Raw genomic sequence first — 53793 nt, 5'->3', positions numbered from 1 at the left:
TCGACACCTCCACCTGCTCGACGAGGAGGTCCGAGAGCGGTCGGTCCTCGTCGGCGGCCGCGCCGCGCCGCTCCGGCGTCGCCTCGCCGCCGAACGCGTCGAGGAACCGGCGGGTGTCGACGACGGTGACGAGCGCGTCGACCCGGTACCGGGCGGCGGCGCGCGACTCCGCGGTGAACAGCCGCGCGACAGGCGCCGGCTCGGAGATGCCGGAGGACTCGACGACCAGCGCGTCGAACTCGCGGGAGTCGGCGAGCCGGACGACCGCCGACTCGAGGTCGTCCTGAAGCTCACAGCAGATACAGCCGTTCGACAGCTCGGTGACGCCCTCGACGTCCACTTCGGACTCCTCGGCGATCAGCCCCGCGTCGACGTTGACGTCGCCCATGTCGTTGACGAGGACCGCGATATCGCGGTCGCCGGCGTTCCGGAGGAGGTGGTTCAACAGGGTCGTCTTGCCGGCGCCGAGACCACCGGAGAGCACGGTCACCGGGATCCGATCGTTCATACGCTCGGGTGGGCCACGACGCTCTTCAAGCCCCCGGCAGCGTCCGCGAGGGACCCGGGCGCGTCGAGGCCGCTCCGAGCCGATACGTTGATAGGCAGTGGTCGTCGAACTCGGCACATGGTTCTGTCCGCCGCCGCCGTCTCGCTGGTCAGCATCACGATGACGGTGCTGATGGTCGTCGCGATGCTGTATCTCGTCTGGGGAGCGCTCGACAGCGACATCCACAGCCCGAGTCCCGACAACGGGGACCGACCGGAACTGGACGACACCGAGGACGCCGACGAGGCGTCGAGCGAACTCCCGGACGGCAACACCGCCTGACGCTCTGCGTCCCGGCGGCGACCCGACCCTCGCGACCCGACCGCGACCCGACCGCGACCCGACCGCGACAGCTTTTAGCACGCGAGGGATATCATGAAGGACGATGACAGTAGCCGATCGGATCGAACGGTTCCGGGCGGTCCTCAAGGAGTGGATCCGTGGCCTGTACCACGGCATGGTCACGCACCCGGCCTACGAGAAGATCGAGAAGGAGGCCGAAGACACCGAAGACGAGTTCATGCTGGCGTGTTTCCCGGACGCCTTCGGAATTCCCTCGCCGGTGTCGTACTACACCGCCGAGCTGCTCCCGTACCTCGAAGACGAGTTCGAGGCGTGGGAGCGGCGGCTGTGGGACCGCCAGAGCCTCATCGAACGAAAGGGCCAGCAGTACCACTTCTGATGGCCGGACGACATCTCTCGGAGGAGTGATGGAGCAGTTCGTCTTCTTCGGGGGGAAGGGCGGAGTCGGAAAGACCACCGTCTCGTGTGCGTACGCGCACCGCTGCGCGCGCGACGGGGTGCGGACGCTCGTCGTCTCGACGGACCCGGCGCACTCGGTGTCGGACGTGTTCGATCAGGAGTTCGGCGACGCGCCCGAGCCGGTGGAGGGTCTCGACGGACTCGACGCGATGGAGATCGACCCCGAAGACGAGATGCAACGGCACCTCCAGGAGATCCGCGAGTCGCTCTCGGAGCAGGTGTCGGCGGCGATGGTCTCGGAGATCAACCGCCAGCTGGAGATGTCGCACGGGACGCCGGGCGCGTACGAGGCGGCGCTGTTCGACGCGTTCGTCGACGTGATGCGCGAGGAGAGCGAGCCGTACGACCGGGTGGTGTTCGACACCGCGCCCACGGGATCGACGCTGCGCCTGCTCGGGCTGCCGGAGTTCCTCGGCGACTGGATCGACCGGCTGCTGTACAAGCGGAAGCAGTCGATCGACCTGTTCGAGAAGGCCGCGATCGGCGACAGGGAGCCGCGGCGGCTGCTGGAGGGTGACCCGGTCTTGGAACGGCTCCAGCGCCGCAAGGAGTTCTTCGAGTTCGCGGGCGAGACGATGCGGACCGAGGCCGCCTTCTACCTCGTGTTTAACCCCGATCAGCTGTCGGTCAACGAGACGGCGCGCGCGATCGAGGGATTCACCGAGCGCGACCTGCGCGTCCGCGGCCTCATCGCGAACAAGCTCACGCCCTCGCCCGACGACGACGAGACGGGGAGGGGGGCGCGCTACCTCCGGGAGAAGGCCGAAACCGAACGCGACCGCCTCGCGCAGGTCCGCGAGGGGTTCGAGCCGCCGCTCGTCGCCGAGATCGAGTCGCGCACCACGGAGGTCCGGGGCGACGTCCTCGCCGACGTCGCCGAGTCCCTCGACGTGGAAACCTGAGGCGGGCGGACGCGAGACGCCGCGACGCTCCCGTCGCCGAGAAGGCGAGGAACCGCCGAGAGCGGAGCGGTGCGGAGCGACCGCGCGTGCGACCGATCGCCCGCCGATCCGAGATGTTTTCACCGATAAGAAGTGGTAAAAACCAGATCGCTGCGGTGAGCCGGAAGTGTCCGCCTGGTATCGCCGATAAACATCATGAACAAAAGCAATATTTAAGTTCAACATAGTGAATCGGTACCACGAGGCAGGGGACTCATGACAAGTGTAATTTGGATCGTCGTCGCCGTGCTCGGCACGTTCACCGTCGGATACATGGGGTATTCGAGGTACCTCTCTCAGTTCGTCGAACTCGACGACGACCGGGAGACGCCGGCGCACAAGTACGAGGACGGTCAAGAGTACGTACCGGCGAAGAAGCCGGTGTTACTGGGGCATCACTTCTCAAGTATCGCGGGCGGGGCGCCGATCGTCGGACCGATCACCGCCGGGGCGATCTGGGGCTGGGTCCCGGCGCTTTTGTGGGTCGCCATCGGGAACCCGTTGATGGGAGCGGTTCACGACTTCATCTCCCTGTCGGGTTCGATGCGACACGAGGGGAAGTCGATCGGCTACATCATCGGCGAGTACGTCGGCGAGCGCGGGAAGAACATGCTGCTGTGGTTCGCGTTCATCACCATCATCCTCGTGGTCGCGGTGTTCGCCTTGGTCGTTGGCATCGTGCTGAACGCGTTCCCGTCCGCCGCGACCGCGAGCCTGATCTACATCGCGCTCGCGCTGCTGTTCGGCGTCTACCTCTACCAGCTCAACGGCCCGTTCGTCCTCGGGACCGTCCTGTTCGTCGCGGGCGTGTTCGCGGCCGTCTGGGTCGGCGTCAACAACCCGATCGCGCTGTTCCCGGCCGTCGAGACCGGCGCGTACCCGGACGGGACGATCATCCTGCTCGGCTTCCTGGGGAACGGGGCGTGGCTGCCCGGCGCCGTGATGGATCCGGCCGCGACCCTCACGCCGAACGTCGCCGGCTGGGTGCCGGTCATCCTCCTCTACGCCGCGGCCGCCAGCGCGCTCCCGGTGTGGGTGCTGCTACAGCCGCGCGACTACCTGTCGTCGTTCCTGCTGTACTCCGGCGTCGGCGGCGCGCTCCTCGCGATCGTCCTCGGGACGGTCGGGTCGGCCGCCGGCATCGGATCCATCACGCCCACCGAACCGCTCGTCGTCTCCGACAGCATCAGCGCGTTCAGCGGATTCTGGGGGATAGAGAGCCGCCCGGGCGTCTACCCGCTCTTCCCGATGCTGTTCATCACCATCGCGTGCGGGACGATCAGCGGCTTCCACTCGCTGGTCTCCTCCGGAACGACGGCGAAACAGCTCAACAAGGAGAGCGACGCCCGCCTCATCGGCTACGGCGGTATGCTCGGTGAGGGACTGCTCGCGTCCGTCGCGCTGGCGACGCTCGCCGTCGCCGGACTCGGGTCCACGGTGATCGAGGCGGGCGGGGGCATCGGCGGCGCGCTCCCGAACTTCGCGACGGGCGGCGGCATCATCCTCACGAGTCTCAGCATTCCCGCCAGCTTCGGAGCGCCGTTCATGGCGCTCGTGCTCGTGAGCTTCCTGCTCACCTCGACCGACACGGCCGCGCGCCTCGGCCGCTACATGATGGAGGACATCGTCGGGATACAGGGGAGCGGCACCGAGAGCGGGTTCGGCGGCGGAGCCAGCTCCTTCGCTCGCGGCCGTTACACGAATCCGATCATCCAGTGCCTCATCGCGTACGTGCTGGTCATCTCGGGCGAGTGGCTGACGCTGTGGGGGCTCTTCGCGGGCGCCAACCAGCTCCTCGCAGCGCTCGCGCTGCTGACCGGGACGGTCTGGCTCGCGAACTGGAACAAGTCCAAGCAGCTCGTCTCGACGGGCGTGCCGATGGCCATCATGGTCACTATCACCGTCCTCGGCCTGTCTTGGATCGCGTTCTACGAGAACATCTACAGCGGGCTGCTCCAGGGCGGTGCGGCGAACCTGGGCGCCCAGATATCGCTCGTCGTCCAGACCGCGCTCGCGTTCGTGCTCATCTACCTCGCGCTGTCGCTGGTGCGGATCGGCTACGGTAACATCACGAGCGCGCGGGGCGACAGCGAGCCGGCGGTCGAACCGAGCGACGACTGACCGGCGGCCACGTCGGTCCGCGGTTCCTCCGATTTTTGCGCGAAAGCGACCGAGTCGCGACCCTCAGCGCCAGAAGCGCTTCGCGAACCGCGAGAGGAGTCCCTCGTCCGGCGGGTCGACCCGCTCCCACAGGCGGAAGGCGGCCGCGGTGTCGGCGTTCTCGCTGGCGACGAGGTCCTGGCGGTCGGGCGCGACGACGACGAGGTTCACCTCGTAGTGGCCGTAGTAGCCGAACTTCAGGAGCGTCCGGTCGCGGAACCCGTCGACGAACGCGGCGACGTCGTCGGGGATCCGGTCGACGACGAGCGCGACGGTGACGTCGGTGCCGTAGTGCTCCTCGTGGGCCTCCACTCGCTCGTCTGCGACGTCGTGGGCGAACGCCACCAGCCGCTCCAGGCCGTCGACGCTCGGCGTCGACGCCCGCCGCGCGAAGACGTGCTCCATCATGTCGTGGTCCGCGTAGCTCAGCGAGGGGTGGAGGAACTGCTTCTGGTTTCGCACCCGCATCTCGGCGGTCATCTCGAACCGCTCGCCGGCGACGACGACGTCGCGGTCGAGGTCGTAGCTGTACATCAGCCGGTCGGAGACGCGGTCGAGGTACTCGTCGTCGTAGTCGGGGACGGCCTCGCAGATCTCGTCCGGCAGCTCCTCGGGGTCGCGGCGCGGGGCCTCGCCGGGTGCCGCGTTCTCACTCATCGTCGGCGGCCGCAGACTCGTCGGGATCGTACGCGACCGCGTCGCCGTCGGCCGGCGGCGCGCCGATCGCCAGCACGGTCACGGGGACGTCGGCGTCGGCCGGGTTGTGCGCCCGCTGCGGGCTCTCGGGGTCGACGACGAACAGGTCGTCCGCCGAGACCTCGTAGGTGCGCTCGGGCGTCTCGACGGCGAGCGTCCCGTCGAGCACGTAGAACGCCTCCTGTTGGGTCTCGTGATAGTGGTACGCGAGCGGGAGCTGTTCGCCGGGCGCCGCCCGGAACCGGTTGATCGCCGCGGCGTCGAGGTCGCCGGGATCGGACAGCTTTCGACACTCGCAGGGGCGGTCCGGTTCCGGCTCGACGGCGTCCGCGTCGACGACGCGATATCCCATGTGAACACGTTCCACGGAGCGGGTGAAAAGGTCGTCGGGAGCGGAGCGGGGGTTCGCCGGCGCAGCGAGGCGCTCGCGACGGATCGGGGTTCGAAGCGTCGCGCGTGAGACGCGGTTTTAACATCTGCGGTACCGTATCGCACGGCGAGAGACATGACAGAAGAGTCGAGCCGGTCGGACCGCGCTTCCGACGAAACGATCGAGGTAGAGGCGTGCGGCCGCTGCTCGATGTCCACCGTCGTCGGGGCGGTGGCGAACGAGCAGTCCCTCGAGGAACGGGCCGAGCGCGACCCGTTTGCGGGCGAGCGAATCGAGGTCGACGAGTCGTCGGTCCGACGCGTCTCGCCGGCGGGGGTCCTCGGCGACCTCAAGGAACGACTCGACGAGCTGGGTCGACGGATCGCGTACCGGAACTGACCCGTCCCGACGACGCGTCTCGCGGCGCACGCCGGTTCGAGGGAACTTATACGCGTTCGTGCCGTAACTGGGGCAACCGATGGAAGAGAGCATCTCCGGCTTCAAGGTGCGCGGCGACTGGGGCGACGTCGTCGAGCACGGCGAGCGGATCGCCCTCGCGCTCCGGGAGGTCGGCGTCGACGGCGACGCCTACTACGAGTTCGACGAGTGGCGCCCCAAGACCCACGAGCGCATCGACGAGGACGTCTCGGAGAAGACCGCGGCGCAGGCGTCCGTCGACGAGGGGGAAGGCGAGCGCGCGGGGCAGTCGCCCGGCGACGACCTCCAGACGGCCGGCGAGAAGCTCACGGAGTCCTACGAGAAGGTCGAGGAGAACGACACCGAGAGCGCCCGCGAGAGCTGGGGCGAGTCGATCGAACACGTCGCCCGCGCGGCCGACTCGGCCAGCCGGAAGGCGCTCCGGAAGGTGGAGGACGCCGTCTACCGCAACGTGATGACCCAGATGGCGCCGTACTACTTCGACAACGAGCTCGTCAGCGCCAACATCCAGGAGGTCGCCCGCGCCGAGGACGGCGAGACGTTCGTCTTCGAGGTGAACGTCAACGACGACGAGCTGAAAGGAGAGGTGTCGGACGTGCTCGACGACTACGAGTCCGAGATCGACCGCTGGCACGTCGAGACCGAGAAGCGGACCGACGACGTCGCGGCCGCCGAGGGCGTCGAGCCGCCCGCCGAGGAGGGCGGCCCGGACTCGACGACGACGTGACGGGGGCGAGGCTGGCGGCCGCGGGCGCGCCGTACCGGTCGTTTTTAGCTCGTCGGCCACCGAACCGAAGCCATGAGCGAGGTACTCCGGGTCGAGGCGGGCGAGCTGTCCGTCGACGAACTCATCGACGAACTCAACGACGGGCAGCGGATCCTCGTCGACGTCGAGGTCGCCGGCGCCACCCACGAGGTCGCCCTGCGGTACGACGGGGAGACGTACCACTGCGACACGCCGACGAACCTCCACCGGCACGCCGACGAGTCGGGGATGCGGGGCTGTATCGACCAGATGGGATACGCGACCGAGGAGTGACGCGACCGACGGACGGAAACCGACATTTAACCTCGCCGCGGGCGAACCGATCGCCATGAGCGACCCCGAAATCGAGGACCTCGTCGGCGACCGGTCTCCCTCGTTCGAGCACGTCCTCTCCTGTGTCTTCGGCGTGCGCGACCACGAGAGCCGCGCATATCTCGCGCTGTTGGAGTACCCGGGCAGCACCGTCTCCGAGCTCGCCGACGCCCTCGACCGGGACCGGTCGAACGTGAACCGGTCGCTGTCGACGCTCCGCGAGAAGGGACTCGTCGAGCGTCGCCGCCGACTGCTCGACTCCGGCGGCTACGTCTACCAGTACACCGCAATTCCGGTCCCGGAGGCCAAGCGGCGCCTCCACGACGCCCTCGACGAGTGGGTCGCGGACGTCCACGACGCCATCGACGCGTTCGACCCCGACGAGCGCTGAGTCCGTTTCAGGGAGCGAGGACGTCTATTCCTCCGCCTCGTCCGACTCCTCGCCCGCGGTCAGCCCGTCGTCCTCGGGGCGGTCGAGCGCGCGCTCGGCGTCGTGGTGCTCGGAGTAGCCGTCGAACCAGCGGGCGATGCGCTCGATGCGGTCGACGATATGCGCCGGCTCGCCGGAGCGAGACAGCTCGTGGCCCTCGCGGGGGTACCGGACGAAGCGCGTGTCGACGCCGTTCTTGCGGAGGATCCGGTGGTACAGCTCCGCCGTACAGATCGGGGTCCGCGTGTCGTCCTCGGAGTGGATCAGGAGGGTGGGCGTGTCGACCGCGTCGGCGTGGCCGGTCGGCGACTGCTCCCAGAGCCACGCCGGCTCCTCGGACGGGACCGTGTCGAAGTCGCCCTCGACGAGCTTGTAGGCCGCGTCGGTCGAGCCGTAGAAGCCCGTGAGGTCGTAGACGCCGCGCTGGGAGACGGCCGCGCGGAAGTAGTCCGTCTGGCCGACCATCCACGCGGTCATGAAGCCGCCGAAGGAGCCGCCGGTGACGAAGGCGTTGGACGCGTCGATCTCCGGGCGGTCGGCGACCGTCTCGACGCCCGCCATCACGTCGCGCGCGGTGACCGCGCCCCAGTCGCGCTCGATCGCTTGCGTGAACGCCTCGCCGTAGCCGGTCGAGCCGCGCGGATTCGACCAGAAGACGGCGTAGCCGCGGGCCGCGAGCGTCTGGAACTCGTGCCACATCGTCCCCGCGGTCGACCACATCGCGTGCGGGCCGCCGTGGATCTCGACCGCGAGCGGGTACGGGTCGTCGGTATCAGTAGCTGATTCCGGCGGCGTCAGCAGCCACCCCTGGATCTCGACGCCGTCGGACTCGAACCGGAGCTCCTCGGGTTCGCCGATCGTCCGCTCGCCGAGGTAGTCGGCGTTCAGCTCGGTCAGGCGGGCCGTCTCGTCGGCCGCGGCGTCGTAGGCGAACGCGTCGCCCGGGTGGTCCCACTCGCTGGCGGCGAAGGCGACCGTCACCGACTCGGGACCGGCGTCGGTCTCGCCCCCGACGGTCGCACTCGAAACTGTGCCGGGCCGGAGCAGGCGCTCCGGCTCTCGGCTCCCGTCGGCGGGGACGTGCCACAGCGCAGTCTTCCCCTCGTCGGGCGTCGCGAAGTACAGCGTCTCGTCGGCCGGTCCCCACTGCGGCGCCGTCCCCCGGCCGAGGCCGCGGTCGAGGTCGCCGGTGAGGTCGATTACGTCCCCCGAGTCCGCGTCGAGGACGCGGAGGTCCGTCGGCTGCATCGACACCTGGTCCGGCTCGGCGTGGGTGAACGCGACGCGGCCGTCGGCCGTCGCCGCGAGGTCGGCGCCCCAGCCGGTCGTGGTGTGGACGCGCTCGGTCTCGCCGGTCGCGAGGTCGTGGGCGCGGATCGCGATCTCGACGGAGTCGTCGGGGTCGTCGCCGACCGCCTCGGTGTAGTACAGCGTGTCGGCGTCGCCCCACGACGGGGCGGCGAAGTCGGCGTCGCGGTCGGTGACCCGCGTGACCGCCCCCGACTCGGCCGGGTCGGGGTCCGTGACGCCCCCGACGGTCGCGTCCGCGTCGACGACGTACACGCCGGGGCGCCGGCCGTCGAAGTAGCGCTCGGCGGCCCGGTAGACCGTCCGGTCGATGACGCGCGGGTCCGGGTGCTCCTCCGGCTCGTAGTCGTCCGGCACGGCGAGGTCGCGGTCGGCCTCCCGATCGTCGGCGGTCACCGACTGGACGAACGCGATCCGCTCGCCGTCGGGCGACCACGCGATCGACGAGACGCCGCCGACCACGTCGGTGACGCGGCGCGCCTCGCCGCCGTCGACCGGGAGGACCCACAGCTGCTGGCGGTCGTCGTCCGCGCCGCGGGTGGAGGTGAACGCGATCCGGTCGCCGGAGGGACTCCAGCGCGGCTCGGCGTCGGACCCCTCGGGAAGGGTGAGTCGGCGCGGGTCGCCGTCGCCCGCGGCGTCGACGAGGTACACCGTCGTCTCGTAGCTGTCGTCGTCGTTCGGCTGTCGGCGCACGAAGGCGACTCGGTCGCCGTCCGGCGAGATTCGGGGGTCGGACGGGACCGCGATGTCGTGGTAGTCGGCCGCGGTGACGCGCTCCATGCGCGTCAGTCGGACGGGGGAGTCAAAAGGCGTCGGGAGCCGGAAAGGCGGACGGGCGGTGCCGACGGGGCGGTTCGGCGGCGGTCAGTCGTCGCCGTTGTCGAACGCGAGCGAGACGCCGTCGGTGTCGACGGTCGCGCCCGCGGCACAGACCGGGTGTTCGAGGTCGGCGCCCAGCAGTTCGGTCGCGACCGACGCGGCGTCGGTCGCGGTGAGGTCGTACGGCTCGGGGGAGTCGGTCTCGTAGGTCGCGACCACGGTCGGCTCGTCGACGGTCTCGACGAGCAGCGCGTCGCGGCGGACGGTGCCGATCGTCGCCGACTCCGCGCCGACGACGCCGGCGACGCGGGGCGTGTCGTAGTCGTCCTTCTCGAAGTCGAGCGCGAGCAGCGCCGACGCGAGCGCGTCGCGGGCGGGGTACCCCCGTTCGAGCTTCTCCGCGATCGGGTCGACGTGCGAGCCGTTTCCGAGGACCGCCAGCGGCTCCCCGGTCGGGGTCTCGACCGCTCGCGCGCAGTTGTACGAGACGTAGGGGTTGTCGGTCTCCGGCGCGTCCGGCGTCGGGCCGACGGTGAGCGTCCCGCCGCGGTCGCGGACGCGGCGGTTCGGGAACGAGCGCGAGGAGACGCGATAGCCGCCGATCCCGGGCGCGACGACGACGAATCGTCCGACGTACATACAGCTTCGTGCGGATTGGGTCGTGTAAAGCGCATCGATGTACGCACGAACGCGATCCGACGGCGGCGCGGTTCGATCGGGTCGCCGGCGAGGCGACCGCGACCTCGACAGCGACGGCCACCGCCGGCGCGGGGCGACACCGTCAACCGATCGCACGGCGGCCGCAACGCGCAACGCTTACAAACACGTACTGGCTATCGGTGAGTACGCAGTCCATTGGGGTAGTGGCCAATCCTGTTGCCTTCTGGGGGCAACGACCCTGGTTCGAATCCAGGATGGACTACTTCTGCCGTCTTCGCTTCGGCTGGAACCGATAGGTGCCCCTGTCCCGCGGTTTCCAGTTGAAACGAAGGGGTGTGGGCCGTCGGTTCGCGAACCCGTCGTCACTTCTCGACGTCCAGCAGCGCGACGCGCTCGCGAACCAGATCGGCGAGGTCGCCGTTCGTCGCGGCGAGTTCGCGGTCGGTGACGCCGTAGAACTCGCGGACGCGGGTCTCGTCGAATCCGACTCCGATCGCGTCGCCGTCGGAGTCGTCAGCCGAATCGACGGCGAGCGCGTGGATCGCCTCGCTCGCCGCGTCGAGGTCCGCGGCCGATCGGTCGGAGCCGGACACGTCGCCGAAGTCGGCGAGGAGAACGACCGCGGCGCGCTCGCCCTCCGAGACGCCGAGTTCGAGGGCGCGGTCTATCTGCCGGCTCCCGGCCGCGTACAGCATGATCTCGACGCCGGGGTCGCGCGCGACCGCCTCGCTGCGAGCGATCGCCCGCGCGGCGAGGCGCGCCGCCTCGCGGAGCTGCGTCGCCGAGACGACGAGATCGGCGTCGAACGCCTGGACGACCGCGCCGGTCTCCGCGGCGACCTCGTCGAGGTCGGCGAGGAACGCGTCGAGGTCGTCGATCGCGAAGGTTCCGGCGACGAGGCGGACCGCGGGGTCGGGCGCCGGCGCCCCGTCGGCGTCGACCGGAAGGTCCGTCACCCGAAATCACCCAGACTGGCCTGTCCGTCGCCGTCGCCGTCGGCGTCCGCGCCGGCGGTCGCCGCCGCCGAGGCCGACCGATCGGGGTCGACGCCGTCGAGCGAGGGGTCCTCGCGGCCGGCGTTCTCCAGGATCCGCTCGGCGGTGCGCTCGCGGCCGCGGAGTGCGCCCAGCACGACCGCCTTGTCGGCCTCCCGGAGGTCCGCGCGGCTCTCGATGCCGGCCTCGTAGAGGCGGCGGGCGCGCTTGCGACCGACGTTCCGGACGCCCGCCAGATCGAGCAGCTCCTCGCGGACCCCGTACTCCAGCCGCTTGCGGGCCTCGCGCACCTGAACGACCACGTCGCCGTCGATACCCTCGACGTCGCCCGCGAGCGTCTCCGCCGCCCGGAGGAGCCACTCGGCGGTGTCGACCTTCCCGCGGATGTCGCCCGGGCCGACACCGTAGCGCTCCGCGATCCGGTCTTCGTCCACCTCGTTCGCCCAGTCTTCGAGGAGCCGGGCCGTCTTCAGCGCGGCGAGCCAGTCCTCGAACCGCACGTCCTCGTACTCGGAGGGCACGTCGCCGAGGAACTCCGTCTCGCGCTCGTAGCAGACCTCGGTGTACTCCTCGCGGTCGCCGGACTTGAGGTACAGCTCGTAGGTGTCCGGGGTCCGGCTGACGAGGTGGTAGAGACCGAGGGGGGTGACCGCGGGACCGGTGTTGGGGTCGCCGGATTCCGCCTCCCCGGTATCCCCGTCGGCGTCGCCCGCCTCGTCGCCCGTTCGGGTGTACGTCGTGAATCCGGCGTCCTCGCCGTCGGCCGCAGCGTCGTCCGCCGGAACGAAGTCGCCGCCTTCGGCGTCGGGTGTCGCGCCCGCGCCGTCGACGACGGTCCGGAGCCCGTCGAGTATCTCGGCCGCGCTCATCGGGTCGAGGTAGAGCCGCGAGACCGTGTGGCCGATCCCGGTCGCGGCGAGGCCCTCGCTCCCCCCGTCGCGGTCGCGCTCGACGAAGCCGTTGACTTCGAGGTAGTCGAGGACGGTGTCGGTGACCGCGGCGAGGCGGCCCTCGTCGTCGGTCTGGGCCGCGTAGAGGGTGTTATCGAGGAAGGAGAGCAGCCCCTCGCGGGTGGCGGCGAAGCCGGAGGCGACGGTGGCGAGAACGTGGGTCCGGAGGGCGGGTTCGGCCGCGAGCTTCGAACGGACCGGTTCGGCCTCGGCCCAGACGTACCGGTCGAACAGCTCCTCCTGCGTGTCGGCGTCGTTCGCGAGCAGCACCGCCTCGCCGTAGGGGTCGAGTCCGGGGCGGCCCGCGCGGCCGCACATCTGGTGGACTTCGAGCACGTCGAGCGGTTTCATGCCGCCGAACTCACCGTCGTAGCGGCGCCAGTCGCGCACGATCACCCGGCGGGCGGGCGTGTTGACGCCGGCGGCGAGCGTCGGCGTCGCGGAGACGCACTTGATCAGCCGGTCGCGGAACGCGTCCTCGATCAGGCTCCGGTGCTCGCTCGCGAGGCCGGCGTGGTGGAACGCCGACCCCTGCTCGACCGCGTCCGCGAGGTCCTCGGAGGTGTCGGTGTCGGAGACGCCGCGGATCTCCTCGGCGAGGTCGCGGAGGCGGTCACGCTCGTCGCCGGTCAGTCTGGGGGCGGTGACCTCGCCCAGCTTCCGGGCCGACGACTCCGCGTTGCGCCGGGAGTTGACGAAGACGAGCGAGGAGCCGCCCTGCCCGTCCTCCTCCGTGTCGAGGGCGTCGGCGACGAGCTTCGCGGTCTGATCCGCGCCGCGCTCGACGGGCACCTCGCGCTGGCTCCCGTCGTCGAAGTTGATCGCGTTGCCGAAGTGGACGCCCGTCCGGAGTTCGATGGGGCGCCAGTCGGACTCGACGAGCTCGGCATCGAGCCAGTCGGCGATGACGTCCGCGTTGCCGACGGTCGCCGAGAGCGCGACGGTCTGGAGTCCGGGGTTCACCTTGCGGAGCTTCGCGAGGGTGACTTCGAGGGTGGGACCGCGGTGCGAGTCGTCGACGAGGTGGACCTCGTCGCTGACGACGCAGGTGAGGTCGTCGATCCACGGCGCGCCGTTGCGGATCAGCGAGTCCACCTTCTCCGAGGTGGCGACGATGACGTCGCGGCTCGCGAGCCACTCGCCGTCGGAGTCGTAGTTGCCGGTGGAGACGCCGACCGTGACGCCGAACTCCTCCCAGCGCTCGAACTCGGCCTTCTTCTCGCTGGCGAGCGCGCGTAGCGGGACGATGTAGAGGGCCTTGCCGCCGCGCTCGATGGAGGAGAGCATCGCCAGCTCGGCGATCAGCGTCTTGCCGGAGGCCGTCGGGACCGCCGCGACGAGGCTCTCGCCGTCGGCCACGCCCGCCTCGACGGCCGCCTCCTGGGGCGGGTACAGCTCCGCGACGCCCTCCGCTTCGAGCGCCTCGCCGACGCCCGCGGGGAGGCCGGCAAGCGAACTCGGTTCCATTACCGGAGCCTGGGCGCCGACCCGATTTAAACCGTCGGAACACGGCGGTGAGGGGAGCGAGTGGGCGCGGCCGCGACCGTCGACGGCGACGTACATCTTATAAACCGATCCGCGGTGGCGCGCGCCTCCGAGCGGCCGCCCCCGGCGGGCGCGAGGAGCGCGTGCGAGGGAGTCGGCCGACCGGAGGGAGGCCGACGAGGTTGGGGAGGTGTGAGGTGCGGTCGCCGTGCGGGGCGGGATCCGAAGGGGCGGCCGGGAGGCGGGGCTTCGACGGCGTTCACCCGGATCGATACACCAGCACCGGTTTGTCAGCAACTAACCGATCGCACGGAAGCGCTCACACCACCTGTTCGCCGTCGTCCTCGTACACCTCGATGGCGTCGACCGGGCACGAGCGCGCCGCGAACTTCGCGTCGAGTTCCTCGTCGTCGGGTACCTCGACGACGAACAGGTCCTCCGATTCCTCCTCGCTCCCGTTTAAGTCGGCCTTCCCGTCGTTCAGGTCCTTCTCGAAGGCGTCCCACTCGGCGACGCACTGGAACATCCCGACGCAGGTGTCGCGGTCGAACTCGACGTACATGGCTCCCGGTTCGGCGAGCCGATACAAAGCGGTGACGACGAGCGGCGCGGAGCTTCAGCGGGTGTGAAAACGGGTCGGCGGCGACTCCGGTGCTCCCGCTGGGTTCGTCGCCGGCGCTTCGCGCCGGCTGCCAGAGGGACCTTCGGTCCCTCCCGCGGGAACGCACCGCTCCGCACAGCACCTCACGCCTCCCCAGCCTCGTCGCTCGCTGCTCGCGGTTTCACCGCTCGCGATCGAGGTGCTCGCTTCGCTCGCACCTCGCACCGCTCGCGACTCCCTCGCGCGTGCGGTTCGCGCCCTTCGGGCGCTCACCGGCACGCGCCATAGTGGATAAATAAACGAGCGCGTCGACTCCCGCTCGGTTCGATTTATAGGTGTTCGGCCACGTCCTCGGCGAAGTAGGTGATGATCAGGTCCGCGCCCGCGCGCTTGAGCGCGGTGAGCGATTCGAGGGCGGTCGCCTCCAGGTCGAGCCACCCCTTCTCCGCGGCGGCGTGGAGCATCGCGTACTCACCGGAGACGTTGTACGCGGCGATGGGGCGGTCGAACTCCCGGCGCAGGTCGCCGACGATGTCGAGGTACGGGAGGCCGGGCTTCACCATCAGCACGTCGGCGCCCTGCTCGGCGTCGAGTCGGGCCTCCCGGAGCGCCTCGCGGCGGTTCGCGGGGTCCATCTGGTAGTGCCGGCGGTCGCCGAACGCGGGCGCGCCGTCGGCCGCGTCGCGGAACGGGCCGTAGAAGGCGGACTCGTACTTCGCGGCGTAGCTCAGGATGGCCACGTCCTCGTGGCCCGCGGCGTCGAGCGCCTCGCGGATCGCCTTCACCTGTCCGTCGGTCATCGCCGAGGGGGCGACCACGTCCGCGCCCGCGGCGGCCTGCGAGACCGCGGTGCGCGCGAGCAGGTCGAGCGTCTCGTCGTTCTTGACGGTGAGCGTCGGGTCCGACTCGGCGGTCTCCTCGATGACGCCGCAGTGACCGTGGTCGGTGTACTCGCAGAGGCAGACGTCGCCGATGACGGTGGCGTCCGTCTCCGCGTCGATCCGCCGGATCGCGCGCTGGACGACGCCGTCGTCGGCGTACGCCCGGCTCCCGGACGCGTCCTTCGACTCGGGGACGCCGAAGAGGATGACGGACTCGACGCCCGTCTCGCGGATCTCGGCGACGCGGTCGACCGCCTCGTCGACCGGGACGCGCTCGTGGCCGGGCATCGTCTCGATGGGAACGTGCTCGTCGGTCGTCGCGTCGACGAAGACGGGCGCGACGAGGTCCGACGCCGAGAGGTCGGTCTCGGCGACGAGCGGGCGAACGCCGTCGGTCCGGAGTCGGCGCGGCCGGTCGGTGAGGTCCATGCCGACCGGTTGGTCCCGGGCGGACTTTTAGCGTTCGTCTCGGTCGCAAGCGACTCGGCCCGGCCCGGAGGTCGCTCGGCGGAGGGGAGCCAGCCGCCGCGCTACTCCGACGACTCGATGTCGATCCGGTCGCGAAGCTCCGCGAGCTCGTCCGACTCCGCGAGCTCCTCGACCCGCTGTTTGAAGTGGGTCTCGCAGAGCCCGACGACCACGCCGCGCTGCTCCGCCTCGTACGTGGCCTCCCGGTCGCAGTAGTGACACCGCATGCGCGACACTCCGGCCGGCGCGGGCTTAACGCTGTTCGTCGGGCGCCGCGGCGGGGGCGTCCTCGGCCGCGAACTCCTCGACCGAGACCGGCTCGGGCAGTCGCTCGCGGACGGGTTCGAACGCCGACCTCGTCAGCCCCGCCTCGCCGAGCGTCCGCTCGTGGGCGTCCGTCCCGCCCGTCCTGAGCAGGTCGCTCTCGGCGGCGACGCGGTCGATCCGCGCGTCGTCGACGGCGCGGCCGTACGGGTAGAAGCGCTCGACCGCGTCGATGGCGGGCGACTCACGGGCGACGGCGAGCGCCTCGTCGACGCGCTCGTACCGGAACGGGTGGGCGAGTCCGACGAGCGCGCAGGCGTCCGCGAGCAGGTCGAGGCCCTCGTCGAGCGGCGTCACCTCGCGCGCGACGTAGCAGGGACCGTCGTTCCCGATCAGCTCGTCGAACGCCCCCGCGTAGTCGTACGGCGCGTCGGACTCGTCGATGGCCCGGGCGATGTGCGGTCGCCCGAGGCCGGCCCGGGGTTCGAGGTCGAGGTCGACACCGAGCCGCTCCTCGACCGCGTCGAGGATGGCGGCGCCGCGCTCCCGGCGGTCGCGCTGGAGGCGGTCGGTCTCCGCGTCGAGCGCGTCGGTGTGTTCGACGCCGTAGCCGAGGAGGTCGAGCCGCTCGAAGCCGGCGTCGACCCGGAGTTCGATCCCGCGGACGATCCGGACGCCGTCGCGCTCGACGACCGGCGCGTCGAGACCCGGGTGGATCCGGTCGTGGTCGGTGACGGCGACCCAGTCGACGTCGGCCTCGCGCGCCGCGGCCGGCACCTCGTCGAGGGTCAGCGTGCCGTCCGAAACGGTCGTGTGCGCGTGGAGGTCGGCGACGACGGGACCGTCGGGAGGGGCGGAATCGGCGGACATAGACGTGAACAGGCGTGCCCGACACTAAGCGGCGGCGGTTCGGAGCGAGCCGTTCGGTCCAATATAAGGCGGTATAAGGTATCCCCTCCGACTAAGGTCGTACATGGACAATCATTAAGAACCATCGGCGGTTTCCACTCGTTGATGCGCTTGAACGGCGTCGACGACCGACTCGAACGGCACCAGTACCCGACCACCTCTGAGGAGATCATCGCGGCTCACGGCAACGCGACCGTAGAGCTCGCGAACGGGTCCGAGCGGCTCGGCGACGTCTTAGAGCGGTTCGGCGACCAGACGTTCGAGGACGCGGAGGACGTGTTCACCACGCTCCGGGCCGGCGTCTGTCACCGCGGCGTCGGTCGGCGGTTCTACTCGGACCGCGACCCGACCACCGACGCGGAGGACGGACCCTCGCCGGTCTCGTTCTGACGCCGCGAACCGCGCGGAGTCCGCACACCGTTCTTTCGAAGCCCGACCGCGGAGCGCCGCCGCTCCGCGAGGCTACGAGAGGCCGTCGACGACGCCGGAGAGGTCGAGCGGGACGGACCCCTTTCGATACCCCTCGACCGAACCGTCCGGCTCGGCGCGGTACACGACCGCGGGCTTGTGACGGACCGCGGGTTCGGCCGCGCGCACCGCGGCCCACTCGTCCGTCGGGAACGACGAGCAGTCGACGAACAGGGTGACGCCGCCGGCGTGGGCCGCGAGCTGTCCGCTCGTCTTCGTCTCGGCGGTGTCGCGGACGGCCGCGACGGGGTCGTTCGCCGAGCGCCCCGAGGTCGGCTGCGGGCGCGTCACCTCGACGAGTTCGCCGGCGCCCGTCTCGGGGTCGGTCGCGCGGAAGTCGAGCGAGTGCCCGGTCGTCACTTCGATTTCGGGAGTGATATCGTACCCCGCCTCCGTGAGGATCCGGGCCGCGGTGAACTCGGCGATGGCCGCGCTCATCCGGACGAGATCCGTCGAGGCGGAGGTGCCGAGCTTCCCGGCCATCGTCTCGCGGTAGTCGTCGAGCACCCCCGGCCGCAGCGTCTTCTCGACGAATCCGGTCCCGGCCTCGCGGGTCGCGTCCGGGAACCCGGCTGCGTGGTCGCGAAAGAACGCCCGGCTCGTCGCCGCGCCGTCCTTCGAGCAGAACACGGGGAGGAAGTACCACGAGACGTGTGGGTAGTCGGTCAGCCACGGCTCGTCGTCGTGGAGTCCGGCGAGTAGCTCCCGCTGTGCCCACCGCGAGACCGGGTACGGCGCCTCGTCGAACCCGTACTTCTCCGTCCGCCACAGCTCGCTCGGCGTCTCCGTGTTCCCGAGCCAGTATCCGACCGGCCCGCCGTCGGCGCCGGGCGGGGGGTCGGCGTCGTCGTCGGTCCAGCAGAACAGCGCGAACGACCCGTCGTCCATGTCGAACCGGCGCGCCTCGTAGTCCGGCGGCGGCGCGAACCACGGGTCGCCGGCGGCCGCTCCGAGGTTCTCGTCGAGGGGGCGGCCGATCTGCGACCGGACGCGGTCCGGACTCCACCGGCCGGGCGAGCGCCTGAAGCGGAGCGGTTGTGCCACGGGCGTACGGTGTCACGCCGCGAGGTTAATCGATCCGGTGAACGGAGGGGAATCGTTCACGGCTTATGATACTTTTGCCGACAGGTATATAACAGGAAACGGCCAAGTGTGGGTGTACCATGTCAATGGGTGCCTATGACGAGGCCGAACACGAGCGTCGCGAGAAGAAGACCAGCGAAGTCGACGCCGACTTCGACGCGGAGCGGCCCGAGTACTCCGGTTCCTTGACCTACGACTCGGGCGACTCCACGGAGGCACTCCTCGACAAGTTCGAAGAGCTTCAGGGGAAGTGACGCGGCCGCGGCGACGCCGCGCCTTCTGACTCCGTTCTCGAAACCCGGATAGCGACGCGTCGCGAAGGCGGCTCGGCTGCCGACCGCGACGACGCGCGGGTAGCGACGGCTCTCACGAGCGACGGCGCTTAGGTGAGCCAGATCGCCACCGTACAGACGACCGCGACAGCGGCGACGTGGCCGACGACCGCACCGAGCAGCACGGGTTCGGTGAGCAGGAACGGCACGAGCGCGAGTTGGACCGCCGAGAAGCCGATGTTCTCGGCGTCGAGCCGCCTGACCGTCGCCCGCTCGTCGGGCGGAAGGTCGACGTGGACCGCGCGCCACAGCGCGACGACGGCGCTCCACCACGAGGTGCCGATGCGGTACGTCAGGTCCCAGAGGACGAGCAGGGTGAGGTAGACGACGGGGAGCGGCGGCTCCGGCCCGAACAGCCGGTCGATGAGCGTCGGTCCCGCGGCCCCGTCCCACGCGAACAGGTACGTCACCAGCGCGATGAACGCCAGCACGCCCAACACGATCTCGATGCTCGACCCGAACAGCAGGCGCTTGTGTTCCGCCGGCGTCCCGAGCAGCCGGTTTTTGGCTCCGAGCCGGTGCATCTCGACGCTACCGACCGCCGCGACGACGACCGCGACCGTCCCGGCGGCCACGGCGTCCCAGGTCCCGTAGTACCAGCCGAGCGCCACCACGCCGACCTCAAAGATCGCGAACTGGAGCGCGACCGCCAAGGTGCGGGAGATACCGAGTCCGGGGATCCCGCCGACGAGGCTCTCGTACACCCACGTCTCGCCGTAGTCGCGGCTCACGGTGAGACCCCGGGCAGCGCGCTCAGCCGCGACTTCTCGGCGTTGCGCGACTCGGTCAGCGCCCGTGCGACCGCGAGTTCGAACGGAGTGCGGTCGACGGACACGAGCTCCCGGATCCGGTCGTCCTCGACGATCACGGTGTTCCGGAGCCCCTCCACCAGCGAGCGGGCGAGGTAGGGGTTCACGTCGGTGACGAGTCTGAGCCACCGGGCCGACAGCTCCGGACTCAACACCGGCACCCTGACGATCCGGAGCCCGCCGCCGAGCTGTCGCCGGGTCCGGCGGAGGATCTCGGCGTAGGTCAACACCTCCGGGCCGCCGATCTCGAAGGTCTCGCCCGCGGTCTCGGGGACGCCGAGGACCCCGGCGAGGTACGCGACCACGTCGGCTATCGCGATCGGCTGGCACAGCGTGTCGACCCACTTCGGGGTGACCATCACCGGGAGCCGCCGCGCCAGCCCGGCGATGACCTCGAAGCTGGCGCTGCCGGCCCCGATGATGATCGCGGCCCGGAGCGTCGTGAGCGCCGGGGTTCCCTCCCCGAGGATCCGTTCGACCTCGCGCCGGGACCGGAGGTGTTCGGAGAGGTCCTCGCGGTCCTCGCCCAGCCCGCCGAGGTAGACGAGCCGGTCGATCCCCGCGGCCGACGCGGCCTCGGCGAAGTTCCTCGCGCAGTTGCGGTCGCGCTCCTCGTACCCCGGGCCGCCGTCCATCGAGTGGACGAGGTAGTACGCGGCGTCGACCGGCTCTCCGTCGATCTCGAACGCGGGCGGAAGCGTCTCCGGTTCCAGGAGGTCGCCCTCGACGACGGTGACGCCGTCGGGTGCCGCGTAGCCGTCGGCGTCGCGGACGAGCGCGACCACGTCGTGGCCGCGCGCGAGGAGCGTCGGGACGAGTCGGCTCCCGACGAACCCGGTCGCGCCGGTGACGAGCACTCGCATACCGTTCCCTCGGACGGGACGACAATAAGCCCCTGCCCGCGCGGATCGGCTCGCGGACCGATCGCTAGAAGTGCCCCCGGGTTCCTCGTCCGGTATGCGCGCAGGCGAGTTCGAACCGGTTCGCGGCGTCGACGACCTGTACGTCCACGACACCGGCATGTTCGACACCGACGAGTACGGCGCCGTCTACGTGTACGACGCCGAGCGACCGATCGTGATCGACACCGGGACGGGCGCGAACCGGGAGGCCCTCTTCGAGACCATCGAGGCGATCGGAATCGACCGCGAGGAGCTCGCGTGGATCCTCCCGACCCACGCTCACCTCGACCACGCCGGGGGGACGGGGTACCTCGCGGAGCGCTACCCGAACGCGGCAGTTCGAGTGCCCGAAAAGGGCGTCCGCCACCTCGTCGACCCCGGGGCCCTCGTCGCCGGCACCAAGTCGGCGGTCGAAGAGCAGTGGGAGTACTACGCGGAGCCGAAGCCGGTCCCCGACGACCGGATCGAGGGGGTGAGCGAGGGCGATCGGATCGATCTGGGCGACCGCAAGCTCGTCGTCCACGAGGCGCCCGGCCACGCCCCCCACCACGCGGTCTACCACGATCCCGACGCGGAGGTCGTGTTCTCGGCCGACGCCGCGGGGATCTACGTCCCCGAGATCGACGCGGTGACTCCGACCTCGCCGCCGCCGCAGTTCGACTTCGAGCAGTGTCTCGACGACATCCGCCTGATCGAGGACCTCGACCCCGATACCGTCTGTTTCGGCCACTTCGGACCGCGGGACTGCGACGCGGACCTGATCGGCGAGGCGAAGCGGGCGTACGTCGAGTGGGTCGAACGAGTCCGAGAGAAGCGCGCCGAACTCGACGACGACGAGGCGGTCGTCGACCACTTCGAGGCGGCGAGCCGCGACATCGACTACTGGAACCCGGAGCGGGCGCGCGCGAACACGAGCCTGAACACGCGCGGCGTGTTGACGTACCTCGACCGCGTGGACGACGAGGAGTGACTCGCCGGCGGCGACGCGGCGGTCCGGCGAGACGCGGCGGCGACGCGGACCCGTCGAGAGAAACGCCCTAAACCCCGCCGCCCGTAGCCCCACCCAGATGGGCATCTTCGACACGATCCGGGCCGTGCTCGGGACCAGCGCCGAGACCGACGCGACCCGCGAGGCGGACCCCGAGGACCTCTTCGGGATGTCGACCGCGTACATGACGATGGAGGCGGACCTCGGCTACGACCACTGCGGCGAGGCCGCGCTGTGTTTCTCGGGCGTGGACAGCACCCGTTTCGACGACGCGGTCGGAACCGTCGAGGCGATCTTAGAGGCCGGCGAGATCGACACCGGGACGGGGTTCCACCGCCACGAGGACGACCACGGCTACCAGTGGTTCGTCCTCGAAGACGACGACCCCGAGGACCTGGTGACGAGCGTCCACTTCGCGGCCGACCAGTTCATCGAGGATGGGTTCGGGTCGCGGCTGCTCGCCGCCGTCTTCGGCTTCGAGCGCGACGGTACGGACGCCTACTGGATCTACTCGTTCCGGCGCGGGGCGTACTACCCGTTCTCCCCGAAGGGGACGAGCGACCGGAACCAGCAGGTCGAGTTCAAGCTCCAGTCGGTCCTCGACGGCGAGCTGGGCCTGGAGGACGACGAGTCCTACTGGTACCCGCTGTGGCCCGACGCGCGCGGTAACCACCCGTGGGAATAAGATGTCGCGGCGCGGGAACGAGGGGTCACGGGAATGACGGGTGAGTCCGCGAGAGAGGCGTCAGAGGGACGGAACACGCCGAGAAAGCGGATCCTCCGCGGGATCGCGGTCCAGACCGCGGTCGTCGCCGCGGCGGTCCACCTGCTGTGGGCGTGGCCGCGGCTCGGGTCCCCGCCGGACGCGCGCCCCTACTTCTTCATCGCGGGGAGCGCGCTCGCGGTTGCGGTCGCCGTCGCGACGCTACGCGCGGGTGAGTACCGCCGGCTGTACGCGCTCGGCGCGGGCACGCTCGGGACGTTCCTCGGCGGGTTCCTCGCGTGGCACGGGACGGGCGCGGCCGCGGCGCTCGCCGCGGAGCCGCTGGCGGTCGCCGCGGCGGTCGTCGAGGTCGTCGGCGTCGGCGCCTACCTCGCGCTGTACCGGCTGGCGCCGCCGACGAGCGTCGTCGTCGAGCGCCAGCGGGAGGACGACGCAGAGGTGGCGGAGAAGAGAGCGGAAGAGAAGGAGAAACGAGGGGAGGAGGCGCCGTGACCGACGCGTACCGGACGGTCGCCGAGCGCGCGACCGCGCGGTTCGAGGTCCAGGGGTCGGAGTTCTTCGGGCACGTCGCGCCCGTCGACACGGTCGAGGCGGCGGAGGCGTTCGTCGAGGCGGTTCGGGGCGAGTACGCCGACGCGACCCACAACGTGCCCGCGTACCGGGTCCCCGCGGGCGAGCCGTCGGAGCGCGCACCGGGGTCGGAGCCGATGCTCAGGGAGTACTCGTCGGACGACGGCGAGCCGACCGGCTCGGCGGGCAAGCCCGCGCTGAACGTCCTCCAGCAGCGCGAGGTCCGGAACGTCGTCGCGGTCGTGACCAGGTACTACGGCGGGACGAACCTCGGGGTCGGCGGGCTGGCGCGCGCCTACTCGCGCGCGGTGAAAGAGGCAGTCGACGAGGCCGGCGTGATCGAGGAGCGCCCGCACCGCACCCTCGTCGTCGAGACCGAGTACGACGACTCGGGGACGGTCCGGGGCGTGATCGAGTCGACGGGCGTCGAGTTCGACGCCGACTACGGCGAGCGGGTCCGGTTCGACCTCCGGGTTCCGGTCGCGGAGGTCGAGGCGCTCCGCGAGCGGCTCAACGACGCCACGAGCGGACGGGTCGACATCGACCGCTGACGCGGTCAAGAAATCGGTCTACGAGAACTTCCGAACCGTCATGTCGAGGGTGTCGAGGTCGAGGATGGGCGCGTAGCCGGCGTCGGGGTCGATGTTGACAGACTTCTGGAAGTCGGTCTGGGCCTGCCAGCAGCCGGAGTTGACCGCGAGGACGTTGTGGTACTTTCCCCACCCGAGCTTGTGGACGTGGCCGGTGTGGAACACGTCGGGCACGTCCTCCATGACGAGGTAGTCGCGCTCCTCCGGCGCGACGCGGGTGTGGCCGCCGAACTGCGGCGCGACGTGGCGCTTCTTGAGGAGCTGGTACATCGCCTTGTGCGGCTCGTCGTAGCTCGCCTTCTCCTCGGGCAGCTCCGCGATCACCTCGTCGAGCGAGACGCCGTGGTACATCAGCACCTCGACGCCCTCGACCGAGACGGTGGCGGGGTTCGAGACGATCTGCGCGTCGTGGACGTCCATAATCGACCGGATCTCGTCGTTGAACCCGGGCTGCGGCTCGGCGAGGCGGACCGCGTCGTGGTTGCCCGGGATCATCACGATCTCCGTGTCCGCGGGCACCTCCTTGAGGAGTTCCGCGAAGGCCTCGTACTGCTCGTAGATGTCGACGATCTCCAGCTCCTCGTCCTGGTCGGGGTAGACGCCGACGCCCTCGACCATGTCGCCCGCGAGCAGGAGGTACTCGACCGGGTTGGCCTCGGACGTGTGGAGCCAGTCGGTGAAGGAGTGCCACGCGTCGGCCATGAACTCGTCGCTGCCGACGTGGACGTCGGAGATCAGCGCGGCCTGGACATGGCGGTCCGCCCCGCCGGGGCGGTGGGTTCGGGGCACGTCGGGGAAGTGGAGCGAGTCGGCGAAGAGGATGCCGGCGTCGTCGGCGAGGGTCCCCTCGACCGCGAGACACTCGTCGAGCAGGATCTCGTCGACGACGTCGGCGAGGCCCTTGTCCTTCATCACGAGGGCGGGGAACGTTCCGGTGGTGTCCTCCAGCTCGACGAGCCAGTGGCCGGATTTGGTGGAGCGCACGTCGTTGACCAGCCCGATCATCGCGGCGTCGCTGCCGCCGGGCATGTTCGCGATCGCCTCGGCGGGCCGGTGGTTGACGCGGCCGCGGAGGATCTTCGAGAGCCGCTCGTAGCGGTCGCGGAACGTCGTGACGAAGTCAGAGTACTCGCCGGTTCCCGTGCTGTGCCCGGTCATGTCGTTGCCGACTTCCAGGTCGCGCAGGTCGGGATTGCGGGGAGGTTCGGAGTCGCGAGAGCGTTCGGGATTGGCGGCGAGAGAGTCAGTAGTTTCGGGGTCGGCAGTCGCGGAGGCGTCGGGAGCCGTGGAATCGGGCGATTCGGCGGCCGCAGCAGTTTCGCCGTCCGCCGTCGCGGCCGCGGAGGCCGTCTCGGTCCCTCCGACTCCGTGATCCGTAGACCCCTTCGTTTCGACTGGAGATTGTCCGGTTTCCGCGGGTGAAGCCGCGGATCTCTCGGTGTCAACGGTGGCCTCGCGGACGTGGTCGGCGGTGATCCGGAGGGCCTCGTCCGGGGCGTGGTCGACCGCGGCCGCGACGGCGGCGGCCGGGTCGGCCGCGCCCGCGAGCAGGGTGATCGCCTCGCGCTCGGCGTTGTAGCCGCGCTCGGCGAGGGCTTTCGCGATGCGGGCGTTCGACTCCAGCGGCACGCTACTCGAAACGGGGGTCGCAGCCAAAACCGTTCCGGAGGCGTCGGACTGGGTCGCCGGTCGTGATCCGGAATCGAGGTCGGCCTCCGCACCCGGAAGCTTATGAACGAAACCCGCCAATGCCGTCGTAATGGACGAAGGGGATCGGCCGACGGACGCGGACGAGTCGGCCGGTCGAGACGAGCGGACGGAAGGCGGGTCCGAGAAGAGTCGCGAGGAATCGAACAGCGAGACGCCAGACGGATCGAACAGCGAGGCGCCAGACGGATCTGACGACAGGGTTCCCGACGGTGACCGCGAGGTCGACGCCGCGGCCGAGACCGGGCCGGTCGGCGAGCCGGATGACCCGACCGAGGAGCGAGACGAACCGGACCTCGCGGCGGAGTCCGGATCCGACGCGGAGGAGGTAGAACCTGACGACAGACCCTCCGACGTCGACGACGCTTCCTCGGACATCGGGGGAGAAACCGTTCCCGAGAGGCGATCTGGGGGTTCCGAAGCGTCGGAGAACGGTGCCGACGAGTCGCTGCTGTACCGGTTCCGTCACGACCGCGACGGCGCGTTGATGTGGCTCCGGGAGATGCTCTCGAGCGTCGGCGTCGTCCTGCTGGTCGGGCTGCTGCTGTTCGGCGTCAGCGGCGTCTGGCCGCCGATGGTGGCCGTCGAGTCGGGTAGCATGGAGCCGAACATGCAGGTCGGCGATCTGGTGTTCGTCACCGAACCCGGACGGCTCGCGCCGGACGCGGCCGAAAACGGCGTCGGCGTCGTGACTCACGAGGCCGGGGAGACGGTCGACTACCGGACGTTCGGATCCTACGGCTCCGTCATGATATACACGCCGCCGGGGCGGACCGGGTCGCCGATCATCCACCGGGCCATGTTCCACGTTACCGAAGGAGAGAACTGGTACGACCGCGCCGACGAGGAGTACCACAACGCCGTCGACTGCGAATCGCTCGCCAACTGTCCGGCGCCCCACGACGGGTACGTCACGCTCGGCGACAACAACGGAGCCTACGACCAGGCCAGCGGTCTCTCGCCGCCGGTCAGGGCCGAGTGGGTCGACGGGGTGGCCCGCCTCCGGGTCCCGTATCTCGGGTACATCCGCCTGATCGCGACTGGGCAGGTGGAGCTGAACGAGGCGATAACGGGGGCGGTCGGAAGCGGCCTTCCGGCGGCGGAATCGGGACTCGTTTCGTCCGCTCCGGCGTAGCACTCGTCGAAGGGTCGTCAGCGACGTAACGCTCGCGAGGGAGATCAGCGACGTAACGCTCGCGAGGGGGGTCAGTTATCGAACCGCGCCTGAACGAACGGCTGCGCGTTCTCGATGTCGCCGAGCCGCGAGTCCGACAGGAGGACCGCCTCGGTCTCCTCGACGGGGACCGAGAGGCCCATCTCCTTCGTCCGCCCGTAGCGGCCCTTCGAGACGACGACCGCGTTGACGATCCCGAGCATGTCGAGTTCGCTGATCAGGTCGGTGACGCGCCGCTGGGTCAACACGTCGGCGTCTATCTCCTCGCAGAGCCGCTTGTAGATGTTGAACACCTCGCCGGTGTTGATGTTGTGGACGCCGTTCTTCTCCAAGAGGATCACGGCGAACAAGACGATCTTGCTCTGGGTGGGGAGGGTCCGGACGACCTCGACGACACGGTCGAGTTCGATCTTGTCCTGCGCCTGCCGAACGTGCTTCTCCGCGACGATTTCGGCCTGCGAGCGCTCGGCGAGTTCGCCGGCGGTCCGGAGGAGGTCGAGCGCGCGGCGGGCGTCGCCGTGCTCCTGCGCCGCGAACGCCGCGCAAAGCGGGATCACGTCGTCGGTGAGGGCGTCGGGCTTGAACGCGGTGTCGGCGCGGTGCTGGAGGATGTCCCGGAGCTGGTTGGCGTCGTACGGCGGGAAGACGATCTCCTCCTCGCCGAGGCTCGATTTCACGCGGGGGTCGAGGAAGTCGGTGAACTTCAGGTCGTTCGAGATACCCATGATCGAGATGCGCGAGCGGTCGAGCTCGGAGTTCATCCGCGAGAGGTTATACAGCGTGTCGTCGCCGCTCTTCTCGACGAGCTTGTCGATCTCGTCGAGCATGATCACGACCACGCGCTCGTGGTAGTCGACCGCCTCGAAGAACGTCGAGTAGACGCGGTCGGTGGGCCAGCCGGTCATCGGGACCTCCTCCATCTCGTCGGCGTCCTCTTCCAGCGTCTCGATGCGGTCGTCGAGTTTCTCGACCGAGTCGAACTCGGTGCCGGTGAGGGCGGCGGTCGCGTCGCCGCCCGGGTCTCCGTCGGCGTCCGTCGCGTCGTCGCGGAGGCCTTCGAGGCGGTCGAGACGGTCGGAGATCACTCTCTGGTTCTCCTCGATGAACGTGTTCGCGAGCTGGGCGAGGACGCGGTACTGGGTGTCGGTCACCTCGCAGTTGATGTACTCGACCTCGCAGGGGACGTCGTACTTCTGGGACGTGGACTCCAGTTCCTGTGAGACGAATTTCGCCGAGGCGGTCTTTCCGGTCCCCGTCTTCCCGTAGATGAGGATGTTCGAAGGGGTCTCACCGCGGAGCGCGGAGACGAGGATCGTCGCCATCCGGTTGATCTGGTCGTTGCGGTGCGGGAGTTCGTGCGGCGTGTAAGAGGGTCGGAGTACCTCCTTGTTCTCGAAGATCGGCTCGCCGGAGAGGAGGTCGTCGAACAGCCCCTGATTCTCGTCGTCGTCGTCGAGAACGACCTCGTCGAGGTCGACGTCGGGAGAAGACCGGTCGCGTCCACCGTTGTCGATCCCCGTCGTTTCGGGTGCGGCATCGGACGAGGGATCGGAATCGGAATCGGAATCGGACGAGGGATCGGAATCGGAATCGGAATCGGAATCGGAATCGGCGTCGAAGCGGTCGTTCGCCCCGGTGGACGACGGCGCGTCGGATCCGACGGGTTCGATGTTCGAGGAATCGAGATCCGACCCCACCTCGACGTCGAGGTCGGTATCGAGACCGGAGTCGGAGTTGGGGTCGGCGTCGAGATCGGAGTCGGCGTCGAGATCGGAGTCGGCGTCGAGGTCGGAATCGGCGTCGAGGTCGGAATCGGCGACGAGGTTAGTGTCGTCACCGCGGTCAAGTTCGGTTTCAGTCGGACCGTCGGAATCGCGGTCTCCGACCGCGGCGTCGCTGGTCCCGGAGTCGTTGCGATGATCTGGGCCGTCGCCGTCGTCCGGTTCGGTGCCGTCGTCAGCCCGCGGTGTGTGATCGCCTTCGTCCATGTGAACCCCTCCGTTTCAGGTGGAGACAGCCAGGTAAGTCGGTTCTCACGCCGTCTCCGGTCGGAAATACGGACCAGTGGTCGAATCGGAGACCGACCACGTCCAGTTGATACACTCGAAGCAGATGAAGAGACGGTACAAAAGTGTTCCTCTCTGGAGTTGAAACGGTCCTCTTCCGCCCAGCGTCGTCCTACTTCCGGGCAGATTCCAGTCGATAGGGAGGTGTCCGGACCTATTGAGGGGTATTCAGACCGATCGACGGCGCGTGTCGATCGACGAAGGAACAGGAACGACGGGAGAGTTTCCGGTGGAACGACGCCGCGAGTCGGCCGACTTTCGCGGTACGTGGTGTTCCCCCCGTCACGGAAGTCGCGATCGGGCCGTTCCCGCGGTCGTGTGTCGTTGCCCTCGGATTCATCTCGTTCTCCGGTTCGGCGTCCCCGATCCGTCCTGCCGTCGGTTATTCCCGTCAGGTCGTCCGGCTTCCGTACCGTTGTCCCGTCGGATGGATCGTGTCGATCCGATGGACCCCCACACCCCTTTGTTTCGGGTGGAACGGAGAATAGGTGGGGTGGGGGCTGTGGGCGGGTTATTGGTACCGGTGGTTTTAATACAAAGTCCTTTGAATAGTACCCTTGATAATCCTCTCGGGATTATATTAGTAGAGGAATTGTTGTTTTTGTCTGTGTGTACAGCGATATTTAGAACTACTGCGCGGACCTCCCTCAGACAGCAGCCGACCACCCACGGTATCTCCGGGTTCCAGTCGAAACAAGGGGGTGGGGGAGGAGCCTCGACGGACGCCGACCCGTCACAACCGCTGTCCATCGGAACCGACGGTTGCCACCAAGCCTCGCCGAACCCCAAACCTCGCCGAACCCCAAACCTCGCCGAAGCGAGTAGCTTGCCGAGCCGAGTAACCAGTCGAATCGGGTAGCCCGCCGAACCGAGGAATGTCACGGTCGACGCCGATAGTTTTACCATCCGGTAAACAAACTGTGCGTACACGCATGAGACGAATACCCACGTCAGGCGGGGTGATTCGGTGACCGACACCGACGGTACCGGTACCGACGGCTTCAGCAACGGGGAAACCGGCGACCCCGCAGGCGGCGGGAAGATCCTGGAGGGCATCACCGTCCTCGACCTCTCGACGTTCGTCACCGGCGGCTTCTGCTCGGCGATGCTGGCGAATCAGGGCGCGGAGGTCGTCAAGATCGAACAGCCCGGCTACGGCGACGCGGTCCGTCACTCCGGTCCCCCGTTCATCAAGGGCGAGTCCCCGTACTACTGGACGCTGAGCTACGGGAAGAAGAGCCTCGAACTCGACTTGAAGAACGACGACGCCCTGGAGGCGCTGTACGAGCTGGTCGAGGAGGCGGACATCTTCATCCAGAACTTCCGCCCGGGCACCGCGGAGCGGCTCGACGTCGACTACGAGACGCTCACCGAACACAACGAGGACCTGATCTACCTCGCGATCTCGGCGTTCGGACAGACCGGCCCGTGGCGTGAGCGGTCCGGATACGACCTCCTCATTCAGGGAATGAGCGGGATCATGAGCGTCACGGGGGAAGCGGACCGGCAGCCGGTGAAGGTCGGCCTGCCGATGACGGACCTGATCACGGCGATGTGGGCCGCCTTCGGCGCGACGACCGCGCTGTACCGGCGCGAACTGACCGGCGAGGGCGAGTACATCGACCTCGGGATGCTCGAAGCCACGCTGCCGTGGCTCACCAAGCAGGCCGGGATGGTGTTCGCGGGCGAGGAGACGAAGCGCATGGGGACGAAAGACCCCGTTCTCGCCCCGTACCAGACGTTCGAGACGAAAGACGGGTTCATCAACATCTGTATCCTCAACGAGAAGCTCTGGGGCGAGCTCTGCGAGGCGCTCGACCGCCCGGATCTCCCCGAGGACGACCGGTTCGAGCAGAACGCCGACCGCGTGGAACACCTCGACGAGCTGGAGACCGAAATCGAAACCACCCTCGCGGACAAGACGACCGACGAGTGGATCGAGGTCATCGCCGAGGACGCCGGCGTCCCCGCCGGTCCGGTGTACAGCGTCGAGGAGGCGCTCGACAGCCCGCAGATCGAGGCCCGCGGCACCGTCACCGAGATCGAACACCCCGAGCTCGGCGAGGTGCCGGTGATCGAACACCCGCTCAAGTTCCGCAACGCCGAGAGCGGCTTCGAACTCCCGCCGCCGCTGCTCGGCGAACACAACCGCGAGGTGTTCCGCGAACGCGGCTACTCCGAGGCGGAGATCGACCGCCTCGCGGAACTCGGCGTGTTCGGCGACGAAGCGGACGACACGAACGCCGACGGTAACGAAGCGGACGCGGACGGCGACAGCTGATGGACCCGAGCGCGACCGGCTCCACCGGCGTCCGCGTCGCCGGCGTCGGGATGACTCCGTTCGAGAGCGACTCCGGGCGCTCGCTCACCGACCTCGCCGCCGCGGCCGCCGAGCGCGCCCTCGCGGACGCCGCGGTCGACCCCGCGGACGTCGACGCGCTCCACTTCGGCAACGCTCTCGCCGAGGCGCTCGACGAGAGCGCGGGCCTCGCGAACGCGCTCGCGGCCGCCCTCGGTCTCGACGGCGCGTCCGCGGACCGGATCGAGAACACGAGCGCGACCGGTGCGAGCGCCTTCCACCGCGGGGTCGAAGGCATCGAAGGCGGCGCCGCGGGAGGTGCGGAGAGCGATCGCACCGACGTCGCGCTCGTCGTCGGCGCAGAGAAGATGTCCGCAGGCGACACGAGCGACGTCACCGAGGCGATCAGTCGACTCGTCCACCGCCGCGAGTACGCGCAGGGGATCACGCTCCCCTCCTTCGGCGGACTCGCCGCGGGCGCCTACCTCGGCCGCCACGACGCACCCAGAGAAGCCCTCGCCGCGGTCGCGGCGAAGAACCACGGCAACGCGGTCGACAACCCAGTCGCGCAGTTCCGCAAGCCGATCGACGTGGCCGACGCGCTCGACTCCCCGGTCGTCGCCGCGCCGCTTCGGCTGTACGACTGCTGTCCGATGTCCGACGGCGCCGCCGCGGTCGTTCTGACGCGGGGAGGCGATCGGGGTGACGACGAGTCCGTCGCGGACGCGGCCGACCCGGACTCCGAGACCTTCCGTGCCCCCCGCGTCGCCGGCATCGCGAGCGCGACGGGGACCCACGCCGTCGCCGAACGACCCGACCCACTCGCCATCGACTCCGTGCGGACGGCGGGCGACCGCGTCTTCGACCGCGCCGGGATCCGCCCCGACGACGTCGACGTCGCCTGTATCCACGACGCGTTCACGGTTCTCGAACTGATCGAACTCGAGGAGCTGGGCTTCTACGAGACGGGAACCGCCTGGGAGGCGACGCTCGACGGCGACACCGCGCTCGACGGTGACCTCCCAGTCAACCCCGGCGGCGGACTCAAGGCCCGCGGCCACCCCCTCGGTGCGACCGGACTCTCGCAGATCGTCGAACTCGTGTGGCAACTGCGCGGCGACCTCCCCGAGACCCGGCGCGTCGACGGCGCGGAAACGGGATTCGCGATCAATGTCGCCGGCTTCGGGAACAACAGCGTCTGTACGGTGTTGCGCGCGTGACGGTCTCGAACCAGGGGGTGCGCGGTTCGACCGATGACGGCCTCCCCGCCGACCACGCCTTCGTCTGCGACGACTGCGGTCGGCGCTGGTACTACGACCGGCGCAGCTGCCCGGACTGCGGTCGCTCGTCGGCGGACGCCTCGGCGGTTCGACTCGAAACGGGGGCGGTCGTCGCGACGACGACCGTCGAGACCACGCCGCCCGACGTCCGCGCGCCGAACCACCTCGCGCTGATCCGGTTCGACGGGGTCCGACTGATCGCGCAGGCCGCCGACGGCGACCTCTCTCCCGGCGACTCGGTGCGGTTCGACGGCTCCCACCGACTCCGCGAGGGCCGCGATCGAACCGATCCCCGGCTCGTCGCCGTCGAGGATCCGTAACTCACGGTCTCACCCAGACGGCCGTGGGGATCCGTCGCCGACACCCTTGGCCGCCGGTTCGGGCTTATCGGCTTCCGGGAACGCGAGCAAAAGATACTTTCTGGACGGCCGAACCGCCGACTGTGAAGTCCGGTGTATCGGGCCGATAGTCACGCGTCGGTTCGGAGACGACTCCCGCAACTGAGAACCCTCACGTCAATGTCCGACACGGCGAAAACGCGTCCGAGACGACGGGTGAGTGCGACGCAACCGAACCGTACCGGTTCGCGGGGGGTGACCTCCCCGTGACCTTCGTCGACTCCCTCCTCGGCAGCGGGGTCTTCGTGATGTTCCTCGCGGTCGTCGTGGGGATGGCGTTCGGCCGCATCGACTTCGGTCGCGGGATCAAGTTCGGCGTCGCCGGGCCGCTGTTCGCGGGACTGGTGCTCGGTCACTTCGGATTCACGGTCCCGAGCGCGTACTCGGGACTCACGCTCGCGCTGTTCGTCGCCGCGGTGGGACTGATCGCGGCCCACGAGATCGAGGGCACGGTCAAGACGTACGGACTCAACTTCGTCGCGATCTCGGTGCTGATGCCGACGATCGCGGTGATTCTCACCTACGTGTGGACGGTCCTCGTGTTCCCCGACGCGTCGACCGGACTGATCATGGGCTCGTTCTCGGGGGCGCTGACGAGCAGCCCGGGCCTCGGATCGGCGGTCGAGGCGCTCCCGGAGGCGGCCGCACAGCAGTACCAGATCGGCCACTCGGTCGGCTACGTGATCGGAGTGCTCATTATCGTGATGTTCCAGCAGCTCTACCCGAAGCTGAGCGGGATGGACCTCGACGACGAGAAGCGGCGCTTCTCCGAGAAGGTGAGCGACATCGCCGAGGAGGAGACCGACGTCGAGACGGTCGCGTTCAGCGTGCTCGGCTTCGCGCTCGTGCTGGCCGTGGGGTCGGTTCTCGGAAGCGTTCCGATCCCGCTCGGCCCGATCGGCGTGATCACTCTCGGAACGACCGGCGGCGTGCTCATCACCGCGCTCGTCCTCGGGTATCTCGGAACGGTCGGCCCGGTCACCATGCGCATGGAAACGACGATCCTCTCGGAGATCCGCGCGTTCACGCTCGCGATGTTCCTCGCCGTGGTCGGGATCGACGCGGGATCCGGGCTGGTCGACACGATCGCTGAGTACGGCGTCGAGATCGTCGTGACCGCCGGAGTCAACAGCGTCGCAGCCATCGTCGTCGGACTGGTCGTCACCAGGTTCGTCTGGGAGATGGACTGGATCCACGCCGCCGGCGGCATCACCGGCGGGCACACCGACACGAAGGGTCTCGCTGCGGCCATCGACGCGACTGGCGCCGACGAGGTCGCAGCGGGGTACGGGAACACCTACCCGTTCGCCCTCCTCGCGATGGTGATCTACGCGAAGATCTTGGTGGCCGTCGTCCCGCTCTAATCTGCCGTATCTCTCTGTTTTCCCCTCACGGCGTCGCTCCGTCCCGAACCCCGCCGGGTGAATCCTACTCGGTCCGTTCGAGCGATTCGAAGATGAACTCGTCTATCGCCTTCCGGGCCTCCTCGGGCGCGTCCTCGTGGCCGAGCGAGATCCGACGACCGCGGGCCGCGTGGATGACGTCGGTCACCAGCTGCCCCATCCGTTCGGCGTCGACGTCGCGGAAAACCCCCTCCTCGATCCCCTCCTCGACGACCTCGACGATGCTGCCGCGGAGCCGCTCGTAGTGCTCGTTGAACACCTCGCGGTGCTCGCCGTCGTTTTGCGCGTGCGTGTACAGCTCGTGGTACACCTTCATCCGGTCCCAGTGGCTGAACTCCTCGAACTCGGGACCGAACAGACACTGGTCGACGCGGGCGCGGAGCTCGGTCCGCGGGTCCGCGTCGCCCTCGACGACCACGCTCCCCTCGTACTGGTCGATGATGTGTTCGAGGAACGAGGACATGAGGTCGTACTTCCCGTCGAAGTGGTAGTGGATCACCTGCCGCGTGAGGTCCATCTCCTCGCCGATGTCGCGCATCCGGAGGTCCTTGTACCCGTGTTTGCTCAGCGCGCGGAACGTCGCCTCCATGATCACCTCCTTCGTGTCCTTGGAGGACACCGTCCCATTGGAGGAGTCCCCGTCGGCGCCGGTCTCGGAACCCTCCTCGTCGGCGGCGGTCTCGTCGGCGGCGGTCTCGTCGACGCCGGCCTCGTCGACGCCGCCCTGTGATTCGCTCATACCGACACTCTACGCCTGAGGTACATAATACGGTTGCTCCGATCGCAGTTTCTTTACCGCCCGGTAAACTTTTAACCTCTTGGTCAAACCCTATTATCGAACATGACACAAACGATCGTGCGAAACGGGACCGTGGTCTCGCTCGACCCGGACGTGGGGGAGTTCGACGAGGCCGACGTCCTGATCGAGGACGGCGAGATAATCGAGGTCGGGACCGGACTGTCGGCGTCGAACGCCGAGGAGATCGACGCCGCCGGCAAGATCGTCGTCCCCGGGTTCGTCGATTCGCACATCCACCTCGCGCAGACCCAGGTACGCGGGATCGCCGGCGACTGGTCGCTCATGGGCGAGTACTTCGACGACATGCTCGGCAACATCACCGGGCTGTACCAGCCCGAAGACATGTATCTCGGCGGGCTCTTCGGCGCGTTCGAGAAGCTCTACACGGGGACGACGACGGCGCTGGACTGGTCGTACCCCAACACGCTCGAACACGGCGAGCGCGCCGTCGACGCGCTACAGGACACCGGGCTGCGCGCGGTGTACACCTACGGCCCGCCGGGCGACGACGCGGCGAAGTGGTGGTTCGAGAGCGACGTCGGCCTCCCCGAGGAGAACATCCGCGCGCTCCACGAGGAGACGATCCGCGACGACGACCGGCTCAGCCTCGCGCTCGGGCTTCGCGGCCCCGACTTCTGTACCGACGAGACTGCCCGCGCGGACCTGGAACTGGCGCGCGACCTAGGCGCGCTCTCGACGGTCCACATGGGGGCCGCGCTGTGGCCCTCGTCGGTGTACGGCGACGACTATCAGGGGTTCGGCGCCATCGAGGACATGCTCGGTCCCGACGTCAACGTCGCCCACGGGAACCACTTCTCGCAGGAGGACATCGACCACGCCGTCGAACAGGGCGTCTCCTTCTCCTCGACCCCCGAGGTCGAGATGCAGATGGGCCACGGCATCCCCGTCACCGGGAAGGTGCTCGAGGCCGGCGGCCGCCCGGCGTGGGGCGTCGACGTCTGCTCGAACGTCAGCGGCGACATGGGCACCCAGATGCGGATCGGCATGCAGCTCCAGCGCATGTTCGACAATCAGGCGGTCCTGGAGGGCGACGAGGAGGTCACCGAGGTCAGTATCTCCGCGCGCGACACCCTCGAAATGGCCACCATCGAGGGCGCGAAGGCGCTCGGACTCGACGACGAGATCGGGACGATCACGCCCGGCAAGCGCGCCGACCTCGTCGTATTCGACGCGAGCGACTTCATGACCGCGCCCTGCCACAACCCGGTCCAGACGGTCGTGTTCCAGTCCGACCCCTCGCACATCGACACCGTCCTCGTCGACGGCGAGGTCGTCAAGCGCGACGGCGAGCTGACGAACCCGAAGGTCCGCGAGGAGTTCGACCGGTTCGTCGCCTCCGGCGAGCGCCTGCTCGACGAGGCCGGCATCGACGCGTAACCCGCACCGAGCGTCCGCCCTCCGTTTCGAGTCCAGCGGAACCGTCCGCCGACGAACCTTCCGAGCCACCGACCCGACGACAACTCACACGACACCCAATGCGAATCGGACAATACACCGACAGCGACACGACGCGAACAGACAGCGAATCCACGGCCGACGCCGCCGGAACCGACCCCTGGGTCGGCGTCGCCACCGACGACGGCGTGGTCGACCTCGCGACCGCCGGCGCCGCTGCCGGCGTCGATATCGGTCCGAAGACCAGCGACCTGCTGGCCGACTGGGAGTGGCGCCGCAAGGCCGACCTCGCGGTCGAGTACGCCGAGTCGACGGGCGTCGGTCTCCGCGACCCCGCCGACCTCGACCGCGCCGCCCCCGTCGACGACCCGCAGAAGGTCGTCTGCGTCGGGCTGAACTACCGCGACCACGCCGAGGAGGGCGACAACGAGATTCCGGACGAACCGGTCCTCTTCTCGAAGTTCCCCACCTCCGTCGTCGGTCCCGAGGACGCGGTCCGCTGGGACCCCGACTACACCGAGAAGGTGGACTACGAGGCCGAGCTGGTCGCGGTCATCGGCGAGCGCGCCCGCCGCGTCGACCCCGAGGACGCCCTCGACCACGTCGCGGGCTTCACCGTCGGCAACGACGTCTCCGCGCGCGACCTCCAGCACGGCGACGGCCAGTGGGTCCGCGGGAAGAGCCTCGACACGTTCGCCCCGACCGGTCCCGACCTCGTCACGACCGACGAGGTGGGCGACCCCCACGATCTGAACATCTTCGCCGAGGTCAACGGCGAGCGCCTTCAGGAGTCGTCGACCGAGAACCTGATCTTCGGCGTCGACGAGCTGATCTCCTTCTGTAGTCGGGCGTTCACCCTCGAACCCGGCGACCTCGTGTTCACCGGCACGCCGCCCGGTGTGGGGGTCTATCGGGAGCCGCCCGTGCTGCTCGGGGACGGCGACAGGGTCACGATCGGCGTCGAGGGCGTCGGCGAACTGACGAGCGAGTTCGAGACGGAATAGTCCTCGACACCGGACTCCACCGTAATCTCTCGATCGCTCGATTATAACTGATTAACCGGAAATCGGCAGAGAAAAACCGCCAAAGCCCCAGCCGCGAGGCCGCCGCACGCTCGCTGCGCTCCTCGTCGCTCGTTTCACTCGCTTCTGCGGTGCTTACTTCGCCTGCGGCGGCCTCGCGACTGCCCCTTTGAGTCCCACCCCGCACCGCTCCGCACAGCACCTCACGCCTCCCCAGCCTCGTCAGTCGCCGTCGCTTCGCTCCGGCGACTGACTCCCTCGCGCGTGCGACTCGCGGCCTGTGGCCGCTCGCAGGCACGCGCCACCGCAGTCTCCTCACTCCGTCAGCCCGAACACGTCGCGCGGGTTCTCGTACACGACGGTCCGGATGTCGTCGACGTCGATGCCGTAGCGGTACAGCTCGAAGACCGCGCGCTTCACCGCGTACGGGTCGGTTCGGAGGACGTTCGCGGTGTCGGTGTCGATCATGATCCGCTCGGGACCGTACTCGTCGATGGCGTTCGCCACGTCGGCGGCGTCGACGCCCACGAGCCACGAGTGGCCGATGGTGTAGCTCAGGTAGCAGTCCGTCTCCTCCATGAGGTACGCGGTGTTGTTCGCGTCCGCGTGCGAGGCGACGACGCGCTCCTCGTCCAGCCCGGCGTCGCGCGCGGCCTCGACGTCGCGTTTCACGGCTTCGAGCGCGGGGTTCTCGCCGTCGAGGACCGGCTCGGTTCCGAGGCCGGCGTTCTTCTCGTACCCGGGGGTGACGCCGAGGTCGTCGCGGTACTCGCGCTTCGCCTCGGGCGTGGTGTTCGGCGTGTGGAGCAGGACGGGGAGGTCGTGGTCGTCGGCCAGTTCCATCTGCGTCTGAACGACCGCCTGCTGTTCGTCCACGTCCCAGCGCTTGACGTGCTGGGTCGGGGTCACGCCCGTCTCGCCGACGGCGACGACCTCGTCGAGCGCGCAGTAGTCGTCCATCGCGGCCAGCAGCTCGTCGGGGTCCTCGATCCGGACGCCGGTGTGGACGCCCAGCCCCAGTTTCGCCTCGAAGAAGTGGTTACGCTCGATCGCTTCGCGGCGGTTGATCGCGTCGTCCCACAAAAAGCGGATGTCGCTGGCCTCCACGGGCTTGTAGGGGGTCCAGTGGTACCCCGAGGACACCATCACCATCGACCGGCAGCCGGAGAGCGCGTACCGCTCGCGGTCCTCCCACGAGAGCGTGTGCGCGTGGTTGTGCGGGTCGATCCACGGGATGTTCAGCAGCTCTGTCGGGAGTTCGGGCGGCGACTCGCGGTCGCCGACCGCCCCCGAGGGCGACTCGTCGAGGGACGCGGCGTCGGTCGGGCGGACCGTGGCGTGCGGCGCGGGCATGAACGCCCCGTCGCGGCCCGGCCACTTAGCGTTTTACAGATTGGTAAAACTTTATTATGCGTCCGACTGACACACGGATATGACACTGTTGATCGGGACAGATTCCGGTCTGTACCGAACCGACGACGTCCCCTTCGAGCGCGACGAACTCGACCCCGTCCTCGACTGCGGGGTCGTCACCGCGGTGAAGTCGTGGGACCACACCGAGGGCGTGTTCGTCGCCTCCTCGACGGGCGCGTACCGCTCGCTGGACGGCGGCGAGACCTGGACCGACCTGGCGGTCCCGCTCGGCGACCGGTTCTGGCACGCCGGGCAAAGCGAGGTGTGGTCGATCCTCGAGACCGCGGACGGCGCGCTGTACGCCGGCACCAACGACCCGTACGTGTTCCGCTCGGTCGACGGCGGGGAGACGTGGACCGAACAGAAGGGGTTCCGCGAACTCCCCTCGCGCGGCCACTGGGAGTCGCCGATCGACCCGCACTACGCTCGGCTGCGCGCGCTGGAAGCGGTCCCCGGTCGCCCCGAGCACCTGATCGCCGGCGTCGAGGCCGGCGGGATCCACGTGAGCCGCGACGGCGGCCGCACGTGGTCCGACCGCCGCGACGCCATCGTCGACGACGTTCACCAGGTCCTCCCCATTTCGGAGGACGTGTGGCTGGCGGCGACCGGCTACCTCGATCACGACCTGGAGAACCTCGGTCTCGGCCACGCGGTCGGCGAGGGCGGCCTGTGGCGGACGACCGACGCCGGCGAGTCGTGGGACCGCCTCGACGTCGGCAGCGACTTCTCGTACATCCGCCGGGTGTTCGTCCACGACGGCCGGGTGATCTTCTGCGGCGGCGAGGAGGCGCCCCCGGCGTGGGTGAACGACGACCACGAGGTCGCCTTATTCGAGTCGACGAACTTCGGCCGCGACTTCGAGCGCGTCTCCTTCCCCGGCGAGCCCCACGAGATAATCGAGACGTGGGCGGTCCACGACGGCGACGTGGTCTGCGGCTCCGGCCTGTTCGACGTGCCCGACGAGCGCGACGACGTTGCGGGCCGGATCATGCGGCGTCTCGACGGCGAGGGCGACGACGGACCGACCTACGAGACGGTCGGGCGCGTCGACGCGAACGTCAGCCGGATCGAGGTGGTCTGAATGGCGGACGAATCCGCGTCAGAAGATGCGGACCGGAGCGACGATGCCCCCTCCCTGCTCGGCCGGTCGCTGTACGGCGGCGTCCTCGCGTACATGGCCGTCGACGGCTTCAAGAACAACGACAAGCGCGTCGCCGTCGCCGAGGAGAAGGGCGTCCCGATGCCCGACCTCCTCGTCCCGTTCGTCACCGGGATGCTGTTCGTCGCCAACCTCGGTATCGTCCTCTGGCGGCTCCCGCGGGCGGCCGCGGGCGCGCTCGTCGTCTTCTTCCTCGGGACGACGCCCGCGATCCACGACTTCTGGACGATGGAGGGAAAAGAGCGGCACGGGAACAAGATCAACTTCCTGAAGAACCTCGCGCTGCTCGGCGGCGCCGTCGTCTTCCTCGACGCCGCGAGCGGGGGCGACGAAGGGAGCGAGAGCGATGCGGTGGCCGAGAGCGACGGGGACGGCGAGGGCCACGACGGGGAGCGCGGGCGCGACGGGGACGGCGAGGGCCACGACGGGGACGGCGAGGGCCGCGACGGATAACCCCGGATCCGAATCCCCTTTCTCCCCCGAATTTCGGGTTCGTCCGGCGTCGACGCTCCGGATCGGGGATGTCTGACGCAGTTCTTAAGTGAGAGGGGCGTGGAGCGTACCGTAATTCCCCGAACGGGCGTCGAGCGTCGGATCGAACGGCGTCGCAGAAACGAACGCGGTGTTCGGGAAAACCACACGGACTGGAGGTCAGGATGGGACTGCTCACGAATCTCAGAGACAGCATATCGCGGGTCACAGACGGCCTGTTCGCGGCCGACGAGCCCAAGCGGATCGGGATCTACGGACCGCCGAACGCCGGTAAAACGACCCTCGCAAACCGGATCGCACGCGACTGGACGGGTGACGCCGTCGGCCCAGAGAGCCACATCCCCCACGAGACTCGCCGGGCCCGCCGGAAGGAGGGCGTGGAGATCGAACGCAACGGGCGGACGGTCACCATCGACATCGTCGACACCCCCGGGGTGACGACGAAGGTCGACTACAAGGAGTTCTTGGACCACGACATGGAGAAGGACGACGCCGTCCGCCGGTCGCGCGAGGCGACCGAGGGCGTCGCGGAGGCGATGCACTGGCTCCGCGAGGACGTCGACGGCGTCATCTACGTGCTCGACTCCACGACGGACCCGTTCACGCAGGTGAACACCATGCTGATCGGGATCATCGAGTCGCAGGACCTGCCCGCGCTCATCCTCGCGAACAAGACGGACCTGCCCGGGTCGGACGTCCAGCAGATCGCGAACGCCTTCCCGCAACACGAGACCATCCCGCTGTCCGCGCTGGAGGGTGACAACATGGACGAAGTGTACACCAAGATAGCGGAGTACTTCGGCTGATGCCCGGCCCGAAAGCCAACGTCGACGCCGCGGACGATCCGGACGACGCCGACGACGGCGTCCGGATCGACATGATAAGCGGCGCGCGGATGGAGGGGCTCACGAGCATGGAGAAGATCCGGCTCATCCTCGACGGCGTCCGCGACGGCAATATCGTCATCCTCGAAGAGGGCCTCTCTCCGGACGAAGAGTCGAAGCTCATCGAGGTGACGATGACGGAGATCAGCCCGGACGACTTCACCGGCATCGAGATAGAGACGTACCCGAAGGCCGAGGCGGGCGACCAGAGCTTCCTCGACAAGCTGATGGGCCGCGAGTCGACCCAGAAGCTCACGGTGATCGGCCCGGCGAACCGCATCGAGACACTCCACAAAGACGAGAACCTCATCAGCACGCTCGTCTCCCGCAAGTAGATGCCCCACCAGTGTACCTCCTGCGGGCGGACGTTCCCGGACGGCTCCAAGGAGATGCTGTCGGGCTGTCCCGACTGCGGCGGGAACAAGTTCCAGTTCAAGCCCGCCGGCGCGACCGAGGACGCCGGCTCCGGCGGCGAGACCGGTCGGGCGTCCGGGTCCGCCCCCGAAGCGTCCGACCGGACGCCGCCGGCCCCGGACGATCAGCCGGCCCCGGACGATCAGCCGGCCCCGGACGATCAGCCGGCCCCGGACGATCAGCCGGTCCCGGACGACGGCGCCGCCGACCCGACTCCGGGCACTCCCGCGGACGCGACCCCGGCGGACTCCCCGCCGAGCGACGCGCCAGCGAGCGCCGATCCGTCGCCCGAAACCGACGGCACGGAACAGATCGCGGACCGGAGCGACGAGGACACCGCGCAGGCGAGCGCGCGCTCCGAGGTGGTGTCGCCGGACGAGCTCGACCGCGCGAGCCGCGAGGTCGACGCGGTCGACACCCCGGAGCCGCCGGCGGACGACGAGACCCAACCCGGAATCGACGCGCTCCGCGACGAGCTCAACGACCAGTTCGAGAGCATCCGCATCGTCAGCCCCGGGCAGTACGAGCTGAACCTGATGGAGCTGTACGACCGACAGGAGTACATCATCTCGCTCCAGGAGGACGGCCGGTACGTCATCGAGATGCCCGACGCGTGGGGCATCCAAGACGAGTAGCGGCCGTCCCGTCCTCCAGCACCCGTCCTCTCCCCCGGCCTGACCGCCGGCTGCTGATCTCGGTGATCGTCCGTTCCGTTTTCGCCGCCGTGCGCCCGTCTCTTCGAGCGGTTCGGCGGTTCGGGCGACCCTTGTCGAAGAAGGTACTGTTATCCGGCTTCCTCCGCTACGGAGTCGCATGTTTACCGATCGCTTCCGCCGACCGGGCCGGGACTCCGGTCCGGGCCGCGCCGTCTCGTTCTCGCCACGTCGACCGACCGGGGATCGACTTCCCCGGTCCCTTAGCGAGGTATCCGTATGCGCGTAGTCGCGAAGTTCGGCGGCACGAGCCTCGGGAGCGGCGACCGGATCGAGCGCGCCGCCGACTCGGTCGCGAGCGCGGTCGCGGCCGGCCACGAGATAGCCGTCGTCGCGAGCGCGATGGGGTCGACCACCGACGAACTGCTCGACGACATCACCTTCGAGACGGACGACGCCGACCGCGCGGAGATCGTCTCGATGGGCGAGCGCACCAGCGTCCGGATGCTGAAGGCCGCGCTCTCCGTCCGGGACGTCGACGCCGTCTTTCTCGAACCCGGCCACCCGGACTGGCCCGTGGTCACGGACGAGCGCGGCGAGGTCGACGTCGCGGAGACGAAGCGGCGAGCGCGGAAGATCGCGGCGCGGCTCGACGGCGTCGTCCCGATCATCACCGGGTTCCTCGCCGAGGATCACGAGGGCAACGTCACCACGCTCGGGCGCGGCGGCTCCGACACGACCGCCGTGATGCTCGGCAACTACATGGACGCCGACGAGGTCGTGATCGTCACCGACGTGGAGGGCGTGATGACCGGCGACCCGCGGGTGGTCGAGGGCGCGCGCAACGTCGGCCAGATCACCGTCGACGAGCTGCGGAACCTCTCCTTCCGCGGCGCCGAGGTGGTCGCGCCCTCCGCGCTCTCGTACAAGGACGAGGGACTCGACGTCCGCGTCGTCCACTATCAGCACGGCGACCTGCTCCGGGGCGGAACCCGGATCGAAGGCGAGTTCGAGAGCCTGATCGACATGCGCGAGGAGCCGCTCGCGTGTCTCACCATCGCGGGCCGAGCGATCCGAAACCGACCGGGGATCCTCTCGGAGCTGTCGAACGCGCTCCGCGCCGAGGAGATCAACATCGACGCGGTCGCCTCCGGGATGGACTCGGTCACCTTCTACGTCGACGTCGACGTCGCCGAGACCGCCGAGGCGCTGCTCCACGAGTCCGTCGTCACCGACGAGGCGCTCTCCTCCGTCACCGTCGCCGACCCCATCGCCGTCATCCGCGTCACGGGCGGCGAGCTCCCCAACCAGTCCGGCGTCATTCAGGAGATCATCGCGCCCATCGCGGACGCCGGCATCAACATCATCGACCTGATCACGAGCGCCACCTCCGTCGCGGTGTTCGTCGACTGGGACGACCGCGAGGAGGCGCTCGAAATCGTTCAGGGCCGCTTCGACTGACCGAAGCGCCCCCGGCTCTCAGTCGCTCTCGTCCGGGTCGAACCGGTACCGCGTCGTCGACGCGCCGTCGATCCGCGGGCCGGAGCCGACCGCCTCGAACCCGACGGTCTCGGCCGCGCCGTCCGCGGTCCCGTCGGTCGGGAGCACGGCCTCGACGCTCATTCCCTCCCGGGCCGCGAACCGTACCGGCTCCTCGAACAGCCGCCGGACCGCGGCGGGGTCGCCCTCGACGTTGGTCACGTGGACGACCCCGTCGCGGGCGTCGAACGCGACGAACCCGCCGACCGCGTCGGCGGGGGTGTCGGCCCCCCCGTCGTCGGCACTCTCCGCGGACGCGACTTCGGCAGTCGTCGCGACGCGCACCGACCGGTCGTGGATCATGTCGCGGACCACGCCGCGGGGGCGCCCCGTCATCGACGCCAGGGCCGCGGCGTCGGTCTCGACCGCGTCGCGAACTCGCATACCTCCGCACTCTCGTCCGGCGACATAAAATCGCCGCCGCTCAGTCGCCGCCCAGTCGCCCCCCAGTCGCCGCACCCGACAGGGTTCCGCGCGCGACCGGCGCCGCACAGTTGGCGCGGACCGGTTGATTTTAACGACCGGCGGACGCAGGGACGACCATGTCCAAATCAACCAAGATCGTGGTCGGCACGGTCGGCGTCTCGGCCGTCCTCTCGGTGCTCATCATCCTCTCGTACGTCCTCGGCTGATGTTCTCGACCCGGTCGCTCGACGACGACCTCGCGGCGGTCCGCAACCGGTACGCGCCGGGGTCACCCGTCCTCGACGTCGAGTCAGACTTCGAGACGCTCCCCCCGGCCGCCGCGGAGGATCTGGGTCTCTTCGCCGACGCGCTCGATCCCGCGTCGTACCCGGCCGAGTGGCTCCCGGCAGAAGTACCCGATCTGCTCCGGAAGTACGCCGGTCCGGCGTTCACCATCGGGCTTCCCGGTGACGGGACGGTCGTTCGGACCGCACAGACCGATCCACCGGCCGTCCTCGTCAAGCAGCGCGCGGAGGGGACCCCCGACGACTTCCTCGCGTTTCTCATCGCCGAGCGCCTGGTCCAGATCGGCTGCGAGCCGGGTCCGGCGGCTGTCGGTGGCGGTGACGCCGCGAACGGCAACAATTCGACCGGTCTTCCCGAGTCGTTCCTTCCCTTCTTCGGCGCGCGCTACCGCGACCTCGACGCGGCGATCCGCCGTCCCGACCCGGAGACGGGGGCGTCGACGACGGGGTTCGGGCCGACAGACGTCTTCCAGGTCGCGAACGCGCTGTTCGACGCGTGGGTCGGTCTCCACGCCCGCGACGAGTTCGCGTCGTGGGACGGGGAGTTCCCCCGCCTGTTCGACGCGTGGGTCGACGCGGGCGACCGACTCGCCGGTCGGCTCGGGGGTCTCTCCGGCGAGGTCGCGCGCGGCGACACCGACTTCTCCGACGCGACGGAGTACGCCTGCTCGGCGGTCAAACACGAACTCGACCTCCCGGCGCCGTACGGCGCACTCGACACGGTCGCGTACCGGGAGCGCGGCGCGCCCTACGCCGTCGCGTGGGCGGAGAAGACGTTCGCGGCGCTCGTCGACGACGAGGGGTAGGGAACCTCAGGGAAGGCCGCGGCGGACCCCCTCCTCAGACGTCGACGACGACGTTCCCCTCGCCGTCGAGGTCGATGACGCCGTCGAACAGCTCGCGGAACCGGTCGAGCGTCGCGACCTCGTGGACCTCCTCGGAGAGGTGGAAGATGCCGACCGCGTCGTGCTCCTCTAAGAGGGCGAGGATATCGGCGGCGGCGTCGTACACCGCGTCGTCGTCGGCGTAGTAGGCCATCTCGGTGAGCGAGTCGACCGAGACGCGTCGCTTCCCCTCGTTCTCGGTGAGGAACCGCTCGACGCGGTCGACGACGCCGTCGAGGTCATCGGGCGCGGAGACGTAGTAGACGTCGTCGGCGGTGCGCCGCGAGTAGCCGCGCTCGACGGAGAGCGTGTCGAGGATGGTCGCCTTCGTCTCGTCGACGTCGTAGTACTCCAGTTTCTGTTCGACCTCGCGGGCGGTGGTCCGGGTCGAGACGACGAGGAACGCGTCGGTGTCGGTCTTCAGGAAGTCGGTGTCGATCCGGTCGGTCTCGCCGATGCTCGGGTGGACGAGCAGGAGTCCGGTCCCGCCCGGTATCGTTTCCGGCCCGTTCTCGACGGCGAGGGAGTAGTCCATGGGATCGGAACTCGCCGGATCGACTTAACGGTGCGGGCCGGGCGCGTCCGAGACCGTCGGACGCTGGCGGGTCGATCCCCGCGTTCGGTCGCCGCTCGTCCGCGTTCGGTCGCCGCTCGTCCGCACTCGTTCGGAACTCCCCGGCGTTTCGTCTGGAGATTGTGACACGCACGCGACGCCGATCCGCACCCCGCCTCCAGCAGTCCCTCGCGGCGGTCGGTTTTTTTGCCCCGCCCGCCGTCGGTGCGTTCGATGCCCGGGCACGACTCCGCACGCGACATCTACCGGCAGGCGCTCCCGGTGATCGCGGTCAGCCTGATCGCCGGGCTGTTCGCGGGGACGATACTCGCCTCCGAGACCATGCGCGCCAACATCGCGGAGGTCCCCGGACTGCTCCTGTTGTTGCCGGCGTTTCTCGCCACTCGCGGCGGGGTGTACGGCTCGCTCGGCGCCCGGCTCTCGACGGGGCTACATCAGGGGATCATCGAACCGCGGTTCCGGCTGGACCGGCGGCTCACGAACGCGATCGTCGCGTCCTTTCTCAACGGGATGACCGTCTCGGTGTTCATCGCGGTCGTCACCTACCTCGCGCTCGTCCTGTTCGGCGACGGCGGGAGCCTGTTCCAGCTCGTCGGCGTGATGGCCGTCGCCGGCTTCCTCTCGGCGGTGCTGATGATCACGGTGCTAATCTCAGTCATCTTCGTCGGCTACCGGCGCGGACTCGACCCCGACAACGTCATCGGGCCGGTCGTCACGACGCTCGGCGACGTGTTCGGCGTGTTCTTCCTCCTCGTCGGGGTCGCCGTCGTGGGGGCGGTGTCGTGACCGACCCCGAATCGACGGCGATCGACGAGTGGTCGATCTGGCGGATCGTCCGCACGATGATCCCGCTTTTGGCCGCGCTGTCGGTGTTACAGCTCGTCTCCGGGACCGTCTTGGAGACGTACGAGGCGGTCCTCCTGCGGTACCCGGCGCTTCTCGTCTTAGTCCCGGTCCAGATCGGGACGGCCGGCAACCTCGCGTCGATCACCTGCTCGCGGCTCACGACCCAGCTGTACCTGGGGACCTACGAGCTCAGTCCCTCGAACCCCGCCCTCCGAGCCAACGCGGGCGCGGTGTTCGGACTCGCGGCGACCGTCTTCGGCGCCGTGGGCGTCGCCGCGTGGGCCATCGGACTCGCGCTCGGCGGGTCGCTCGCGCTCGGCCGCGTCCTGCTGATATCGCTCGTCTCCGGGCTGTGTCTCGCGGTCCTCGTGGTCGTCGCCAGCGTCGCCGCGGTCGAAATCTCCTATCGGGTCGGACTCAACCCCGACGACACGACGATCCCCGTGGTGACGAACCTCTGTGACATCGCCGGGGTGCTGATCCTCTTCGCGGTCGTCTCGGTCGTGCTGTGACGACGCGCCGGGAACTCCTCTTTCAGAACACACTGTCGGCGGTCGCCGCGCCGACGACGCTGAACACCGCGCCGACGGTGACCGCCTTGAGCGTCGTCGCCCACAGCTCCCGCCCGGCGACGCCCTCCTCGATGAGGAACGTGTCGGGCGCGTCGAACAGCACCGCGAGCAGGAGCACGGAGCCGAACGCGACGATCATCAGCGAGAGGAACCGGGCGGGGACGCCGGCGATCTCCTGTTCGCCGTCCGGGTCCCGGTCGGTGTCGGCGCGGTAGAGCGCGGCGTAGCCGATCAGGGCGACGATCCCGGCGGTCGCCACGCCCTGAATCCAGTGCATGCCGGCCGCCAGCACCCACACCTCCTCGGTGACGACGAACGGCCCCGCGAGCAGGAAGCCCCCGACGGCCTGCTGGGCGGAGTCCGCCAGCCGGTACTTCGGGTGGCGGAGCGACTTCGGCCGCTTCATACCACGTCCACGCGCGGGCGGCGAATAAAACGTCCCCGCTTCGCGGTCGGTGACGGCGGCGGGCGCGTTCTTCACCGCCGCCCCGCTCCGAACGCATTTTCACCCGTCCGCCCGTCGACTCCCGTATGAGTGTTCGCGAGGAGTTCGACGAGTGGGCGGCGACGGGGAAGGACCGCGGCATGGAAGACCGCCACTGGCACACCGCGAAACACGTCTTAGCGCGGATGCCGGTCGAGGCGGGCGACGCCGTCCTCGATCTGGGCACCGGGTCCGGCTACGCGCTCCGCGCGCTCCGCGAGCGCGGCATCGGGCGCGGGTACGGTCTCGATGGCGCCCCGGAGATGGCCCGCAACGCCCGCCGGTACACCGACGACGACGCGGTCGGCTTCACCGTCGGTGACTTCGACTCTCTCCCCTTCGCCGACGGCTCCCTCGACCACGTGTTCTCGATGGAGGCCTTTTATTACGCGAGCGATCCGGTCCACACGCTCGAAGAGGTCCGGCGCGTGCTGCGCCCGGGCGGCACCTTCTACTGCGCCGTCAACTTCTTCGAAGAGAGCGAGACGAGCCACGAGTGGCAGGAGCACATCTCGGTGGACATGACCCTGTGGTCGCGCGCCGAGTACCGCGAGGCGTTCCGCGAGGCCGGGTTATACGTCGCCGAGCAGGACGCGATCCCGGACCGGGAGGTCGAGATTCCGGACGCCGACGAGTTCCCGACCGAGGACTACGAGACGCGCGAAGCGATGGTCGACCGCTACCGCACGTGGGGAACGCTGTTGACGGTCGGCGTCGCTCCCTAACCTGCCCACGGTCCGACCGTCCTTTTTAAGCGTCGCAGGCACCCATCGCCGCGTATGACCACGGTCTGGCTCGTCGACCGACAGTTCGACTCGAAGGGACTCGTCCGGCTCACCTACGCCACCGAGGACGGCGAGCGGATGCACACGAAGGAGCTGGCCGAACAGCGGCTCGTCACCGGCGACGGGGTCACCGCCGGCCGCGAGGTGGAGGAGACCGCGCTCGGCGAGAGTCCGGACGACGAAATCGAGCGGTTCGCGGCGGAGGCGTCGAAGATGGCGGCCGAACACGACCTCGACGACCGCGTCTGATCGCGCTCGGACGCGCCCAACCGCGCTGCCGCGCAATTCCGCCCCACACAACCGAGTCCGTTAAGGGGGAACCGGCGGAACGTGTGACCGAAATGCCCAGTGGTGAGTACGACCCCGACGCCGTCGAGCCGCGTTGGCAGCGGCGCTGGGTCGACGAGGAGACGTACGCCTACCCCGACGACCCGGTCGACCCGAACACCGTCTTCTCCATCGACACGCCCCCGCCGACGGTGTCGGGGAGCCTCCACATGGGCCACCTGTACGGGTTCACCCTCCAGGACTTCGTCGCGCGCTTCGAGCGGATGAACGGCGGCGAGACGTTCTTCCCGTTCGGCTACGACGACAACGGCATCGCCTCCGAGCGCCTGACGGAGAACGAGCTCGACATCCGGCACCAGGAGTTCGAGCGCCGTGAGTTCCAGGCGAAGTGCCGCGAGGTCTGCGCCGACTACGAGGAGCAGTTCACCGAGAACGTACAGTCGCTCGGGATCTCCGTCGACTGGGACCACACCTACCAGACCATCGAGCCGCGGGTCCAGCGGGTCTCCCAGCTGTCGTTCGTCGACCTCTACGACCAGGGCCGCGAGTACCGCGAGAAGGCGCCCGCGATCTGGTGTCCCGAGTGCGAGACCGCCATCTCGCAGGTCGAGACCGAGGACGACGAGCAGGGGAGCCACTTCAACGACATCGCCTTCACCGTCGCCGGGAGCGAGGGCGGTGACGGCGGCGACGCCGAGGAGTTCGTCATCTCGACGACGCGCCCCGAACTTCTCCCGGCCTGCGTCGCCGTCTTCGTTCACCCCGACGACGACGAGAACCAACACTTGGTCGGCGAATCCGCCGAGGTCCCGCTGTTCGGCCACGAGGTGCCGATCGTCGCCGACGAGCGCGTCGACACCGACACCGGCTCCGGCATCGTGATGTGCTGTACGTTCGGCGACCAGAACGACATCGAGTGGTACCAGGTCCACGACCTGGACCTCCGGGTCGCAATCGACGAGTCCGGCCACATGACCGAGGTCGCCGAAGGGTACGAGGGGATGCACTCCTCGGAGGCCGGCGAGGCCATCGTCGAGGACCTCGACGAGGCGGGCGCGCTGCTCGACCGCCGCGACATCACCCACACCGTCAACGTCCACGAGCGCTGCGGGACGAGCGTCGAGTTCCTCGTCACCGAGCAGTGGTACGTCGAGATGCTCGACAAGACCGAGGAGTACCTCGAGGTCGGTCGAGAGATGGAGTGGTCGCCCGAGAAGATGTTCACCCGGTACGAGCACTGGGTCGAGGGACTCCAATGGGACTGGCTCATCTCCCGCCAGCGCTCCTCCGGCATCCCGTTCCCCGTGTGGTACTGCGACGACTGCGGAGAGACCGTCGTCGCGGAGAAGGCCGACCTGCCCGTCGACCCCCTCTCCGACGACCCGCCCGTCGAGGTCTGCCCCGAGTGCGGCCACGACGAGTTCGAGCCGGAGGACGACGTGCTCGACACGTGGGCCACCTCCAGTCTCACCCCCCTCATCAACGCCGGCTGGGACTGGGACGAGGCGGCCGAGGAGTTCACGATGGCACATCCCGAGCTGTACCGGTTCGACCTCCGCCCGCAGGGCCACGACATCATCAGCTTCTGGCTGTTCCACACGCTCGTCAAGTGCTACGAGCACACCGGGGAGGTCCCGTTCGAGGAGACGATGATCAACGGGCACGTCCTCGACGAGAACCGCGAGAAGATGTCGAAGTCCGTCGGCAACGTCGTCGAGCCGGAGGCCGTCCTCGAGGAGTTCCCGGTCGACGCCACGCGCTACTGGGCCGCCGGCACCGCCGTCGGCGACGACTTCCCGTTCAAGGAGAAGGACCTGCGCGCGGGCGAGAAACTGATCCGGAAGCTGTGGAACGCCTCGAAGCTGGTCGAGTCGCTCGCGCCGGAGCCGTTCCCGACAGAGCCAGAAGACGGACTCCGCGAGCTCGACCGCTGGCTCCTCGCCGAACTCGACGCCGAGGTCGAGCGGCTCACCGAGCTGCTCGACGACCGCGCGTTCTCGAAGGCCCGGGACCAGCTCCGGAGCTTCTTCTGGAACACGTTCTGTGATGACTACCTCGAGATCGCCAAACAGCGCGACGACGACGCGGCCGCGTACACGCTCCGGACCGCGCACAGCCGGTTCCTGAAGCTGTTCGCGCCCCTCCTCGCGCACGTCACCGAGGAGCTGTGGCACGACATGTACGCGGACGCCGCGGACGATGCGGCTGACGCGGCCGCCGGCACTTCCGCCGCTGAGGGGACTCCTCTCGCCGACGGCGCGAGCGAGTCGATCCACCTCACGGACTGGCCCGAGCCGCTGGGGGTCGAGGCCGACCGCGACGCCGGGACCGCCGCGACGGCCGTCGTCGGCGCGCTCCGGAAGTACAAAAGCGAGAACCAGCTCCCGCTCACCGCGGCGCTCGACGCGGTCGAGGTGTACGCCGACGTGCGCGGCTTCGAGGACGACATCACCGGCGTGATGCACGTCGACGACCTCGCGGTCCACCCCGACGGCGACGCGCCCGTCGAGACGGTGATCACGGGGATCGATCTGGATTACGCCACCGTCGGCCCGAAGTACGGCGACCAGGTCGGCGACATCGAGGCGGCGCTCGCGCAGGGCGAGTACGAACTCGACGGCGACGAGCTTCACGTCGCGGGCGTCACGCTCGTCGACGACGAGTTCGCGGTCGAGGAGGAGCGGCAGTACCAGGGCGAGGGCGAACTGCTTCAGGCCGACGACGTCGTCGTTATCGTCCGCAACGAGGCGTAGTCGTTCCTCTCTCTCCGTTTTCCGACCCGGTCACAGGTCCGCCCCGACGGCGTCTTCCACCGAGTCGAACCCGTCCCGTTCGAGCAGTTCGAGAACCCCCTCGTTGATGTCGCGCGCGAGTCCCGGCCCCTCGTAGACGAGTCCGGTGTACAGCTGGACCAGCGAGGCGCCCGCTCGTATCTTCTCGTAGGCGCCCGCGGCGTCGGAGATCCCGCCAACGCCGATCACCGGGACGTCGGTGCGCTCCGCGACGAACCGAACCCGCTCCGTCGCGAGCGACTCGATCGGCTTCCCGGAGAGACCGCCGCGCTCGGCTCGGTTGTGGTTTCGCAGCGAGTCCGGCCGCGACGTGGTCGTGTTGGTCGCGATGACGCCGTCGAGGTCGAGGTCGTCGACGACTCCCAGTGCGTCCGCGACGGCCGGCTCCGGGAGGTCCGGGGAGAGCTTCACGAGCAGCGGATCGGCGCCGGCGTCGTCGAGCGTTCCGAGGATGCGCTCCAAGGCGGCGCGGTTCTGGAGTTCCCGGAGTCCGGGCGTGTTGGGGCTGGAGACGTTGACCACGAAGTAGTCGCCCGCGTCCGCGACGCGCTCGTACGTGTACAGGTAGTCGTCCGGGGCGTCGGCGAGCGGCGTCGACTTCGACTTCCCGATGTTGATTCCGACCGGTACGTCCGGTAGTGGGTCGCGGTCGAGCCGTCTCCCGACCCGGTCCGCGCCCTCGTTGTTGAACCCCATCCGGTTGACGAGCGCCTCGTCTTCCGGGAGTCGAAACAGTCGGGGGCGCGGATTCCCGGGCTGGCGCTCGGCCGTGACCCCACCGATTTCGACGTGCCCGAATCCGAGCGAGGCCAGCGCTCGCGGGACGTGGGCGTTCTTGTCGAAGCCGGCGGCGACGCCGACCGGATTCGGGAACGTCGATCCGAACGCGTCGACCGCGAGCCGCTCGTCGTCGACGGCGTATCGATCGGCGAGCGCGGCGGCGACCGGCGTTCCTTGGACGCCGCCGAGCAGTCGATGAATCAGTCCGTGTGCGGTCTCCGCCGGAAGCCGGAACAGCGCCGGCTTCAACAGATCGTACGCGCCCATCGTCTGAGTCTCGTCACGAGCGACAATCAATCCGCCGACCGCGGTCCGCGCCGCGGTCGCTCGGCGGCGAAGATACGGCGAACTCCCGCGATCCGCGTCAGAAGTCGTGTTCGAGTTGCTCCGGGTTGGCGTCCGCCTTCTGGATGATTATCTTGCCGTCTCGGACCCGGACGAACACCTCGTCGCCGATGTCCATGCCGGCGACGGCGAGCTCGTCTTCGTGGAGGTTCACGTGGACGTTGTGATACTCCCCCTCGTCGTCCTTGGCGCCACTGGGGCTGAGCTTCTTTTTGCGGACCATCGCGGGTGTGCTTGTCGCAGTTCGCCATAGCAGACACATAAGTGTTGTTTACCGATACTACCTCTCACTCGTCGTCTCGCACGCCGTCGACGTCCCGCGAACCCGCGCCGGATCCGAATCGTCGTTCCTCTCACGTCGGACCCAAAACCGCTACCAGCGACCGAGGTAGTATATAAATATTGTGCCGGACAGCTTTCATTTCCCCGATATATTTATTACACACTATGTGCTGGAGTCACACGGAGGCAAAACCATGGTACGTGAAGACGGTAAGCGAAACTTTGCCCTTCGAGAGGAAGACGGATCGGAACCGAGCGAGTTCTCGGGAAATATGCCGCGTCAGGCGGCACTCAAAGCGGCTCGAACGCTTGATCCGGCTCCTTCGGAGGAGGAGGCGCAGCGAACGACGCTCCGCCTCCGCGAAAAGGGGACCCGAAAGGTCCACGAGTACGAAGGCTGGGCTTGGAAGGACAGTGCCCCGGAGGTCGACGAGGCGGACGACGACTTCTGGCTCAACGACCTCAGCGATATCACGAAAGCCAACGTCTCAAAACAGGGTATCGAGTACCTCGACGAGGAGTAGTTCCCATCCGAACGCTCCGGTTCCGATCTCTCGTTTTCGGTCCTCGTCGAGCCGAACGTCTCGGGCTTGATCACTGTGTCGGCGCAGAGATGCCATCTCAGACAAACGGTCTCCGATTCGGTCCGATCCGGTCGGTTGTCCGTTGCTTCTCGGCATGAAACCGCATGACGTGGCGGAGATGGTTCGACGGGGTTAAATACAACCGGGGCATTTGAAGAAATGCGAAGAACGCATCGCGGACTCGGGCCGTTCAACCCGGCCCGGTTTCGCTGGACCCGAACCAGTCCGATGGGTTTATGACCCGTCGAACTGTACGTTCAGGTCCGCGAAAGATGAGGATCGCGCCCCCTGCGCTCCGGCGTAAGCGGCGATCTGATGTGAGCCGTGGTCGTTCGGTGCCATCCAAGCCGCTGGTTGGTTCCGGACACCACACAGACCAATGCAATGGTGTGTCAACACTACGTTGACACCCGCCAACACCCTCTTCAGGCCGGGAATCAGGCCTGAAGGATATTCATTCCGGTTGATCCTGCCGGAGGCCATTGCTATTGGGATCCGATTTAGCCATGCTAGTCGCA

General features: G+C 68.9%; 58 protein-coding genes, 1 tRNA gene and 1 rRNA gene (1 of these 60 only partly in view). 37 read left to right on the top strand and 23 right to left on the bottom strand.

All coding sequences use genetic code 11. The features are described from left to right. Positions 1-508, bottom strand: partial view of a CobW family GTP-binding protein gene (locus tag J2744_RS13515; RefSeq protein WP_210113798.1) — the 5' portion only. The gene continues 764 nt to the left of window position 1, outside the view; 508 of the gene's 1272 nt are visible here — the first part of the coding sequence; its start codon is at positions 506-508; its stop codon lies off the left edge, out of view. Between the two features lie 117 nt (positions 509-625). On the opposite strand from J2744_RS13515, the gene J2744_RS13510 reads away from it, so the two are divergent. The 4 genes from J2744_RS13510 to J2744_RS13495 all read left to right on the top strand — a co-directional run bounded on the left by J2744_RS13510 (position 626) and on the right by J2744_RS13495 (position 4371). Continuing rightward, positions 626-829, top strand: a complete 204-nt coding sequence (locus J2744_RS13510) for a hypothetical protein (protein WP_210113797.1) — start codon at positions 626-628, stop codon at positions 827-829. A 103-nt stretch (positions 830-932) separates the two neighbouring features. Next, positions 933-1229 carry a hypothetical protein gene (locus J2744_RS13505; protein ID WP_210113796.1) on the top strand — a complete coding sequence of 99 codons (297 nt, stop codon included), beginning with the start codon at positions 933-935 and terminating at the stop codon, positions 1227-1229. Between the two features lie 28 nt (positions 1230-1257). Next, positions 1258-2211 (top strand): ArsA family ATPase, encoded by a 954-nt coding sequence (locus J2744_RS13500; protein WP_210113795.1) that lies wholly within the window; start codon positions 1258-1260, stop codon positions 2209-2211. Between the two features lie 255 nt (positions 2212-2466). Further along, on the top strand, positions 2467-4371 hold the full coding sequence (locus J2744_RS13495) for a carbon starvation CstA family protein (RefSeq protein ID WP_210113794.1): 1905 nt from the start codon (positions 2467-2469) through the stop codon (positions 4369-4371). 63 nt (positions 4372-4434) lie between these two features. On the opposite strand, the gene J2744_RS13490 is transcribed toward J2744_RS13495, so the two are convergent. Continuing rightward, positions 4435-5067 carry a hypothetical protein gene (locus J2744_RS13490; protein WP_210113793.1) on the bottom strand — a complete coding sequence of 211 codons (633 nt, stop codon included), beginning with the start codon at positions 5065-5067 and terminating at the stop codon, positions 4435-4437. Further along, positions 5060-5458: a cupin domain-containing protein gene (locus J2744_RS13485; protein WP_210113792.1), complete on the bottom strand. Its 399-nt coding sequence runs from the start codon at positions 5456-5458 to the stop codon at positions 5060-5062. The genes J2744_RS13490 and J2744_RS13485 overlap by 8 nt, the downstream gene beginning before the upstream one ends. 153 nt (positions 5459-5611) lie before the next feature. Here J2744_RS13485 and J2744_RS13480 point away from each other — a divergent pair, with 153 nt between their 5' ends. The 4 genes from J2744_RS13480 (at position 5612) to J2744_RS13465 (ending at position 7383) form a co-directional block, all read left to right on the top strand. After that, a complete protein-coding gene (locus J2744_RS13480) occupies positions 5612-5875 on the top strand; it encodes a hypothetical protein (RefSeq protein ID WP_210113791.1) in 264 nt (87 codons plus the stop codon). A gap of 79 nt (positions 5876-5954) precedes the next feature. Beyond that, the gene (locus J2744_RS13475) at positions 5955-6641 is read left to right on the top strand and encodes a DUF5828 family protein (protein WP_210113790.1); all 687 of its coding nucleotides are present in this window, start codon (positions 5955-5957) and stop codon (positions 6639-6641) included. 72 nt (positions 6642-6713) lie between these two features. After that, the gene (locus J2744_RS13470; RefSeq protein WP_210113789.1) at positions 6714-6953 is read left to right on the top strand and encodes a hypothetical protein; all 240 of its coding nucleotides are present in this window, start codon (positions 6714-6716) and stop codon (positions 6951-6953) included. A gap of 55 nt (positions 6954-7008) precedes the next feature. Then, on the top strand, positions 7009-7383 hold the full coding sequence (locus tag J2744_RS13465; protein ID WP_210113788.1) for a helix-turn-helix domain-containing protein: 375 nt from the start codon (positions 7009-7011) through the stop codon (positions 7381-7383). Between the two features lie 24 nt (positions 7384-7407). Here J2744_RS13465 and J2744_RS13460 read toward each other — a convergent pair whose 3' ends face one another. Together J2744_RS13460 and J2744_RS13455 are read right to left on the bottom strand one after the other, a co-directional pair. Beyond that, entirely contained in the window at positions 7408-9513 is a 2106-nt protein-coding gene (locus tag J2744_RS13460) for a S9 family peptidase (protein ID WP_210113787.1), read from the bottom strand. 84 nt (positions 9514-9597) lie between these two features. Next, the gene (locus tag J2744_RS13455; RefSeq protein WP_210113786.1) at positions 9598-10191 is read right to left on the bottom strand and encodes an IMP cyclohydrolase; all 594 of its coding nucleotides are present in this window, start codon (positions 10189-10191) and stop codon (positions 9598-9600) included. Positions 10192-10401: 210 nt separating this feature from the next. Here J2744_RS13455 and J2744_RS13450 point away from each other — a divergent pair. After that, a tRNA-Gln gene (locus tag J2744_RS13450) sits at positions 10402-10474 on the top strand. 100 nt (positions 10475-10574) lie between these two features. Here J2744_RS13450 and cgi121 read toward each other — a convergent pair. The 6 genes from cgi121 to J2744_RS13420 all read right to left on the bottom strand — a co-directional run bounded on the left by cgi121 (position 10575) and on the right by J2744_RS13420 (position 16726). Further along, complete coding sequence (cgi121, locus tag J2744_RS13445) at positions 10575-11168, bottom strand: KEOPS complex subunit Cgi121 (protein WP_210113785.1); 594 nt, start codon at positions 11166-11168, stop codon at positions 10575-10577. Beyond that, on the bottom strand, positions 11165-13624 hold the full coding sequence (locus J2744_RS13440; protein ID WP_210113784.1) for an ATP-dependent DNA helicase: 2460 nt from the start codon (positions 13622-13624) through the stop codon (positions 11165-11167). The genes cgi121 and J2744_RS13440 overlap by 4 nt, the downstream gene beginning before the upstream one ends. A 337-nt stretch (positions 13625-13961) precedes the next feature. Continuing rightward, the gene (locus tag J2744_RS13435; protein WP_210113783.1) at positions 13962-14204 is read right to left on the bottom strand and encodes a ferredoxin; all 243 of its coding nucleotides are present in this window, start codon (positions 14202-14204) and stop codon (positions 13962-13964) included. Positions 14205-14572: 368 nt separating this feature from the next. Next, positions 14573-15553: a porphobilinogen synthase gene (hemB, locus tag J2744_RS13430; protein WP_210113782.1), complete on the bottom strand. Its 981-nt coding sequence runs from the start codon at positions 15551-15553 to the stop codon at positions 14573-14575. Positions 15554-15654: 101 nt separating this feature from the next. After that, on the bottom strand, positions 15655-15819 hold the full coding sequence (locus J2744_RS13425) for a DUF6757 family protein (RefSeq protein WP_210113781.1): 165 nt from the start codon (positions 15817-15819) through the stop codon (positions 15655-15657). Between the two features lie 25 nt (positions 15820-15844). Continuing rightward, positions 15845-16726: a PHP domain-containing protein gene (locus tag J2744_RS13420; protein ID WP_210113780.1), complete on the bottom strand. Its 882-nt coding sequence runs from the start codon at positions 16724-16726 to the stop codon at positions 15845-15847. A 144-nt stretch (positions 16727-16870) separates the two neighbouring features. Between J2744_RS13420 and J2744_RS13415 the strand changes: the two genes are divergently transcribed. Next, positions 16871-17155, top strand: coding sequence for a DUF5789 family protein (locus J2744_RS13415; protein WP_008585525.1), 285 nt, complete (start codon positions 16871-16873; stop codon positions 17153-17155). Between the two features lie 72 nt (positions 17156-17227). On the opposite strand, the gene J2744_RS13410 is transcribed toward J2744_RS13415, so the two are convergent. Beyond that, the gene (locus tag J2744_RS13410) at positions 17228-18277 is read right to left on the bottom strand and encodes a DUF5784 family protein (protein ID WP_210113779.1); all 1050 of its coding nucleotides are present in this window, start codon (positions 18275-18277) and stop codon (positions 17228-17230) included. A gap of 125 nt (positions 18278-18402) precedes the next feature. Between J2744_RS13410 and J2744_RS13405 the strand changes: the two genes are divergently transcribed. Then, positions 18403-18570, top strand: a complete 168-nt coding sequence (locus tag J2744_RS13405) for a DUF5786 family protein (RefSeq protein ID WP_004599209.1) — start codon at positions 18403-18405, stop codon at positions 18568-18570. 128 nt (positions 18571-18698) lie between these two features. Here the strand turns inward: J2744_RS13405 and J2744_RS13400 are convergent, their stop codons facing one another. Together J2744_RS13400 and J2744_RS13395 are read right to left on the bottom strand one after the other, a co-directional pair. Continuing rightward, on the bottom strand, positions 18699-19379 hold the full coding sequence (locus J2744_RS13400; protein WP_210113778.1) for a DUF7530 family protein: 681 nt from the start codon (positions 19377-19379) through the stop codon (positions 18699-18701). Beyond that, on the bottom strand, positions 19376-20320 hold the full coding sequence (locus J2744_RS13395; RefSeq protein WP_210113777.1) for an NAD(P)H-binding protein: 945 nt from the start codon (positions 20318-20320) through the stop codon (positions 19376-19378). Before J2744_RS13395 ends, J2744_RS13400 begins: the two co-directional genes overlap by 4 nt. Positions 20321-20414: 94 nt before the next feature. Here J2744_RS13395 and J2744_RS13390 point away from each other — a divergent pair, with 94 nt between their 5' ends. From J2744_RS13390 to J2744_RS13375, 4 genes are all read left to right on the top strand, one after another. Then, positions 20415-21329 (top strand): MBL fold metallo-hydrolase, encoded by a 915-nt coding sequence (locus J2744_RS13390; RefSeq protein ID WP_210113776.1) that lies wholly within the window; start codon positions 20415-20417, stop codon positions 21327-21329. A 97-nt stretch (positions 21330-21426) separates the two neighbouring features. Further along, positions 21427-22032: a PspA-associated protein PspAB gene (gene pspAB / locus J2744_RS13385; RefSeq protein WP_210113775.1), complete on the top strand. Its 606-nt coding sequence runs from the start codon at positions 21427-21429 to the stop codon at positions 22030-22032. A gap of 33 nt (positions 22033-22065) precedes the next feature. Beyond that, positions 22066-22563: a hypothetical protein gene (locus tag J2744_RS13380; RefSeq protein ID WP_210113774.1), complete on the top strand. Its 498-nt coding sequence runs from the start codon at positions 22066-22068 to the stop codon at positions 22561-22563. Next, positions 22560-23192, top strand: a complete 633-nt coding sequence (locus J2744_RS13375; protein WP_210113773.1) for an IMPACT family protein — start codon at positions 22560-22562, stop codon at positions 23190-23192. Before J2744_RS13380 ends, J2744_RS13375 begins: the two co-directional genes overlap by 4 nt. Before the next feature lie 18 nt (positions 23193-23210). Here J2744_RS13375 and J2744_RS13370 read toward each other — a convergent pair whose 3' ends face one another. Next, entirely contained in the window at positions 23211-24860 is a 1650-nt protein-coding gene (locus J2744_RS13370) for a DNA-directed DNA polymerase II small subunit (protein WP_210113772.1), read from the bottom strand. 130 nt (positions 24861-24990) lie between these two features. On the opposite strand from J2744_RS13370, the gene J2744_RS13365 reads away from it, so the two are divergent. Next, positions 24991-26073 (top strand): S26 family signal peptidase, encoded by a 1083-nt coding sequence (locus J2744_RS13365; RefSeq protein WP_210113771.1) that lies wholly within the window; start codon positions 24991-24993, stop codon positions 26071-26073. A gap of 71 nt (positions 26074-26144) precedes the next feature. Here the strand turns inward: J2744_RS13365 and J2744_RS13360 are convergent, their stop codons facing one another. Then, on the bottom strand, positions 26145-28100 hold the full coding sequence (locus tag J2744_RS13360) for a Cdc6/Cdc18 family protein (RefSeq protein ID WP_210113770.1): 1956 nt from the start codon (positions 28098-28100) through the stop codon (positions 26145-26147). 1045 nt (positions 28101-29145) lie between these two features. Here J2744_RS13360 and J2744_RS13355 point away from each other — a divergent pair. From J2744_RS13355 to J2744_RS13340, 4 genes are all read left to right on the top strand, one after another. Then, positions 29146-30459: a CaiB/BaiF CoA transferase family protein gene (locus J2744_RS13355; RefSeq protein ID WP_394357722.1), complete on the top strand. Its 1314-nt coding sequence runs from the start codon at positions 29146-29148 to the stop codon at positions 30457-30459. Then, the gene (locus tag J2744_RS13350) at positions 30459-31697 is read left to right on the top strand and encodes a thiolase C-terminal domain-containing protein (protein ID WP_210113769.1); all 1239 of its coding nucleotides are present in this window, start codon (positions 30459-30461) and stop codon (positions 31695-31697) included. Before J2744_RS13355 ends, J2744_RS13350 begins: the two co-directional genes overlap by 1 nt. Beyond that, on the top strand, positions 31694-32077 hold the full coding sequence (locus J2744_RS13345) for a PhlB family protein (RefSeq protein ID WP_210113768.1): 384 nt from the start codon (positions 31694-31696) through the stop codon (positions 32075-32077). Before J2744_RS13350 ends, J2744_RS13345 begins: the two co-directional genes overlap by 4 nt. A gap of 284 nt (positions 32078-32361) precedes the next feature. After that, positions 32362-33519, top strand: coding sequence for an aspartate-alanine antiporter-like transporter (locus J2744_RS13340; protein WP_210113767.1), 1158 nt, complete (start codon positions 32362-32364; stop codon positions 33517-33519). 64 nt (positions 33520-33583) lie between these two features. On the opposite strand, the gene J2744_RS13335 is transcribed toward J2744_RS13340, so the two are convergent. Then, the gene (locus tag J2744_RS13335) at positions 33584-34297 is read right to left on the bottom strand and encodes a TetR/AcrR family transcriptional regulator (protein WP_210113766.1); all 714 of its coding nucleotides are present in this window, start codon (positions 34295-34297) and stop codon (positions 33584-33586) included. A 102-nt stretch (positions 34298-34399) separates the two neighbouring features. Here J2744_RS13335 and J2744_RS13330 point away from each other — a divergent pair, with 102 nt between their 5' ends. Next, positions 34400-35755: an amidohydrolase family protein gene (locus J2744_RS13330; protein WP_210113765.1), complete on the top strand. Its 1356-nt coding sequence runs from the start codon at positions 34400-34402 to the stop codon at positions 35753-35755. Positions 35756-35853: 98 nt separating this feature from the next. Then, a complete protein-coding gene (locus J2744_RS13325) occupies positions 35854-36777 on the top strand; it encodes a fumarylacetoacetate hydrolase family protein (protein WP_210113764.1) in 924 nt (307 codons plus the stop codon). 333 nt (positions 36778-37110) lie between these two features. On the opposite strand, the gene J2744_RS13320 is transcribed toward J2744_RS13325, so the two are convergent. Next, a complete protein-coding gene (locus J2744_RS13320; RefSeq protein ID WP_210113763.1) occupies positions 37111-38148 on the bottom strand; it encodes a TatD family hydrolase in 1038 nt (345 codons plus the stop codon). 79 nt (positions 38149-38227) lie between these two features. Between J2744_RS13320 and J2744_RS13315 the strand changes: the two genes are divergently transcribed. The 6 genes from J2744_RS13315 to J2744_RS13290 all read left to right on the top strand — a co-directional run bounded on the left by J2744_RS13315 (position 38228) and on the right by J2744_RS13290 (position 43271). Next, the gene (locus J2744_RS13315; RefSeq protein ID WP_210113762.1) at positions 38228-39289 is read left to right on the top strand and encodes a WD40/YVTN/BNR-like repeat-containing protein; all 1062 of its coding nucleotides are present in this window, start codon (positions 38228-38230) and stop codon (positions 39287-39289) included. Continuing rightward, a complete protein-coding gene (locus J2744_RS13310; protein WP_245203377.1) occupies positions 39290-39820 on the top strand; it encodes a DoxX family protein in 531 nt (176 codons plus the stop codon). A gap of 203 nt (positions 39821-40023) precedes the next feature. Further along, a complete protein-coding gene (locus tag J2744_RS13305; RefSeq protein ID WP_048077596.1) occupies positions 40024-40665 on the top strand; it encodes an Era-like GTP-binding protein in 642 nt (213 codons plus the stop codon). Beyond that, a complete protein-coding gene (locus tag J2744_RS13300; RefSeq protein WP_210113761.1) occupies positions 40665-41078 on the top strand; it encodes a DUF2073 domain-containing protein in 414 nt (137 codons plus the stop codon). Before J2744_RS13305 ends, J2744_RS13300 begins: the two co-directional genes overlap by 1 nt. Continuing rightward, entirely contained in the window at positions 41079-41792 is a 714-nt protein-coding gene (locus J2744_RS13295; protein ID WP_210113760.1) for an OapC/ArvC family zinc-ribbon domain-containing protein, read from the top strand. 297 nt (positions 41793-42089) lie between these two features. After that, entirely contained in the window at positions 42090-43271 is a 1182-nt protein-coding gene (locus J2744_RS13290; RefSeq protein ID WP_210113759.1) for an aspartate kinase, read from the top strand. 18 nt (positions 43272-43289) lie between these two features. Here the strand turns inward: J2744_RS13290 and J2744_RS13285 are convergent, their stop codons facing one another. Then, the gene (locus J2744_RS13285; protein ID WP_210113758.1) at positions 43290-43733 is read right to left on the bottom strand and encodes a hypothetical protein; all 444 of its coding nucleotides are present in this window, start codon (positions 43731-43733) and stop codon (positions 43290-43292) included. 158 nt (positions 43734-43891) lie between these two features. On the opposite strand from J2744_RS13285, the gene J2744_RS15665 reads away from it, so the two are divergent. Both J2744_RS15665 and J2744_RS13280 read left to right on the top strand, forming a co-directional pair. Next, a complete protein-coding gene (locus J2744_RS15665; protein WP_425544856.1) occupies positions 43892-43981 on the top strand; it encodes a hypothetical protein in 90 nt (29 codons plus the stop codon). Further along, positions 43981-44865: a DUF7089 family protein gene (locus J2744_RS13280; protein WP_210113757.1), complete on the top strand. Its 885-nt coding sequence runs from the start codon at positions 43981-43983 to the stop codon at positions 44863-44865. The genes J2744_RS15665 and J2744_RS13280 overlap by 1 nt, the downstream gene beginning before the upstream one ends. 34 nt (positions 44866-44899) lie before the next feature. Here J2744_RS13280 and J2744_RS13275 read toward each other — a convergent pair whose 3' ends face one another. Next, positions 44900-45478, bottom strand: coding sequence for a DUF7090 family protein (locus J2744_RS13275; RefSeq protein WP_210113756.1), 579 nt, complete (start codon positions 45476-45478; stop codon positions 44900-44902). 252 nt (positions 45479-45730) lie between these two features. Between J2744_RS13275 and J2744_RS13270 the strand changes: the two genes are divergently transcribed. Continuing rightward, complete coding sequence (locus J2744_RS13270; RefSeq protein ID WP_210113755.1) at positions 45731-46303, top strand: magnesium transporter; 573 nt, start codon at positions 45731-45733, stop codon at positions 46301-46303. After that, a complete protein-coding gene (locus J2744_RS13265) occupies positions 46300-46875 on the top strand; it encodes a magnesium transporter (RefSeq protein ID WP_210113754.1) in 576 nt (191 codons plus the stop codon). The genes J2744_RS13270 and J2744_RS13265 overlap by 4 nt, the downstream gene beginning before the upstream one ends. A 22-nt stretch (positions 46876-46897) precedes the next feature. Here the strand turns inward: J2744_RS13265 and J2744_RS13260 are convergent, their stop codons facing one another. Continuing rightward, positions 46898-47341, bottom strand: a complete 444-nt coding sequence (locus J2744_RS13260; RefSeq protein ID WP_210113753.1) for a DUF2391 family protein — start codon at positions 47339-47341, stop codon at positions 46898-46900. 125 nt (positions 47342-47466) lie between these two features. Here J2744_RS13260 and J2744_RS13255 point away from each other — a divergent pair, with 125 nt between their 5' ends. From J2744_RS13255 to J2744_RS13245, 3 genes are all read left to right on the top strand, one after another. Next, complete coding sequence (locus tag J2744_RS13255) at positions 47467-48144, top strand: class I SAM-dependent methyltransferase (protein WP_210113752.1); 678 nt, start codon at positions 47467-47469, stop codon at positions 48142-48144. A gap of 54 nt (positions 48145-48198) precedes the next feature. Further along, positions 48199-48453 (top strand): hypothetical protein, encoded by a 255-nt coding sequence (locus tag J2744_RS13250; protein WP_210113751.1) that lies wholly within the window; start codon positions 48199-48201, stop codon positions 48451-48453. A gap of 92 nt (positions 48454-48545) precedes the next feature. Then, positions 48546-51245: a valine--tRNA ligase gene (locus J2744_RS13245; RefSeq protein WP_210113817.1), complete on the top strand. Its 2700-nt coding sequence runs from the start codon at positions 48546-48548 to the stop codon at positions 51243-51245. A gap of 30 nt (positions 51246-51275) precedes the next feature. Here J2744_RS13245 and J2744_RS13240 read toward each other — a convergent pair whose 3' ends face one another. Together J2744_RS13240 and J2744_RS13235 are read right to left on the bottom strand one after the other, a co-directional pair. Continuing rightward, entirely contained in the window at positions 51276-52331 is a 1056-nt protein-coding gene (locus J2744_RS13240) for a quinone-dependent dihydroorotate dehydrogenase (RefSeq protein WP_210113750.1), read from the bottom strand. Between the two features lie 97 nt (positions 52332-52428). Continuing rightward, positions 52429-52632: a hypothetical protein gene (locus J2744_RS13235; RefSeq protein ID WP_210113749.1), complete on the bottom strand. Its 204-nt coding sequence runs from the start codon at positions 52630-52632 to the stop codon at positions 52429-52431. A 253-nt stretch (positions 52633-52885) separates the two neighbouring features. Here J2744_RS13235 and J2744_RS13230 point away from each other — a divergent pair, with 253 nt between their 5' ends. Together J2744_RS13230 and J2744_RS15660 are read left to right on the top strand one after the other, a co-directional pair. Next, complete coding sequence (locus J2744_RS13230; RefSeq protein ID WP_210113748.1) at positions 52886-53215, top strand: non-histone chromosomal MC1 family protein; 330 nt, start codon at positions 52886-52888, stop codon at positions 53213-53215. 516 nt (positions 53216-53731) lie between these two features. After that, positions 53732-53793: ribosomal RNA gene (locus tag J2744_RS15660) — 16S ribosomal RNA — on the top strand; the annotation flags it as partial.

Origin of the sequence: Halorubrum trapanicum (assembly GCF_017873555.1) — an archaeon.
GTDB classification, from domain to species: Archaea; Halobacteriota; Halobacteria; order Halobacteriales; family Haloferacaceae; genus Halorubrum; species Halorubrum trapanicum.
The sequence above is the reverse complement of the archived record's forward strand: the minus strand, read 5'-3'. Positions and strand labels throughout refer to the sequence as shown.

Excerpts from the sequence above, each read along its gene's own strand:
- J2744_RS13510 (WP_210113797.1), top strand. The coding sequence starts at position 626 with ATGGTTCTGTCCGCCGCCGCCGTCTCGCTGGTCAGCATCACGATGACG.
- J2744_RS13505 (WP_210113796.1), top strand. The coding sequence starts at position 933 with ATGACAGTAGCCGATCGGATCGAACGGTTCCGGGCGGTCCTCAAGGAG.
- J2744_RS13500 (WP_210113795.1), top strand. The coding sequence starts at position 1,258 with ATGGAGCAGTTCGTCTTCTTCGGGGGGAAGGGCGGAGTCGGAAAGACC.
- J2744_RS13495 (WP_210113794.1), top strand. The coding sequence starts at position 2,467 with ATGACAAGTGTAATTTGGATCGTCGTCGCCGTGCTCGGCACGTTCACC.
- J2744_RS13490 (WP_210113793.1), bottom strand. The coding sequence starts at position 5,067 with ATGAGTGAGAACGCGGCACCCGGCGAGGCCCCGCGCCGCGACCCCGAG.
- J2744_RS13485 (WP_210113792.1), bottom strand. The coding sequence starts at position 5,458 with ATGGGATATCGCGTCGTCGACGCGGACGCCGTCGAGCCGGAACCGGAC.
- J2744_RS13480 (WP_210113791.1), top strand. The coding sequence starts at position 5,612 with ATGACAGAAGAGTCGAGCCGGTCGGACCGCGCTTCCGACGAAACGATC.
- J2744_RS13475 (WP_210113790.1), top strand. The coding sequence starts at position 5,955 with ATGGAAGAGAGCATCTCCGGCTTCAAGGTGCGCGGCGACTGGGGCGAC.
- J2744_RS13470 (WP_210113789.1), top strand. The coding sequence starts at position 6,714 with ATGAGCGAGGTACTCCGGGTCGAGGCGGGCGAGCTGTCCGTCGACGAA.
- J2744_RS13465 (WP_210113788.1), top strand. The coding sequence starts at position 7,009 with ATGAGCGACCCCGAAATCGAGGACCTCGTCGGCGACCGGTCTCCCTCG.
- J2744_RS13460 (WP_210113787.1), bottom strand. The coding sequence starts at position 9,513 with ATGGAGCGCGTCACCGCGGCCGACTACCACGACATCGCGGTCCCGTCC.
- J2744_RS13455 (WP_210113786.1), bottom strand. The coding sequence starts at position 10,191 with ATGTACGTCGGACGATTCGTCGTCGTCGCGCCCGGGATCGGCGGCTAT.
- J2744_RS13440 (WP_210113784.1), bottom strand. The coding sequence starts at position 13,624 with ATGGAACCGAGTTCGCTTGCCGGCCTCCCCGCGGGCGTCGGCGAGGCG.
- J2744_RS13435 (WP_210113783.1), bottom strand. The coding sequence starts at position 14,204 with ATGTACGTCGAGTTCGACCGCGACACCTGCGTCGGGATGTTCCAGTGC.
- hemB (WP_210113782.1), bottom strand. The coding sequence starts at position 15,553 with ATGGACCTCACCGACCGGCCGCGCCGACTCCGGACCGACGGCGTTCGC.
- J2744_RS13425 (WP_210113781.1), bottom strand. The coding sequence starts at position 15,819 with ATGCGGTGTCACTACTGCGACCGGGAGGCCACGTACGAGGCGGAGCAG.
- J2744_RS13420 (WP_210113780.1), bottom strand. The coding sequence starts at position 16,726 with ATGTCCGCCGATTCCGCCCCTCCCGACGGTCCCGTCGTCGCCGACCTC.
- J2744_RS13415 (WP_008585525.1), top strand. The coding sequence starts at position 16,871 with ATGCGCTTGAACGGCGTCGACGACCGACTCGAACGGCACCAGTACCCG.
- J2744_RS13405 (WP_004599209.1), top strand. The coding sequence starts at position 18,403 with ATGGGTGCCTATGACGAGGCCGAACACGAGCGTCGCGAGAAGAAGACC.
- J2744_RS13395 (WP_210113777.1), bottom strand. The coding sequence starts at position 20,320 with ATGCGAGTGCTCGTCACCGGCGCGACCGGGTTCGTCGGGAGCCGACTC.
- J2744_RS13390 (WP_210113776.1), top strand. The coding sequence starts at position 20,415 with ATGCGCGCAGGCGAGTTCGAACCGGTTCGCGGCGTCGACGACCTGTAC.
- pspAB (WP_210113775.1), top strand. The coding sequence starts at position 21,427 with ATGGGCATCTTCGACACGATCCGGGCCGTGCTCGGGACCAGCGCCGAG.
- J2744_RS13380 (WP_210113774.1), top strand. The coding sequence starts at position 22,066 with ATGACGGGTGAGTCCGCGAGAGAGGCGTCAGAGGGACGGAACACGCCG.
- J2744_RS13365 (WP_210113771.1), top strand. The coding sequence starts at position 24,991 with ATGGACGAAGGGGATCGGCCGACGGACGCGGACGAGTCGGCCGGTCGA.
- J2744_RS13360 (WP_210113770.1), bottom strand. The coding sequence starts at position 28,100 with ATGGACGAAGGCGATCACACACCGCGGGCTGACGACGGCACCGAACCG.
- J2744_RS13350 (WP_210113769.1), top strand. The coding sequence starts at position 30,459 with ATGGACCCGAGCGCGACCGGCTCCACCGGCGTCCGCGTCGCCGGCGTC.
- J2744_RS13335 (WP_210113766.1), bottom strand. The coding sequence starts at position 34,297 with ATGAGCGAATCACAGGGCGGCGTCGACGAGGCCGGCGTCGACGAGACC.
- J2744_RS13330 (WP_210113765.1), top strand. The coding sequence starts at position 34,400 with ATGACACAAACGATCGTGCGAAACGGGACCGTGGTCTCGCTCGACCCG.
- J2744_RS13325 (WP_210113764.1), top strand. The coding sequence starts at position 35,854 with ATGCGAATCGGACAATACACCGACAGCGACACGACGCGAACAGACAGC.
- J2744_RS13320 (WP_210113763.1), bottom strand. The coding sequence starts at position 38,148 with ATGCCCGCGCCGCACGCCACGGTCCGCCCGACCGACGCCGCGTCCCTC.
- J2744_RS13315 (WP_210113762.1), top strand. The coding sequence starts at position 38,228 with ATGACACTGTTGATCGGGACAGATTCCGGTCTGTACCGAACCGACGAC.
- J2744_RS13310 (WP_245203377.1), top strand. The coding sequence starts at position 39,290 with ATGGCGGACGAATCCGCGTCAGAAGATGCGGACCGGAGCGACGATGCC.
- J2744_RS13305 (WP_048077596.1), top strand. The coding sequence starts at position 40,024 with ATGGGACTGCTCACGAATCTCAGAGACAGCATATCGCGGGTCACAGAC.
- J2744_RS13300 (WP_210113761.1), top strand. The coding sequence starts at position 40,665 with ATGCCCGGCCCGAAAGCCAACGTCGACGCCGCGGACGATCCGGACGAC.
- J2744_RS13295 (WP_210113760.1), top strand. The coding sequence starts at position 41,079 with ATGCCCCACCAGTGTACCTCCTGCGGGCGGACGTTCCCGGACGGCTCC.
- J2744_RS13290 (WP_210113759.1), top strand. The coding sequence starts at position 42,090 with ATGCGCGTAGTCGCGAAGTTCGGCGGCACGAGCCTCGGGAGCGGCGAC.
- J2744_RS13285 (WP_210113758.1), bottom strand. The coding sequence starts at position 43,733 with ATGCGAGTTCGCGACGCGGTCGAGACCGACGCCGCGGCCCTGGCGTCG.
- J2744_RS15665 (WP_425544856.1), top strand. The coding sequence starts at position 43,892 with ATGTCCAAATCAACCAAGATCGTGGTCGGCACGGTCGGCGTCTCGGCC.
- J2744_RS13280 (WP_210113757.1), top strand. The coding sequence starts at position 43,981 with ATGTTCTCGACCCGGTCGCTCGACGACGACCTCGCGGCGGTCCGCAAC.
- J2744_RS13275 (WP_210113756.1), bottom strand. The coding sequence starts at position 45,478 with ATGGACTACTCCCTCGCCGTCGAGAACGGGCCGGAAACGATACCGGGC.
- J2744_RS13270 (WP_210113755.1), top strand. The coding sequence starts at position 45,731 with ATGCCCGGGCACGACTCCGCACGCGACATCTACCGGCAGGCGCTCCCG.
- J2744_RS13260 (WP_210113753.1), bottom strand. The coding sequence starts at position 47,341 with ATGAAGCGGCCGAAGTCGCTCCGCCACCCGAAGTACCGGCTGGCGGAC.
- J2744_RS13255 (WP_210113752.1), top strand. The coding sequence starts at position 47,467 with ATGAGTGTTCGCGAGGAGTTCGACGAGTGGGCGGCGACGGGGAAGGAC.
- J2744_RS13250 (WP_210113751.1), top strand. The coding sequence starts at position 48,199 with ATGACCACGGTCTGGCTCGTCGACCGACAGTTCGACTCGAAGGGACTC.
- J2744_RS13245 (WP_210113817.1), top strand. The coding sequence starts at position 48,546 with ATGCCCAGTGGTGAGTACGACCCCGACGCCGTCGAGCCGCGTTGGCAG.
- J2744_RS13240 (WP_210113750.1), bottom strand. The coding sequence starts at position 52,331 with ATGGGCGCGTACGATCTGTTGAAGCCGGCGCTGTTCCGGCTTCCGGCG.
- J2744_RS13235 (WP_210113749.1), bottom strand. The coding sequence starts at position 52,632 with ATGGTCCGCAAAAAGAAGCTCAGCCCCAGTGGCGCCAAGGACGACGAG.
- J2744_RS13230 (WP_210113748.1), top strand. The coding sequence starts at position 52,886 with ATGGTACGTGAAGACGGTAAGCGAAACTTTGCCCTTCGAGAGGAAGAC.